General features: G+C 55.7%; 59 protein-coding genes (2 of these 59 cut by a window edge). 19 read left to right on the top strand and 40 right to left on the bottom strand.

Annotated elements, in window-relative coordinates:
• From nusA to pip, 4 genes are all read right to left on the bottom strand, one after another.
• Positions 1–1421, bottom strand: the 5' portion of a protein-coding gene (nusA, locus tag BM347_RS09975) for a transcription termination factor NusA (protein WP_093916320.1). It extends 205 nt beyond the left edge of the window; the window shows 1421 of its 1626 coding nt (coding positions 1–1421); it begins with the start codon at positions 1419–1421; the stop codon falls past the left edge of the window.
• Positions 1422–2000: a ribosome maturation factor RimP gene (rimP, locus tag BM347_RS09970; protein ID WP_093916319.1), complete on the bottom strand. Its 579-nt coding sequence runs from the start codon at positions 1998–2000 to the stop codon at positions 1422–1424.
• 149 nt (positions 2001–2149) lie between these two features.
• Positions 2150–3004 carry an ABC transporter substrate-binding protein gene (locus BM347_RS09965; RefSeq protein WP_093916318.1) on the bottom strand — a complete coding sequence of 285 codons (855 nt, stop codon included), beginning with the start codon at positions 3002–3004 and terminating at the stop codon, positions 2150–2152.
• A complete protein-coding gene (gene pip, locus BM347_RS09960; RefSeq protein ID WP_093916317.1) occupies positions 3001–3972 on the bottom strand; it encodes a prolyl aminopeptidase in 972 nt (323 codons plus the stop codon). The genes BM347_RS09965 and pip overlap by 4 nt, the downstream gene beginning before the upstream one ends.
• Before the next feature lie 48 nt (positions 3973–4020).
• Here pip and ubiG point away from each other — a divergent pair, with 48 nt between their 5' ends.
• Positions 4021–4767 (top strand): bifunctional 2-polyprenyl-6-hydroxyphenol methylase/3-demethylubiquinol 3-O-methyltransferase UbiG, encoded by a 747-nt coding sequence (gene ubiG / locus BM347_RS09955; protein ID WP_093916316.1) that lies wholly within the window; start codon positions 4021–4023, stop codon positions 4765–4767.
• Here the strand turns inward: ubiG and BM347_RS09950 are convergent.
• Genes BM347_RS09950 through BM347_RS09935 form a run of 4 tightly spaced genes read right to left on the bottom strand, consistent with a single transcriptional unit; the run spans position 4764 to position 7062 of the window.
• Complete coding sequence (locus BM347_RS09950; RefSeq protein WP_093916315.1) at positions 4764–5201, bottom strand: MarR family winged helix-turn-helix transcriptional regulator; 438 nt, start codon at positions 5199–5201, stop codon at positions 4764–4766. The genes ubiG and BM347_RS09950 overlap by 4 nt on opposite strands.
• A 7-nt stretch (positions 5202–5208) precedes the next feature.
• Positions 5209–6039 carry a carbon-nitrogen hydrolase family protein gene (locus tag BM347_RS09945; RefSeq protein WP_093916314.1) on the bottom strand — a complete coding sequence of 277 codons (831 nt, stop codon included), beginning with the start codon at positions 6037–6039 and terminating at the stop codon, positions 5209–5211.
• On the bottom strand, positions 6039–6296 hold the full coding sequence (grxC, locus tag BM347_RS09940) for a glutaredoxin 3 (RefSeq protein ID WP_093916313.1): 258 nt from the start codon (positions 6294–6296) through the stop codon (positions 6039–6041). The genes BM347_RS09945 and grxC overlap by 1 nt, the downstream gene beginning before the upstream one ends.
• Positions 6297–6333: 37 nt before the next feature.
• Positions 6334–7062, bottom strand: a complete 729-nt coding sequence (locus tag BM347_RS09935) for a ComF family protein (protein WP_093916312.1) — start codon at positions 7060–7062, stop codon at positions 6334–6336.
• An 18-nt stretch (positions 7063–7080) separates the two neighbouring features.
• On the opposite strand from BM347_RS09935, the gene BM347_RS09930 reads away from it, so the two are divergent.
• Both BM347_RS09930 and hemH read left to right on the top strand, forming a co-directional pair.
• The gene (locus BM347_RS09930) at positions 7081–7899 is read left to right on the top strand and encodes a methyltransferase domain-containing protein (RefSeq protein WP_093916311.1); all 819 of its coding nucleotides are present in this window, start codon (positions 7081–7083) and stop codon (positions 7897–7899) included.
• 53 nt (positions 7900–7952) lie between these two features.
• Entirely contained in the window at positions 7953–8999 is a 1047-nt protein-coding gene (gene hemH, locus BM347_RS09925; RefSeq protein ID WP_093916310.1) for a ferrochelatase, read from the top strand.
• Between the two features lie 132 nt (positions 9000–9131).
• On the opposite strand, the gene BM347_RS09920 is transcribed toward hemH, so the two are convergent.
• Complete coding sequence (locus BM347_RS09920; RefSeq protein WP_093916309.1) at positions 9132–9314, bottom strand: hypothetical protein; 183 nt, start codon at positions 9312–9314, stop codon at positions 9132–9134.
• A gap of 140 nt (positions 9315–9454) precedes the next feature.
• Positions 9455–10060 carry a L,D-transpeptidase gene (locus BM347_RS09915; protein ID WP_093916308.1) on the bottom strand — a complete coding sequence of 202 codons (606 nt, stop codon included), beginning with the start codon at positions 10058–10060 and terminating at the stop codon, positions 9455–9457.
• A gap of 172 nt (positions 10061–10232) precedes the next feature.
• Here BM347_RS09915 and dalA point away from each other — a divergent pair, with 172 nt between their 5' ends.
• Positions 10233–10745 (top strand): divisome-associated lipoprotein DalA, encoded by a 513-nt coding sequence (dalA, locus tag BM347_RS09910; RefSeq protein WP_093916307.1) that lies wholly within the window; start codon positions 10233–10235, stop codon positions 10743–10745.
• A gap of 39 nt (positions 10746–10784) precedes the next feature.
• On the opposite strand, the gene BM347_RS09905 is transcribed toward dalA, so the two are convergent.
• From BM347_RS09905 to hslO, 8 genes are all read right to left on the bottom strand, one after another.
• Positions 10785–11285, bottom strand: a complete 501-nt coding sequence (locus BM347_RS09905) for a L,D-transpeptidase family protein (RefSeq protein WP_093916306.1) — start codon at positions 11283–11285, stop codon at positions 10785–10787.
• Between the two features lie 85 nt (positions 11286–11370).
• A complete protein-coding gene (locus BM347_RS09900) occupies positions 11371–12144 on the bottom strand; it encodes an ion transporter (RefSeq protein ID WP_093916305.1) in 774 nt (257 codons plus the stop codon).
• 12 nt (positions 12145–12156) lie between these two features.
• Positions 12157–13395: a class I SAM-dependent RNA methyltransferase gene (locus BM347_RS09895; RefSeq protein WP_093916304.1), complete on the bottom strand. Its 1239-nt coding sequence runs from the start codon at positions 13393–13395 to the stop codon at positions 12157–12159.
• A 39-nt stretch (positions 13396–13434) separates the two neighbouring features.
• Positions 13435–15264: an ABC transporter ATP-binding protein gene (locus BM347_RS09890; RefSeq protein WP_093916611.1), complete on the bottom strand. Its 1830-nt coding sequence runs from the start codon at positions 15262–15264 to the stop codon at positions 13435–13437.
• A gap of 2 nt (positions 15265–15266) precedes the next feature.
• A complete protein-coding gene (locus BM347_RS09885) occupies positions 15267–17102 on the bottom strand; it encodes an ABC transporter ATP-binding protein (RefSeq protein ID WP_093916303.1) in 1836 nt (611 codons plus the stop codon).
• Between the two features lie 65 nt (positions 17103–17167).
• Positions 17168–18352: a CCA tRNA nucleotidyltransferase gene (locus BM347_RS09880; protein WP_093916302.1), complete on the bottom strand. Its 1185-nt coding sequence runs from the start codon at positions 18350–18352 to the stop codon at positions 17168–17170.
• On the bottom strand, positions 18331–18873 hold the full coding sequence (locus BM347_RS09875) for a CoA pyrophosphatase (protein WP_093916609.1): 543 nt from the start codon (positions 18871–18873) through the stop codon (positions 18331–18333). Before BM347_RS09875 ends, BM347_RS09880 begins: the two co-directional genes overlap by 22 nt.
• A gap of 43 nt (positions 18874–18916) precedes the next feature.
• Positions 18917–19903, bottom strand: a complete 987-nt coding sequence (gene hslO / locus BM347_RS09870; protein WP_093916301.1) for an Hsp33 family molecular chaperone HslO — start codon at positions 19901–19903, stop codon at positions 18917–18919.
• A gap of 77 nt (positions 19904–19980) precedes the next feature.
• On the opposite strand from hslO, the gene BM347_RS09865 reads away from it, so the two are divergent.
• Complete coding sequence (locus BM347_RS09865) at positions 19981–20427, top strand: NUDIX domain-containing protein (protein WP_093916300.1); 447 nt, start codon at positions 19981–19983, stop codon at positions 20425–20427.
• Here the strand turns inward: BM347_RS09865 and BM347_RS09860 are convergent.
• A complete protein-coding gene (locus BM347_RS09860) occupies positions 20414–21676 on the bottom strand; it encodes a PP2C family protein-serine/threonine phosphatase (RefSeq protein ID WP_245764239.1) in 1263 nt (420 codons plus the stop codon). The two genes, BM347_RS09865 and BM347_RS09860, sit on opposite strands and share 14 nt — an antisense overlap.
• Positions 21677–21826: 150 nt before the next feature.
• Between BM347_RS09860 and BM347_RS09855 the strand changes: the two genes are divergently transcribed.
• Complete coding sequence (locus tag BM347_RS09855; RefSeq protein WP_093916299.1) at positions 21827–22159, top strand: Hpt domain-containing protein; 333 nt, start codon at positions 21827–21829, stop codon at positions 22157–22159.
• A gap of 1 nt (position 22160) precedes the next feature.
• Here the strand turns inward: BM347_RS09855 and ilvA are convergent, their stop codons facing one another.
• On the bottom strand, positions 22161–23393 hold the full coding sequence (gene ilvA / locus BM347_RS09850; RefSeq protein ID WP_093916298.1) for a threonine ammonia-lyase IlvA: 1233 nt from the start codon (positions 23391–23393) through the stop codon (positions 22161–22163).
• Positions 23394–23517: 124 nt separating this feature from the next.
• On the opposite strand from ilvA, the gene BM347_RS09845 reads away from it, so the two are divergent.
• Positions 23518–24735: an argininosuccinate synthase gene (locus BM347_RS09845; RefSeq protein WP_093916297.1), complete on the top strand. Its 1218-nt coding sequence runs from the start codon at positions 23518–23520 to the stop codon at positions 24733–24735.
• A 92-nt stretch (positions 24736–24827) separates the two neighbouring features.
• On the opposite strand, the gene BM347_RS09840 is transcribed toward BM347_RS09845, so the two are convergent.
• Together BM347_RS09840 and BM347_RS09835 are read right to left on the bottom strand one after the other, a co-directional pair.
• A complete protein-coding gene (locus BM347_RS09840) occupies positions 24828–25520 on the bottom strand; it encodes a sulfotransferase-like domain-containing protein (RefSeq protein ID WP_093916608.1) in 693 nt (230 codons plus the stop codon).
• Positions 25520–26428, bottom strand: coding sequence for a D-amino acid aminotransferase (locus tag BM347_RS09835; protein WP_093916607.1), 909 nt, complete (start codon positions 26426–26428; stop codon positions 25520–25522). Before BM347_RS09835 ends, BM347_RS09840 begins: the two co-directional genes overlap by 1 nt.
• A gap of 147 nt (positions 26429–26575) precedes the next feature.
• Here BM347_RS09835 and msrA point away from each other — a divergent pair, with 147 nt between their 5' ends.
• Positions 26576–27241, top strand: coding sequence for a peptide-methionine (S)-S-oxide reductase MsrA (gene msrA / locus BM347_RS09830; RefSeq protein WP_093916296.1), 666 nt, complete (start codon positions 26576–26578; stop codon positions 27239–27241).
• Here msrA and BM347_RS09825 read toward each other — a convergent pair.
• Positions 27231–28118, bottom strand: a complete 888-nt coding sequence (locus BM347_RS09825; RefSeq protein ID WP_093916295.1) for a ribokinase — start codon at positions 28116–28118, stop codon at positions 27231–27233. The two genes, msrA and BM347_RS09825, sit on opposite strands and share 11 nt — an antisense overlap.
• Positions 28115–30373, bottom strand: coding sequence for an NADP-dependent malic enzyme (locus BM347_RS09820; RefSeq protein ID WP_093916294.1), 2259 nt, complete (start codon positions 30371–30373; stop codon positions 28115–28117). The genes BM347_RS09825 and BM347_RS09820 overlap by 4 nt, the downstream gene beginning before the upstream one ends.
• A gap of 252 nt (positions 30374–30625) precedes the next feature.
• On the opposite strand from BM347_RS09820, the gene mutS reads away from it, so the two are divergent.
• Positions 30626–33247: a DNA mismatch repair protein MutS gene (mutS, locus tag BM347_RS09815; protein WP_093916606.1), complete on the top strand. Its 2622-nt coding sequence runs from the start codon at positions 30626–30628 to the stop codon at positions 33245–33247.
• Positions 33248–33314: 67 nt separating this feature from the next.
• Here mutS and BM347_RS09810 read toward each other — a convergent pair whose 3' ends face one another.
• The gene (locus tag BM347_RS09810; RefSeq protein ID WP_093916293.1) at positions 33315–33878 is read right to left on the bottom strand and encodes a nucleotide exchange factor GrpE; all 564 of its coding nucleotides are present in this window, start codon (positions 33876–33878) and stop codon (positions 33315–33317) included.
• Positions 33879–33887: 9 nt separating this feature from the next.
• Entirely contained in the window at positions 33888–34952 is a 1065-nt protein-coding gene (gene hrcA / locus BM347_RS09805) for a heat-inducible transcriptional repressor HrcA (protein ID WP_093916292.1), read from the bottom strand.
• 99 nt (positions 34953–35051) lie between these two features.
• On the opposite strand from hrcA, the gene rph reads away from it, so the two are divergent.
• Genes rph through hemW form a run of 3 tightly spaced genes read left to right on the top strand, consistent with a single transcriptional unit; the run spans position 35052 to position 37523 of the window.
• Positions 35052–35765 carry a ribonuclease PH gene (rph, locus tag BM347_RS09800; RefSeq protein ID WP_093916291.1) on the top strand — a complete coding sequence of 238 codons (714 nt, stop codon included), beginning with the start codon at positions 35052–35054 and terminating at the stop codon, positions 35763–35765.
• Complete coding sequence (rdgB, locus tag BM347_RS09795; protein ID WP_093916290.1) at positions 35762–36373, top strand: RdgB/HAM1 family non-canonical purine NTP pyrophosphatase; 612 nt, start codon at positions 35762–35764, stop codon at positions 36371–36373. Before rph ends, rdgB begins: the two co-directional genes overlap by 4 nt.
• Positions 36366–37523 (top strand): radical SAM family heme chaperone HemW, encoded by a 1158-nt coding sequence (hemW, locus tag BM347_RS09790; RefSeq protein WP_093916289.1) that lies wholly within the window; start codon positions 36366–36368, stop codon positions 37521–37523. Before rdgB ends, hemW begins: the two co-directional genes overlap by 8 nt.
• Here the strand turns inward: hemW and BM347_RS09785 are convergent.
• From BM347_RS09785 to BM347_RS09755, 7 genes are all read right to left on the bottom strand, one after another.
• Positions 37520–38407 carry a ParB/RepB/Spo0J family partition protein gene (locus BM347_RS09785; RefSeq protein ID WP_093916288.1) on the bottom strand — a complete coding sequence of 296 codons (888 nt, stop codon included), beginning with the start codon at positions 38405–38407 and terminating at the stop codon, positions 37520–37522. The genes hemW and BM347_RS09785 overlap by 4 nt on opposite strands.
• A gap of 10 nt (positions 38408–38417) precedes the next feature.
• Positions 38418–39218: a ParA family protein gene (locus BM347_RS09780; RefSeq protein ID WP_093916287.1), complete on the bottom strand. Its 801-nt coding sequence runs from the start codon at positions 39216–39218 to the stop codon at positions 38418–38420.
• On the bottom strand, positions 39211–39819 hold the full coding sequence (rsmG, locus tag BM347_RS09775; protein ID WP_093916286.1) for a 16S rRNA (guanine(527)-N(7))-methyltransferase RsmG: 609 nt from the start codon (positions 39817–39819) through the stop codon (positions 39211–39213). Before rsmG ends, BM347_RS09780 begins: the two co-directional genes overlap by 8 nt.
• Positions 39816–41678 carry a tRNA uridine-5-carboxymethylaminomethyl(34) synthesis enzyme MnmG gene (gene mnmG, locus BM347_RS09770; protein ID WP_093916605.1) on the bottom strand — a complete coding sequence of 621 codons (1863 nt, stop codon included), beginning with the start codon at positions 41676–41678 and terminating at the stop codon, positions 39816–39818. The genes rsmG and mnmG overlap by 4 nt, the downstream gene beginning before the upstream one ends.
• Before the next feature lie 14 nt (positions 41679–41692).
• The gene (gene mnmE / locus BM347_RS09765; RefSeq protein WP_093916285.1) at positions 41693–42979 is read right to left on the bottom strand and encodes a tRNA uridine-5-carboxymethylaminomethyl(34) synthesis GTPase MnmE; all 1287 of its coding nucleotides are present in this window, start codon (positions 42977–42979) and stop codon (positions 41693–41695) included.
• A gap of 30 nt (positions 42980–43009) precedes the next feature.
• Entirely contained in the window at positions 43010–44281 is a 1272-nt protein-coding gene (gene rho / locus BM347_RS09760) for a transcription termination factor Rho (RefSeq protein WP_093916284.1), read from the bottom strand.
• A 125-nt stretch (positions 44282–44406) separates the two neighbouring features.
• Positions 44407–44856 (bottom strand): CopD family protein, encoded by a 450-nt coding sequence (locus BM347_RS09755; protein WP_093916283.1) that lies wholly within the window; start codon positions 44854–44856, stop codon positions 44407–44409.
• A gap of 402 nt (positions 44857–45258) precedes the next feature.
• Here BM347_RS09755 and BM347_RS09750 point away from each other — a divergent pair, with 402 nt between their 5' ends.
• From BM347_RS09750 to dnaQ, 4 genes are read left to right on the top strand one after another with little or no spacing between them, the layout of a single operon-like run.
• The gene (locus tag BM347_RS09750; protein WP_093916282.1) at positions 45259–45858 is read left to right on the top strand and encodes a Maf family protein; all 600 of its coding nucleotides are present in this window, start codon (positions 45259–45261) and stop codon (positions 45856–45858) included.
• Complete coding sequence (locus tag BM347_RS09745) at positions 45855–46688, top strand: shikimate dehydrogenase (RefSeq protein WP_093916281.1); 834 nt, start codon at positions 45855–45857, stop codon at positions 46686–46688. Before BM347_RS09750 ends, BM347_RS09745 begins: the two co-directional genes overlap by 4 nt.
• Entirely contained in the window at positions 46688–47278 is a 591-nt protein-coding gene (gene coaE, locus BM347_RS09740) for a dephospho-CoA kinase (RefSeq protein ID WP_093916280.1), read from the top strand. Before BM347_RS09745 ends, coaE begins: the two co-directional genes overlap by 1 nt.
• Positions 47271–47957: a DNA polymerase III subunit epsilon gene (dnaQ, locus tag BM347_RS09735; RefSeq protein ID WP_093916279.1), complete on the top strand. Its 687-nt coding sequence runs from the start codon at positions 47271–47273 to the stop codon at positions 47955–47957. Before coaE ends, dnaQ begins: the two co-directional genes overlap by 8 nt.
• Here dnaQ and secB read toward each other — a convergent pair.
• Together secB and BM347_RS09725 are read right to left on the bottom strand one after the other, a co-directional pair.
• Complete coding sequence (secB, locus tag BM347_RS09730; protein WP_093916278.1) at positions 47954–48445, bottom strand: protein-export chaperone SecB; 492 nt, start codon at positions 48443–48445, stop codon at positions 47954–47956. The two genes, dnaQ and secB, sit on opposite strands and share 4 nt — an antisense overlap.
• A gap of 63 nt (positions 48446–48508) precedes the next feature.
• Complete coding sequence (locus BM347_RS09725) at positions 48509–49006, bottom strand: FxsA family protein (RefSeq protein WP_093916277.1); 498 nt, start codon at positions 49004–49006, stop codon at positions 48509–48511.
• Between the two features lie 102 nt (positions 49007–49108).
• Here BM347_RS09725 and BM347_RS09720 point away from each other — a divergent pair, with 102 nt between their 5' ends.
• From BM347_RS09720 to BM347_RS09710, 3 genes are all read left to right on the top strand, one after another.
• The gene (locus BM347_RS09720; RefSeq protein WP_093916276.1) at positions 49109–49768 is read left to right on the top strand and encodes a Tim44/TimA family putative adaptor protein; all 660 of its coding nucleotides are present in this window, start codon (positions 49109–49111) and stop codon (positions 49766–49768) included.
• A 62-nt stretch (positions 49769–49830) separates the two neighbouring features.
• Positions 49831–50799, top strand: coding sequence for a murein transglycosylase A (gene mltA, locus BM347_RS09715; protein ID WP_425442458.1), 969 nt, complete (start codon positions 49831–49833; stop codon positions 50797–50799).
• Positions 50796–51377 (top strand): Smr/MutS family protein, encoded by a 582-nt coding sequence (locus tag BM347_RS09710; protein ID WP_093916275.1) that lies wholly within the window; start codon positions 50796–50798, stop codon positions 51375–51377. The genes mltA and BM347_RS09710 overlap by 4 nt, the downstream gene beginning before the upstream one ends.
• Here BM347_RS09710 and BM347_RS09705 read toward each other — a convergent pair.
• From BM347_RS09705 to addA, 5 genes are all read right to left on the bottom strand, one after another.
• Positions 51368–52594 (bottom strand): MFS transporter, encoded by a 1227-nt coding sequence (locus BM347_RS09705; protein WP_093916274.1) that lies wholly within the window; start codon positions 52592–52594, stop codon positions 51368–51370. The two genes, BM347_RS09710 and BM347_RS09705, sit on opposite strands and share 10 nt — an antisense overlap.
• 38 nt (positions 52595–52632) lie before the next feature.
• The gene (hslU, locus tag BM347_RS09700) at positions 52633–53940 is read right to left on the bottom strand and encodes an ATP-dependent protease ATPase subunit HslU (protein ID WP_093916273.1); all 1308 of its coding nucleotides are present in this window, start codon (positions 53938–53940) and stop codon (positions 52633–52635) included.
• Entirely contained in the window at positions 53937–54494 is a 558-nt protein-coding gene (gene hslV, locus BM347_RS09695; protein WP_093916272.1) for an ATP-dependent protease subunit HslV, read from the bottom strand. The genes hslU and hslV overlap by 4 nt, the downstream gene beginning before the upstream one ends.
• 168 nt (positions 54495–54662) lie before the next feature.
• The gene (trxA, locus tag BM347_RS09690; RefSeq protein WP_093916271.1) at positions 54663–54983 is read right to left on the bottom strand and encodes a thioredoxin; all 321 of its coding nucleotides are present in this window, start codon (positions 54981–54983) and stop codon (positions 54663–54665) included.
• A 35-nt stretch (positions 54984–55018) separates the two neighbouring features.
• On the bottom strand, positions 55019–56539 hold the 3' end of the coding sequence (gene addA / locus BM347_RS09685; RefSeq protein ID WP_093916270.1) for a double-strand break repair helicase AddA. Its footprint extends 1857 nt past the window's final position; 1521 of the gene's 3378 nt are visible here — the last part of the coding sequence; its start codon lies off the right edge, out of view — the gene reads right to left on this strand; it ends in the stop codon at positions 55019–55021.

The following is a 56539-nucleotide window of genomic DNA, read 5'->3' as shown; positions in this document are numbered from 1 at the left end:
AGCTCCCAATCTGCGCATGTTGCAAAGTCTTCCAGCGTTTTCACATCGTCTTTTGCCAACGCCTCAATCATTTGGGGTGTCAGGCCTTCGAATTCAATAAGCGTATCATCCACACCCAACGCGCGGGCTGCATCCAGCGCCGCTTTGTTTTGCGCTTCCAGCACATCACGGGCCCGAGCCTGCAATTCGCCAGCGGTTGCTTCGTCAACACCGTCGATGACCAACAATTCGTCAACTTCGACATAGGCGACTTCTTCAAGGTTGGTGAACCCTTCGGAAACCAGCAACTGGGCAAAGAATTCGTCCAGATCGAGCGTATCCATAAACAGCTTGGTGCGCAGTTCAAACTCGGCCTGACGGCGGGCGCTTTCCTGCTCTTCTGTCATGATGTCGATATCCAGACCGGTCAGCTGCGACGCCAGACGCACGTTTTGACCACGGCGGCCAATCGCGAGCGAAAGCTGCTCCTCAGGAACGACAACTTCGATTTTTCCGGCTTCTTCGTCCAGAACCACCTTGGAAACCTCGGCGGGCTGAAGCGCGTTCACCAGGAATGTTGGCTGGTCTTCGTTCCACGGGATAATGTCGATCTTTTCGCCCTGCAGTTCGTTCACAACGGCCTGAACACGACTACCGCGCATACCAACGCAAGCGCCAACAGGATCGATAGACCCGTCATAAGAGATCACAGCGATCTTGGCACGCGAACCGGGGTCACGGGCAACGGCTTTGATCTCGATGATGCCATCATAGATTTCCGGCACTTCCATCTTGAACAGTTCAGCCATGAATTCCGGCGCTGTACGGCTCAGGAAGATTTGCGGGCCACGCTGTTCGCGGCGCACATCCTTGATGTAAACGCGGATACGGTCGTTCGGGCGATAGGATTCGCGGCCGATTTTTTCGTTGCGACGCAGGATCGCTTCGCCAGCGCCAACATCGACGATGACGTTGCCGTATTCCTCGCGCTTGACCAGACCGTTGATGATCGTGCCTGCGCGGTCCTTGAATTCTTCGTACTGGCGGTCACGCTCGGCTTCGCGCACCTTTTGCAGGATCACTTGCTTGGCGGATTGTGCGGCAATGCGGCCCATTTCAACCGGCGGCACTTCTTCGCTGAATTCCTGACCCACTTCCGGGTTGTCCATGTACTGCTTGGCTTGCTCGACCGTGAATTCGGCCTGATAGTTCTCAAGCTCGTCATCGGCCACAACCGTGCGCACGCGGGTGAATGTTGCGCGACCTGTCTTGCGGTCAATCGCCACGCGAATGTCCATTTCAGCGCCATAGCGAGACTTCGCCGCCCGGGCGAGCGATTCTTCCATCGCTTCGACCACCAGATTGGGGTCGATCATCTTTTCGCGGGCAACAGCCTCGGCGGTTTGCAGCAGTTCCAGCTGGTTGGCAGATGTAATGGCCATTTAGTCGTCTCCCTCGGTGGACCCTTCGGTCTCGATGTCATCGAATTTGGTTTCGTCAATTGCGCCCGACGCCTTGCGTTGGCGCAGCATTTCTTTGATCAGATCGTCGGTCAGGACCAGTTTCGCGTCCGTAAGCCAGTCAAATTTCAGGCCAATCGTGCCCTCTTCGACGTTGATCAGAACTTCGTCACCGTCGATCCCGGCCAGCGCCCCCTTAAAGCGGCGGCGGCCATCAATCAGATCACCGGTTTCAATCTTGGCCTCATAGCCTTCGAACATGTCAAAATCCTTGAGGCGGGTCAGGGGCCGGTCGATACCGGGGCTGGAAACTTCCAGCGTGTATTCTTCGATAATCGGGTCTTCGACGTCTAGCACGGCGCTGACGGCCTGGCTTACCTCGGCCAGTTCATCAACTTCGATCCCGCCATCGGGGCGGTCGGCCATAATCTGCAACGTGGTCTGTTTTCCCGACATCAGGCGAACGCGCACCAGTTCAAACCCCATATCCTCGATCACCGGTGTGATGATCTCGGCCATGCGGCGGTCAATGGCGGCTTTGGCAATCAGGTCGTTGTTCATAGTCTCTCTTATCGTCCTGCAATTTTCAGCAGGCATAAAAAAACGGGCGCGCGGCCCGTGTTCAAGATCGGTGGAGCGTCTGGTGTGGACCCGGATGCGCCGCTGTTATGATGGGATATACGCATTGATCCGCGAAACTGCAAGCCCCGTCAGGCGAACCACCAGCGTTCAGCCGCGCGTAGGTTGTCTAGCGGGCGGTGCTGGCCGGTTCTGACAGGCATCGCAACGCTGCGAGATGCCGCATGGGTCATACCACGCGCAAACGGCAGCGGGGCAATATCATCGAACCCGTGAAGCAAACCCGCATCCTCCAGATCCGCCGCATCGACCAGATATTCGGCCAACGCCTGCGCGCGCACAACATCAGACGGGATCGAAACCAGTTCGACCGCGTCGAACCACCCGGCGGTGTTGCCTTTGTAGTGATCCGTCACGCGTTCAGCCAAAAGCTGCTGGCCCGGCGTGAACCGTTTCAAACGATAAAGGCCCGTGCCGATCCCCAGGTCGGCGGCATGCCGGGGCCGGATCACGTGATCGGGCCCTGCAAGTGTAAACGGTAAATCCATCGCAGGCTGATCCAGGGCGATACATATCTGATGGTCCGTCAGAACCTCGACCCGCCCATCGACCTGCAAGGACGCCGCAACATCCCTTGCCGTCATGGGTTGCCCGTCATGAAAGGACACATCCTGACGCAGATCGAATATCCACATCCGGCCATCATCCGATCCCTGCCAATCGGTGGCCAGTTCCCCACGCAAGGTGCCGTCGGCGGCAACCTCGGTCAGCGTGTCATAGATCAACCCTTGGCGCGCGACCTTCATGAACAGCCCGTCGCCATTCACCCAGCTGTCGCTGCGCAATGCGCCCGACAGCGCCATGCGCAAACGCCCGCCCTGTTTGGGCAAGGCAGCGGCAGACACACCCGTTGCCGCCAGCAAAGCTGCGGCGGCACCCGTGGCAAACAGCGCACGGCGATCCATCAAGGAACGGGTTTTGGTCATAGGGCGGCAATCCTGTCCATCGTGCGCACCAGTTCTGCACTGATCCCCGGCTCTGACAAGGCATGACCGGCGTTGCGCACCATCTTTAGGTCGGCATTCGGCCAGACCTGCGCAATTTGATAGGCGCTGGTCGGCGGGCAAATCATGTCATAGCGCCCCTGAACGATCACGCCGGGAATATGCGCGATCTTTGGCATATGCGCCAAAATCTGCCCGTCAAACTCAAGAAAACCGGCGTTAGTGAAATAGTGGTTTTCCAACCGCGAAAACGTCCGCGAATATTCACCCGGTCCTTCGTGGCTGCCACCCGACGAATGGATCGACGCCAGCGCGTTTTCCCAAGCGGCCCATGCCTTGCCGTATTTAATCTCGGTCTGCATGTCGCCGCTGAACAGTCGCTTATGATAGGCCGCAATCAGATCGTCGCGTTCATCCTGCGGGATCAGGTCCACAAAACGCGCCCATAAATCCGGCCAGAATTTCCCCGCGCCGCCGCCATAGAACCAATCCAGCTCGGCTTGGGTCATGGTGAAAACACCGCGCAACACGATATTGCGCACACGGTCAGGATGGGCCTGCGCATAAATCAACGCCAGCGTCGCGCCCCAGCTGCCGCCAAAGGCGATCCATTTGTCGATGCCCAGCGCCACGCGGATACGTTCAATATCAGCGACCAAATCCCATGTGGTGTTATTGGTCACCGACGCAAAGGGCTTGGACCGTCCGCAGCCGCGCTGATCAAATAGAATCACCCGATATTGCCGGGGGTTGAAATAGCGCCGCATCGACGGGCTGCATCCGCCACCGGGACCGCCATGCAATACCACAACGGGGATGCCATCGGGGTTCCCGCATTGCTCAAAATACACGGTATGACCGTCGCCCACGTCCATCATCTGCTGATCAAACGGATCAACAGGCGGATAAAGATATTGAACTGCGCGCTTTTGGTCCGGGATTTTGTCCATTACAGGCCTATATAGTCTTTGGACCTAAAAGAGCACAGAGAGATCAGAATGCAAGCGCCACTAAGCACCGTTGACCCCGCCGAGATTGAAAAGTTTCAGGCCATGGCCGCCGAATGGTGGGACGAGAATGGCAAATTCAAACCCCTCCACATGCTGAACCCCTGCCGGTTGGATTATATCACCAACCAGATTGCAGGCGAATTTGACCGCGATTTGAAAACGCCGCTGCCGTTCAAAGGGTTGCGTATTCTGGATATCGGCTGTGGCGGCGGGTTGCTGTCTGAACCTATGGCGCGGCTTGGGGCCGAGGTTGTCGGCGCTGATGCAGCCGCAGGGAACATTCCCGTGGCGCAGGTTCATGCAGAACAATCCGGTCTGACCATCGATTACCGCCACACGACGGCCGAGGCATTGGCCGAAGCGGGTGAACAATTCGATGTGGTTTTGAACATGGAAGTGGTGGAACATGTCGCCTCTCCCATTGATTACCTGATCGCCTGTCGCCAATTGCTAAAACCCGGTGGTTTGCAGATTTGTTCGACACTGAACCGCAATCCAAAGTCCTTTATGATGGCGATTATCGGGGCTGAACATGTGATGCGCTGGTTGCCAAAGGGCACGCATGACTGGTCAAAGTTCATTACCCCCGATGAATTGTTCGATCTGCTGCGCAACGCGGGCCTGACCCCCGTCGATCGCAAGGGTTTTGTGTTCAATCCGATCACATGGTCGTGGCGTCTGTCTGATCGTGATCTGAGCGTGAATTACGTCACTGCCAGCACAAAGCCGGCTTAATCCTCGGAATGTCTGCGCAAGGCGCGCAGCGTTTCAAGGGTGGCGCGCACCTGATCCTCGCCCAGCTCATCCGCCACATCGTTAATCAGCGGCGTAATTGAACGGATTGCATCATCGCGGGCATTGCGCCCAGCGGGGCTGATCGCCACCATCTTGCGGCGGGCATCATCCCAATCGGGCCTGATATGCACATACCCCGCCCACAGCAGTTTGTTCAGCGTGTTGGTCATTGCACCACGTGTGACATTGAACGTTTCGGCCAGTTGGGCAGGTGTCTTTTCGCCATCGTGCCACGCAAGGTTATTCAGCACCGAAAAATGCGAGATTTCCATGCCCTTAGGCAGCACCCGCGTCAGGCGGTTGCGCATGCGTTGATCGGCAGACAACAGCTCGCTGATCAATGTAATCGCCAATGAATTCCGGTTTTCACTCATACGTTAACTAAGGTGCCTGAAAGTCACGGCGGTTGGCAAGGCTTGGCACGCGGGCACGCGCATCTGCAAGGCGGGCCATGTCCATCTCGAACGGGTAAACCCCCGGTGCTTCGCCAGCATCCAGGATCACCTCGCCCCACGGGGCGACCGCCAGCGAATGCCCATAGGTGAAGCGCGTCTTATTTGAATCGCTTAGATGTTCGCCCGTTTGCGCAGGCGCCAAGACAAAGCACCCAGTCTCAATCGCCCGGGCGCGTAGCAATGTATGCCAATGCGCGGCACCTGTGACCGGCGAAAATGCGGCAGGCATGGTCAGAATGTCAGCGCCTGCGTTGGCCAAGGCCTGATACAACATCGGGAACCGCATATCATAACAGATGGACATCCCGACGCGCCCAAAGTCGGTATCAGCCACCACCGCCCTATCCCCCGGACGATACCCGGCTGATTCGCGGTAGCTTTCGCTGGCATCAATATCCACGTCGAACATGTGGATTTTATCGTAACGGGCGACGATCTGCCCCTTGGGATCAATCATGAACGACCGGTTGGCAAAGCGGCCATCGGCATCATCCGTCTTAAGGCCCAGCGACCCGATCAACAGCCAAATGCCCTTGTCCCGCGCCACATCACGCAGCGCGGCAAGGGTCGCATCATCTGCCTCATAGGCCAGCACCGCGCGTTGGTGATCACGGCTGGTTGATACGCAATTGGTGACCTCGGGCGTCAAAACAAACCGCGCGCCCTGATCCGCTGCATTCCGCACCATTTTCACCGTACCCGCCAGATTGCGGGCCGGATCATCCGTGACATTCAGCTGGATCAGCGCGGCTTTCATCAGGCGGCCAACAATGCGTCCAGCTTGCCCGCGCGTTCCAGCGCATACAACTCGTCACATCCGCCCACATGCGTGTCGCCGATAAAAATCTGCGGCACCGTGCGCCCGCCGTTGGCACGCTGCATCATTTCGGCCTTGCGCTCTGGCTGGGCCAGAACGTCCACCTCGGCAAAGCTGACACCTTTTTCATTCAGCAACCGCTTGGCCGCGTGGCAAAATCCGCATAGCGGCGAGGTGTAAATCTCAACGGGTTTCATAGCTGTGTCCTTTCCAGCAAATCAGTTGAACACAGACTTAGGTGTCTTTGGCTGCTCTTGCCAGTGTAACCACGCGTATCTGCCCTGCGCCTGCGTCAATACAGGCCCGTGCGGCCGCAAATAGCGTCGCGCCAGACGTCATGACATCATCAACAATCAACACGGGCCGGCCCTGCATCAAATGCTGGCGCTTTGGATGGGCGCAAATTGCGTTTTCCAAAATCTCGAACCGCTCATGGCGGGTTTTACCTTCTAAGGATGCGGTTTTGCGCACCCGTTGCAGTAAATCGGGGCACCAATCCAACCCTGTTTCCAAGGCCAAAGCACGTCCCAGCAATCCCGATTGATTATAGCGCCGCTTGACCAGCCGCTGCCAATGCAGGGGCACCGGTGCGATCAACGTATCAGCGGGTAATTTGCCCCCTAAAGAGCGGGCCATCCAGACCGCAGCTGGTTTCGCGACTTCCTGCCGGTCGCCATGCTTGAGCGCCAGAACCATTTTGCGGCCCATCTTCGCGTATAACAGCGCCGAACGCCCCCGCACCCACGGCGGCGGATGGGCAAGGCAACTGTCACAATGCGCTACCTCCCCCGTATCCCCACCGGGCAAAGGGATACCGCAGCTATCGCATATCACACCGCCAACAAATACCGTATCGCCCCAGCAGGGGCCACACAGACCCGCATGCGCATCAACCGCCCCGCCGCAACACAGACAGGCAGGTGGATAAATCAATCCAACAGCGGTTTGTAACTGGGCCAGCATGACCTTATTATTCCTTGCATGAACGCACAAAACATCCTCACGGACATCTCCGCCCTATCTCGCAGCCGCAGCCGTGCCAGCGATGATGGGTTATTCCTGCACCGCGCCGCCCTGGACGAGGTTCAGGATCGGCTAAGCTTGGTTAACAGGACGTTTAACAAACCGGCGGTTATAACCGGATTTCCGCAGGTTTGGCGCGATCTATACCCCGATGCCCCTGTTGTGCTGGACGCAGACACCCTGCCGTTGGACCAAACAGCGCATGATCTGGTGGTGCACGGGCTGGGTCTTCATTGGGCGAATGACCCCGTTGGCCAGATCATCCAATCGCGTCGCGCCCTTGAACCGGACGGTCTGTTTCTATCGGTCAGCTTTGGTGGTCAAACCCTGAACGAACTGCGCGCCTGTCTGGCACAGGCCGAGGCGCAGATTACCGGCGGGCTATCCCCTCGGGTGGCCCCCATGGCGGAACTGCGCGATATCGGGGGCCTGCTTCAACGCGCGGGCCTTGCCCTGCCCGTGGCTGATTCCGTGACGCTAAGGACCGAATATCGCGACATCTGGCATCTGATGCGCGACCTACGTTCCATGGGCGAAGCAAACGCCATGCAATCGCGTCTGCGCAAACCCACCCGGCGCGCGGTGTTCGATGCCGCAGGTAAGCTGTACCAAGACAACTTTGGCACCGACACAGGCCGGATTTCCGCGACCTTTGAAATGATCTTTCTGGCCGGATGGGCACCCTCTGACAGCCAGCCCAAACCGCTGCGCCCCGGCTCTGCGCAGCAACGGCTTGCCGATGCGCTTGCCACTGATGAAACGCCGCTGACCGATTGACCTGCCAGACAAACCGTCTATCTCACGGTTCATCACGCGAAAAGGATACACCAATGACCAAGACCTGCCCAGTTCATGCCCAGCCGGATCACCCCAAGATCCCGACACCCAAAGTGGGCATTCTGTTGGCCAACCTTGGTACGCCAGATAACTATGACTACTGGTCAATGCGCCGTTATCTAGGGGAATTCCTGTCAGATCGCCGCGTCATCGATTACAGCCCGTGGCTGTGGCAACCGCTGCTGCAACTGGTGATTTTGACCAAACGCCCGTTTACCAGCGGTGCCGCGTACAAATCGATCTGGAACGAAAAAGACGGCGAAAGCCCGTTGATGACCATCACCAAAGCGCAAACAACCAAGATCAAAGAGACGATGCAGGCGCGGTATGGTGACGCAGTTATGGTCGATTTCTGCATGCGTTATGGTAACCCGTCGACGGAATCCAAGGTCAAAGCGATGGTCGAAGCGGGCTGTCAAAAGATTTTGTTTTTCCCGCTGTACCCGCATTACGCCGGGGCCACTTCTGCCACCGCAAATGATGCGTTCTTTGCCGCTTTGGCCAAGGAAAAATGGCAACCGGCCGCGCGGACGGTTGAGCCCTATTTCGACCGTCCCGATTACATCGAAGCACTGGCCACATCGATCGAGCAAGCCTATGCGAAAATGGACACCAAGCCGGACAAGCTGCTGTGCTCCTACCACGGTGTGCCGCAGCGCTATTTGATGGAGGGTGATCCCTATCACTGCCAATGCCAGAAAACGACGCGCTTGCTAAAGGAACGGTTGGGCTGGGACGACACCCAGATCATGACAACCTTCCAGTCGAAGTTTGGCCCCGAGGAATGGTTGCAGCCCTATACGGTGGAAGAGGTCGCGCGTCAGGCCGAGGCTGGCAATAAAAAGATCGCCGTTTGCGCGCCTGCATTTTCAGCCGATTGCATCGAAACGCTGGAAGAGATCAACGAAGAGATCAAAGAAAGCTTTGAGCACGCAGGCGGCGAGGAGTTTCACTACATCCCCTGCCTGAATGACGACGAATTGCACATCAAAGCGCTGTCGAACGTGATCGAGGAAAACCTGCAAGGCTGGATCGACTAGGCGAAATTCGCCAGATCATTTCGCGTTATCCGCTTATGCGTAAGAACCGGATAACGTGTTATCGTTTTCAGAAAAAGACACAAAAAAAGGCGGTGCAAAAGCACCGCCTTCTCTTTAGCAACTTCGACTAAATTAGTCGGAAGCAACAGCTGCGGCTACGAGAACCAGCAGCAACAGAGGAACCAAAGCGCCGGAAGAAGAAGAGGTGGACTCTTCAACGATTACGGGTGCTTCGATGACGGGATCTGCCAGCGAGCCAGCAAATGCAGTCGATGCAGCAGCTGTCAATGCAGCGGCGAGAACGAGTTTCTTCATATCATAACCTCCAGAAAAGGCGTGCCTCACTGTGTGATAGCACGCGCCCAAGACTTACCTCGTAAGACTTTCTAAACAGCATCAGCGTGTGATTGCAAACCCGGATTCAGCCTCCGATCCACAGAAACAAGAAAATATCGTCAAATTAGCAACACTTGTGTACCAACATTGGTCAGCTCGAAAAGCTCGGCGATATGTTCATTATACAATCCAATGCATCCGTTCGAAGAACGGCGGCCAATCTTGCGCGTGTCGTGGGTGCCGTGGATACGATAATACGTCCAGCTCAGATACAACGCGTGGGTTCCCAAGGGGTTGTCGGGGCCCGGCCCGATAACGGCTGGCCACTCAGGGTTGCGTTTGAGCATGGAAGGCGTCGGCCGCCAGGTGGGGCCTGTCACCTTTTGAATTACGCTTGTCCGGCCACGCCGCGTCAGCTCCGCGGTCAGCGGAACACTGGACGGGTACAGCTTGTAAACTGACTGATCCTCAGACCAGAAATGCACCGCACGGCTGTCGATATCAACCAACACAGCACCCTTTTTGGTGTCATTGAAATAGGGTCGCCAATCCAACGTGCGAAAGCTTGAAATATTGCGCCGGACGGTCTCGGTTATGTCCCGCTCGGTTTCTGTGGTTTCGGCGTCGTTAACGCTGCTCTGGGCTAGCGCAGGGCTGGCCAGCATTGCGGCACTTCCTGCCAAAAATGCACGCCGCGACGAGAGTTTAAACTTTTGGTCAGACATCGAATGTCTCCTGCGATTGGTAAAAGCCGTTGATTGCTACACATATATGGCCCGAAAGTCGCAGTATCAAATCAAACCAACGTTAACTGGCGCACTCACGCCGATGTGCGTTTGATCTGCAACGCAGGGCGGGGTAAGGCATCAAATACCCTCAAATGCGTGGAGCTGCGCCATGATCCGTCTATTATCCATTATGATTGCCCTGTCTGTGGCCTTGGCCGCTTGCGCGCCCGCCCCGGAACCAAGGATGGGTGCAGACGGCAAACCCCTGCCGCAGCTTTACCGGATCAGTCGCAGTGATTCCGGTAAACTGCAATTCCGCATGCTTGATTCGGTCAACGCATTGCGCGGCGCATCCGGTCTGGGACAGGTTCAATTGAATTCTGCGCTGAACGCCGCCGCCGCAACCCATTCGCGCGATATGGCAAATCAGAACCGCCCCTGGCACTTTGGCTCTGACGGGTCATCCCCCGTCGATCGCATTCAACGCGTCGGCTACGAGGGCGAATTGGTGGGCGAGGTGATCTCGGAAACCTATGAGACCGAGCTGGAAACCCTTGCCGCGTGGATGGAACAGCCAGACACCCGCCGGATCATCATGTCAGCCGATGCGCAGAACCTGGGCTTTTCCTGGTATCAGGAAAGCAACGGCAAGATCTGGTGGACCATGGTGCTGGGCAAATGACCAAACAGGAAATTTGCCCCCGGCACCTCTTAACCTGATTTAGGGATTCAGCGCGATGGGTGTACCATCCCCCACCATCGCGTAAATCTCTTCGATGTCTTTATTGGACACTGACAGACAGCCCCACGTCCAATCATGGCGGTTCTTTTCACCAGGCTTTTTCTGACCGTGAATAAAGATATCGCCACCGGGCTTTTTATTCATCGACGCCGCCATCGCACGGTCGGCCTGATTTGGGTATGAAATACCCAAGGATAAATGGAATTTGCTGTTCGGATTGCGCCGGTCAATCAGATACAGCCCCTCGGGCGTTTTTCCGTCGCCTTCATACTGTTTATGGCCAACAGGCGCGAATCCCAACTTGAAATCATAGGCCTTCAGCACTTGATCCCTGTGCAGCAAGAACATTCGGCGGTCGCCTTTATTGGCGATCACATAGGTAACCTGCGGGCCGTTATACCGTTTGAATTTGCTCTCACCGCCACACGCACCAAGGGCCACCAACGCGGTGCCGCCCAGAATTAGATTTCTGCGTTTCATTCTCATGCCTCGTTTCGCCATGGCCTTTTCGACCTTTATCAGCTTCGCCTAGCATGTAGCAAAAATTTTGAACCTCAAAAAGCCGTTACTGGTGCTGCTTTTCTGCCAACTGCTTCTCAATCGCCACCAGCTTGCGCATGACTTCCTCGCGGTAAACGTCCGTGCGCTCCAGCTCGTCGGCCTGATGGGCATCTTGCATCGAGTTGACGATTAAACCCACCAAAAGGTTCACCACGGCAAAGGTTGTCACCAGAATGAACGGCACGAAAAACATCCACGCATAGGGATAAACCTCCATCACGGGGCGCACGATCCCCATGGACCAGCTTTCCAACGTCATGATCTGAAACAAGGAATATGCGCTTGCTTGCAGCGATCCGAACCACTCAGGGAACGCATCGGCAAACAGTTTGGTCGCGATCACGGACCCGATGTAAAAAATGATCGTCATCAGCAAAAACACCGACCCCATGCCCGGCAAGGCGGTAATGAACCCTTCGACGACGCGACGCAAACGCGGTGCGACCGAGATCACCCGCAAGATCCGCAAAATGCGCAGCGCCCGCAGCACCGACAGGCCCTGCACGGCGGGAACAAGCGCTATCCCCACAACCGCAAAGTCGAACAAATTCCAGCCGTTTCTGAAAAATCCGGTGCCGCGCGCAAAAATCTTGATCGCGATTTCGACGATAAAAATCGCAAGGCAGACGGAATCGAGGAACATAATCGCCGGGCCAAACGCTTCCATCAGCGCGGGCGCGGTTTCCATGCCCAGCAACGCGGCATTAAAAATGATCACACCAATAATGAAATTGCTAACCATTGGGCTTTCGACCCAATTACCTAGACGTTCGCGCATGAAGATGATGCCCTAATTACGTTTGCGTTTAACCTCGGGGGCAGTGAACTGCGCCGCAAGCTCCACATGGGAAGACCAGCGGAATTGGTCAACAACCTGCACCCAATTCAATGCATATCCCGCAGCAATCAATACGGCGGCATCGCGCGCAAAGGTCACGGGATTACACGACACATAGGCCACGACGGGCGGCATCGCCTTGACGATCTCGGCCACCTGCGCCTCGGCCCCGGCGCGGGGCGGGTCCAGCACAACCGCATCGGTTTTTGCCAGCTCATCGGGCAGCAACGGACGGCGGAACAGATCGCGTGCCTCAAACGTCACAGGTTTTAGCCCCTGCGCCATCCGCCAACCGTGATCCAACGCTGCTGTCATCAGCGCGTCACCCTCAACAGCATGCACTTCGGCGGTTTCAGCCAGCGGTAAGCTGAACGTACCGCAACCCGCGAACAGGTCGATGACATGCCGCGCAGTCCCGACTGCTTCGCGCACTGCTGTCACCAACGCCGCTTCGCCCTGGGGGGTGGCCTGCAAAAACGCACCGGGCGGCGGCGTTACCTTGGCCACACCAAAGCGTTGGATAGGCGGCGTGCGCATGGCAATCACCTCGCCATCCCACGTCAAACGGGCAAGGCCCAGACTGTCACACAGATGCGCAAGCTCTTGGCGCAATGGGCCATCCAGCGGTTTGCCGTTCTGAACCGAAATGTCCAACCCAGCCCGCGACGTTGTCACAGTCACCGCCAGAGGGGCCTTGCGGCTGGTACCCATGATGGCCAGTTGTTCAGCAATCGGTATCGCCGCCAAGACCGCCGGATCGAGCAATTTGCAGTCCGGTATTTCGATCACCACGTCCGACCCGCGTCCGTGAAACCCGGCCATCGCGCCCTTTTTGGTACGTTTGGCGGCAAAGGTCGCCCGGCGACGTGATTGAGATGGCGAGGTGTGGATCGGCTTGAAAACAGTCTCTATCCCGTGGGCATCCAGCGATGCCTGAACCACACCCAGCTTGAAATTCGCGACATATTCATCCGACGCGTGCTGCAACTGGCAACCGCCGCAGGCCTTGAAATGGCGACACGGTGCGGCCACACGGTTTTCCGACGGCTTGACGATGCGGATGTCTGTCAGGGCTTGGCCATCAGGCGTGCCCGTGACGACCTCCCCCGGCAAAGTCATGGGGGCAAAAAGCGGGCCTGCGGCAATGCCGTCGCCCAAATGACCAAGTCGCTGAATTACATATTCTGTCATGCACCGCGCATAGCGCGAAGGAAGCGCCAGCAAAAGCCCCTATTCAGCGGCCTCCATATCCAGAAACCCGCCCGACTGCCGCTGCCAATACCGCGCATAAAGCCCGTTTTTCGCCAACAGCGCCTCGTGTGTTCCCATTTCAACGATCCTGCCCGCGTCCATGACGGCGATCCTGTCCATCTCGGTCAGGGTCGACAGACGATGCGCGATGGCCAGAACGGTCTTGCCCTCCATCACACGGCTCAGCGCGGATTGAATGGCCGCTTCAACCTCGCTGTCCAGCGCGCTCGTCGCCTCGTCCAGAATCAAAATCGGCGCGTCTTTCAAAATCGCACGGGCCAAAGCAATACGCTGGCGTTGCCCGCCAGACAGTTTGACGCCTCGTTCGCCCAGATGCGCAGCATAGCCTTTGCGCCCGGTATGATCTTGCATGTCCTTGATAAATTCATGCGCCTCGGCCTTGGTCGCGGCGGCGATCACCTCGTCCTCGGTCGCGTCGGGTTTACCATACCGGATGTTGTCAAAAGCCGACCGGTTGAACATGGCCGTTTCCTGCGTGACCATGCCAATCTGACGCCGCAGGCTTTCCTGCGTGACGTTTGCAATATTCTGACCGTCGATCAGAATGCGCCCTTCCTCGAGGTTATAAAGACGCAACAGCAGCGAAACGAGGCTGGATTTACCGGCACCAGAGGCCCCCACAATACCCAACTTCTCACCGGGTTTGATATCAAGCGTCAGCTGTTCAACGCCGCCGGTTTCGCGCCCATAGGTGAAGCGGATATCGTCAAAGTTGATTGCACCATCGCTCACGAGCAGATCCTGCGCGCCTTCTATGTCACGCAGCTGCTGGCGCGGCGTTAACGTGCGCATGCCGTCTTCGACCTCGCCCATATTCGCGTAAAGCGCCATCAATGTGAAACTGACCCAGCCTGTCATCTGGGCCAACCGCAACGAAACAGCCCCCGTCGCTGCAATATCGCCTGCCGTCACCAGACCCAGCGACCAATACCACAGCGCGCCACCGACCAGCAGCACAGGCAAAAGCCCGGCAATCGTCATCAGCCAAAACCGAAAAGCGACACTAACCCGACCAAAATCAAGGCTTGTGCCCAGAAATTTGTTCATCGCACCAAGCGCAGCGCGGTCTTCAAAATCGGCATGGGCGAACAGTTTCACCGTTTTGATATTGGTGATCGTATCCACCACCTGCCCCGTCACCATCGCCCGCGCACCGGCACGCGCCTGCGAAAACTTGCGGATGCGCGGCATGAAATGACGGATCAAAAAGATATAACCGACCATCCACAGAACCAACCCTGCGGCGATCCGCCAATCCACCGTTCCAAGCAACATGACAGCGCCAACAAAGGACGCAGCCGCGAAAATAACGGTATGGATCATTTCGACCACAACATCAGTCAGGGCGCGGCTGGTTTGCATCTCTTTCTGGGAGATCCGGCCAGCAAAATCATTGTCAAAAAACGTGACAGCCTGACCCAACGTATAGCGATGCAACCGCGACAGCGAGATATTGAAAATATTCGGCCCAATAACAATCGACTGCATATAGGAACTGATCCCAAAAAGCCCGGGCCGCAGGATCAGGAAGAACAGCAAACAGCCAATCATCAAACCGATCTGGTCGCTAAAAACGGCGCTTGGCGTCGATGACAGCGCCGCATCGACAACCCACCCCAACACAAGGGCGGCCAATACCTCGACCACACCGGCGATCATGGATAGGAAAGCGGCCAATGCCAGCGCGAAACCACACCCCTTTAGCGCCCAACTGAAAAAGGGCAGCAAGCGTTGCGGCGGGTCACCATCAGCGGGCGCAAACGGGTCAATCAGATTGGCAATCTTCATCTTCATTCGTCTTCCGTCTTGAGGAACCCGCCAGATTGCCGGCCCCAGAAATCAGCATATAGCCCGCCATTCGCCAAAAGCATGTCATGGGTGCCCTCTTCTACGATGCGCCCGTCATCCATCACCAAAATCCGGTCCATCTCGGCGATGGTCGAAAGACGGTGCGCGATGGCGATAACGGTTTTCCCCTCCATCATACCATAGAGCGTTTCTTGGATTGCGGCCTCGACCTCACTATCCAGCGCACTTGTGGCTTCGTCCAGCAGCAGGATCGGGGCGTTTTTCAGGATCACCCGGGCAAGTGCGATCCGTTGGCGTTGCCCGCCTGACAGTTTTACACCCCGTTCACCCACTTGCGCATCATAGCCCGATCGCCCGTCAGCATCCGCCAGATCATGAATAAAATCATGCGCTTGCGCTTGCTTGGCTGCCGCAATCACCTCGGCGTTCGTTGCGCTTGGCCGGCCATACAGGATGTTTTCGCGAATGGTGCGGTGCAGCAATGCGCTGTCTTGTTGCACCATCCCGATATTCTGCCGCAGGCTATCTTGCCCGACCTTAGTGATGTCCTGCCCGTCGATCAAAATCTGGCCAGTTTCAGGATCGTAGAACCGCAAAAGCAGCTTGACCAAGGTTGATTTTCCCGCGCCAGACCGCCCGATCAAGCCGATCTTTTCGCCCGGTCTGACGACCAGATTAACGTTGTCCAAACCACCTGACCCACGGCCATAGTGATGCGACAATCCGATCATTTCGACCCGCCCTTCAGTCAGGTCAAGCGGCCGCGCATCCGCGTCATCCACCAGCGTGATAGGTTGTGCAATCGTCTCTAACCCCTCGGACACGACACCGAGCTGCTGAAAGAACGTGGAAAGCGCCCACATGATCCATGCCGTCATGGAATTCAGCCGCAAGGTCAGCGCGGCGGCGGCGGTCACGGCCCCGACGGTAGCGTGACCTGCAGACCACAAATAGAATGCCCACCCCACAACGCCAACAATCAAAAGACCGTTCAACATGACCAGACACACATCCATGACCGTGAAAATGCGCATCTCTTTCTGAAAGGTGCGGCGCGCGTTTTCGATGGCAGATTTGGCATAATTTACCTCGCGGTCATGATGGGCAAACATCTTGACCGAATGAATATTGGTATAGCTGTCAACGACACGGCCTGTGACCTCGGACCGGGCATCAGACGCCGCTTTTGATGCGACGCTGACCCGCGTTACCGTCCAACGGGTCAGCATCAGATAAAGCGAGAACCAGATCACCAGCGGAATAAGCAGTTGCCAATCCGACGTGGTCAACAAAATCGCGGCACCGATCAGATAAGCCAGCGAATACGAAATCGCATCGAAAACATGGAATATCACCTCGCCCGCGGCGGGGGGCGTTTGCATGATTCGGTTGGCAATCCGCCCGGCAAAGTCATCCTCGAACCAGCCAACAGATTGCCGCAGCACCTGCCGATGCGACCGCCAGCGGAACAGCGCCCCGTAATTGGGCAAAATCGCGTTGTTCAACAACAGCACATCTAAGCCCTGCATCAGGGGCCGCAAAAGCAGGATAAAAAGCGCGACCAGAATGAATTCGGTCTTATAATTTTGCCAAACCTCGGCGGGCGACCCGTCCAGCAAGTCCACCAGACGACCCATGTAATAGATCAGCCCGATCTCGATCCCGGCGACAATGATCGACATGAAACCTGTCAGCAAAAACAGCTTTTTGAACGGCTTGCTATAATCCACAAAGAACGCCCACAGCCCGGTTGGGGGCGTATCCTGTTCGGGATACTCGACATAAGGGTCGACAAGGTTTTCGAAGAAACGAAACATAACAAGACTTCCAAATATATGGGTCGAGATATTCAGACCGCGCGGCACAAGTCCACCTTTTGCGGTCAGGTATTTGGCGTATCCAACAAAGTGGCGCGATCAGCGACGAACCCGGATGCGATCCAAACCGCCTCTAGCTGCTTAAGCCGCTTGCCCAATGCAGGGCCTGAATACTCCGGCATCAGGTCGGATGACTTGATCGGGAACACGGCTTCGCTTGCGTGTTGAATCGTCTCTAACACAGTTAAATCGGGCGGTGTTTCGGCGATACAAGCGCGCAGCAACCAGGCACCTTGCGCGATTTTTACGTCGTGGCGGTAGGCAATCTCGGTTAGGGGTTTCCCCTCAAAAGCGGCGGCTTTCAATCGTTCCAAATCACGCGCATCCGCTTTGCTCAGCCTCAGACGCTCCGCAATATCATCGCCGCCCAGCGCGGCCAGCCGCCACAACCAAGTGACAGGCAAGCCCGAAAGCGTTTCAAAATGCACCAGCATAGCGATCCAGCGATCATCTGATCCGGGCAACACCGCGCCTAGAACCCCTGTCTGGCGCATCGCGGCTAGGGCGGGGGCAGGATCGGGGGCACGCAAAATCTTTTGCATCTCGGTGCCGACACGTTCGGCTGAAAGCGTCTCTAACCCGTCGGTATTCGATGCAATCGCAGATAATGCATCGGCGTCAAACCCTTCGGCAGGGTCCGAATACCACGCGCAAAACCGGAAAAACCGCAACGTCCGCAGATAGTCTTCGCGAATGCGGGCATCAGCGTCTTCGATAAACCGCACACGGCGGGCCCGCAGGTCGGCCATCCCCTCGAGCGGATCAATAACCCGCCCTTCGGCATCGGCATAAAGCGCGTTCATCGTGAAATCACGACGACGGGCGTCATCATCAATATTATCGGAAAACGCAACGACGGCGCGGCGTCCGTCGGTTTCGACATCGCGGCGAAAGGTTGTGACCTCGAACCCTTTGCCGCCGCTGACGACCGTCACCGTTCCATGTTCAACGCCCGTTGGAACCGCCTTTAACCCAGCCTTACGCGCCAACGCTATTACCCGTTCGGGCAAGGCATCTGTCGACATGTCCACGTCACTATCCGCCAAACCCAACAATGCGTTACGCACGCAGCCCCCGACAAAGTAAATACGGTGGCCGCCCGCCTCGATCGCGTGGGCGACCGCTTGCGCATCCGCATCGGCAAGCCAGCTGGTATCGCCGGAAAGGGTTATGTCATACGTTCGCACCATGCCCGCAGCATACGCGCGGTTGCACCCCAAATGTAATAGGGGCCGTAGGGAACAACGTAATAATGCCGTTGTTTTCCGCGCCAGCGACGCGATTGCACCAAATAATTATCGACGTTCAACACATGGCTTAGGGGGACGGTGAACACTTCCTCGACCTCGCCGGGCTCTGGGATAATGTCGAAAACGTCTCTAACAAGGCCCACAACAGGGGTTACGTGAAAGCTGGTCACGGTTTCATGCGCGGGCAACGTTCCCAAAACCTCGACCAGCTCGGTCGGCAGGCCGATCTCTTCACGGGCCTCGCGCAAGGCCGCAGCGATCACATCAGCATCGCCATCGTCTTGCTTGCCACCAGGAAACGCGATTTGCCCCGGATGATGCTTCAGCGCCGAGGATCGCTTGGTCAGGATCAGCTCGAACTGGCCGTTTTTTTCAACAATAGGGGCCAGCACGCCGGCAGGACGCAATTTGCGATCTGCCGGCAGCAATACATCCTTGTTCAGATCGAAATCGGACGACATGACACCAGTTTGCGCCAGCGCCGTCCGAAAATGGTTTATCTGATCATTCAGCACGGGCGGATTCGGCGTCAAATCCGACAGTTTTAGGATCAAGGTCGTAATGCGCGCTACAGAACTGACAATCTGCGGTCACGCGCCCGTCTTCTGTTGTCATCTTTTCGATGTCCTTGGCCGAATAGATCGACAGGCTTTGGCGCACACGATCTTCTGAACACGAACACCCGAAACGCACGGCCTGTGCATCAAAGACACGCGGCGTTTCCTCGTGAAACAGGCGCAGCAACAGATCCGTAGGCGGCAAACTTGGGCCGATCAGCTCCAGCTCGTCCACGGTGTCCAGCAGCACATTGGCGCGACGCCAGTTCTCGCCCTCTTCGCCCTCGACCAGATCATCAGGTGTCAGGATTTCACCTGTACCTTCGGATTTGGCGGCAAAGGGCGATGCTTTGGGCATGTGCTGCAACATCACGCCGCCCGCGCGCCAATGCTCGGGCTCGCCCGGCATGGATGATTTGCCAAAGCTCAGTTGAAACCGCGTTGGCAGCTGTTCGGACTGCGCAAAATAAGCCTCGGCGCAGGCAGACAACGACCCACCGGCAAGCGGCGTAATCCCTTGATAAGGGGTCATGCCCTCGCCCTGGTCGATCATGACGGCGAAATACCCCTCGCCGACCTGATCAAAGGCAGGCGCGTCGGTAATGCGATCCGCATCAAAGCTGGCATAGGCGCGTATCCGGGCCGGGGCACCTTCCTCGGTCGGGCCGTAATAATCCACGGCAATCATGCGTACGGCACCTTTGGACTGGACCTGCAGCTGCAATTTCCAACGCAGTTTGATCGTCTGGCCGATAAGCGCAGCAAGCAAGGCCATCTCGGCAACCAAGGCTTCTACCTTTTCAGGATAGTCGTGCTGACGCAAAATCCCCTCGAGAACGCCATCTAAACGGGCCACGCGGCCCCGAATGTCGGACGCATCCAGTTGAAAGGGCAGAACGGTGTCGTCCCACGCGATTTTATTTCCTTGGCTCATCAGACTTTCCTTACAGGCGGGCACTTGGCATACCGCGTCTATATAAGGGCAACAAGCCGCACGAAAAGGGGTGTAATATGCTGCGAAGATTTGGCGAGCCGCCATTGGCTGGCAAAAACTATACCATTCGGCCCGGTGCCTATGCAATTTTGCCGCTGAAAAACCGGTTTTTAATGACAGCGCAGATGTCGCCCGAGGTGGATGTTCAACTGCCCGGCGGTGGCATCGATCCCGGCGAATCCCCCTTGCAGGCGCTTCACCGCGAGGTGATGGAGGAGATCGGTTGGAAGATCGGATACCCGCGTCGGATGGGTGCCTTCAGGCGGTTTGTTTACATGCCGGAATACGATCTATGGGCCGAGAAACTGTGCCATATCTATGTTGCGCATCCGATCCGCCAGATCGCCGATCCGATTGAACCTGATCACGCCACCATTGTGCTATCCGCCGAGGAATCTTTGGCCGTATTGGGCAATGATGGGGATCGGTCCTTTCTACAGGAATACTGCGCTAACGGCCTGTAAATTCAAACAATATCCCTGATACATCATCGGGGAACTCGGCATGTCCGGAAAACTCGGACAGCTTCCATAAAATCGCCTCCAGCAGCGGGGGGCCTGACACCTCGCGCAATGCATAAAGCATGTTCGCAAGGCCCTCTTCCTCAAGCAACGCGCCAACAGGGTCGGGGCATTCGGTCACCCCGTCCGACAGGATCAACAACCGGTCGCCGGGGTGTAGATCTACCTCAAATTTTTTGTATTCAACCTTGGCCATCAACCCGACAGGAAAGCCGCCCGGCCCGTTTTGTTCGATTGTGCCATCTCTGCGCTGGACCACAGGATGAGGGTGGCCTGCTTGACACATCTCGACATTGCCGGACTTCAAATCGACCTTCGCCAAAAGCAGCGTAAAATAATGTTCGGTTTCCATCTCGCTGAGCACCAAATCGTTCAGCTCGGAAACGACCTGCTCTGGCGGGCGCATCGTATAATCGCCATCACTATTGCGGGTCAGCGCAATATTTTGATCGGGCACCGCAGCCGAAAGATAGCCGGCCAACCGCGCCGTCATCAGCGCAGAGCTGATCCCGTGACCCGAAACATCAATGCCAAAAAGCCCCAATTTTGTGTCGTTAACCGGAAAAAACCCAACCAGATCCCCGCCGACATGACCGCTGGAGCGCAGCAAGAGCGATAGCTTTCCCCCTTCAAAATCCCGTGTACGTTCGCGCACCAGCGATTGCTGGAGTTTCTTCGCCTCAATCAGATCCTTGTCCAGAAGATCATACACGCGCTGCAATTCATTCAATGTATGTGTGATAATCAGGTTTTTGTCCGTAAGCTGGCGCTGCATCTCCAAGATACGTTCGCCCGCTGCAATCCGGGCGCGCAGTTCATGAACGTCTACCGGTTTGCTCAGAAAATCATCGGCGCCGCTATCCAATCCCTTGGCGACTTCGGCCTTCTCGCTTTTCGAGGTCAGCAAGATAAAATAGCCATATTGCGTTTCGGATAACGCCCTGAATTCGCGGCAGAATTCTAGGCCAGACATGCCCGGCATCACCCAATCGCTAAGCACCAGATCGGGCAGCCGGTCCTTGCATTTTTCAATTGCCTCAGGGCTCGATGCTGCGTCGACCACCGAGAAGCCCCATTTTCTGAGCGACGCGCTTAGAATCCGGCGCTGCAATTTGCTGTCATCCACAACCATAGCAAGCTGCATAACGCCATGGCGCTGCGGCGGTTCTGAAATTTGCGTGTTCTGCTGCATCGAAGGGGCCGTTCAAAACTGTGAAAGCACCGCTCTACTGCACAGCAGTTTAACAGCCCATGAAACCTAAAACTTGAACAAACAAACCTCGTTGGCCCACGCGCCGTTAATCCGCATGGTCTATCATTTGGGAGGAAAGGAAACCGCACCATGATTGACTGGGCACAAGTAAACACCTTGCGGGACGACGTCGGCCAAGAAGACTTTGCCGAAATTGTCGAAATTTTTATCGACGAGGTAGAACATGTTATCGAAAAGCTGCGCACTGTGCCCGACCTGAACACCCTTGGCGACGATTTGCATTTTCTCAAGGGTAGCGCGCTGAACCTTGGATTTCTGGCCTTTTCAGAACAATGCCAACTGGGCGAAACCAACTCTGCCGCGGGGCATGCCGACCAGGTCGATATTCCCGCGATTATATCTGCCTATGATGCGTCGAAAACAAAATTCATGAGCGAAATGCCCAGCGCATTGACCCCCTAGATCACAGCACAAACTGGGCCAGTGTTTCGTCATTCGTAATGTCGGTATAAGTAAATCCCGCGTCATTCAGTTGAGAGAGGAACGGGCCAAAACTGTCCGGGCTACGGGTTTCGATCCCGATCAGAACCGACCCAAAGTTGCGGGCGGATTTCTTGAGGTATTCAAACCGGCAGATGTCATCCTCTGGGCCAAGCATGGCCAGAAAATCCTTTAGCGCGCCGGGGCGTTGCGGCATGCGCAGGATAAAATACTTTTTCACGCCGGAATACCGCTGGGCGCGCTCCTTAACCTCGGGCAGGCGTTCGAAATCAAAATTCCCCCCCGACGCCACGCAGACAACGGTTTTGCCTTTGATCTGATCCGCCACATCGTCCAGCGCCTCGATTGACAGTGCACCGGCTGGCTCCAGCACGATCCCTTCGACATTCAGCATTTCGATGATGGTCACGCAAATGCGGTCTTCAGCCAGATTAATCACGCTCATTGGATCAATCCCCTTGAGGCGGTCAAAATTCCGCTGACCGATTTTGGCCACCGCAGCACCATCCACAAAGCTGTTGATCGGTGAAATATCCACCGGCACGCCGTGGGCCAAGGCGCCTGCCAAGCTGGGCGCGCCTTTGGGTTCGACAAAGGTGTAATCGCAGGCAGCACCAAAATAACTGTAGATCCCAGAAGACAGACCACCGCCACCAACAGGCAGAATGACACGATCCGGAATGCGCCCCAACTGCTGCTCAATCTCCACGGCGACCGATGCCTGCCCCTCGATCACATCCTCATCGTCGAAGGGCGACAAAAAATGCGCGCCTTCGCTGGCACAAAACTCCTGCGCGGCCGATAGGGTTTTATCGAAATAGTCGCCAACAAGCCGTACCTCGACCTGGGAACCTCCAAACATCTTGGTCTTCTGGATTTTCTGCTGCGGCGTCGTGACCGGCATGAAAATCACACCTTTCACCCCGAAATGACTGCACATAAAGGCAACGCCCTGCGCATGATTGCCCGCGCTTGCACAGACAAACAGCGATTGTTCCGGGATCACCTTGCGCATCGCATTGAACGCACCGCGCAGCTTGTAGGACCGAACCGGGCTTAGATCCTCGCGCTTGAGCCAAATATCAGCCTCAAACTTTTCCGACAGATGTTCATTGCGCATCAGGGGTGTCGCAGGGAACACATCGCGCATCGCTTTGGTCGCATTTTGCGCCAGGATCTGAAAATTATCGTTCATCAACGGCCTCATAAGATGATTATCCTTCGATACGGCCCCAAACGGGGGTGGTCAACGCAGCCTTCAATCTTGCTCACGCCTGTAAAACCCGATACCTCGCGATGCAAACCGCAAAGGAAACAACATGTCCGCGCCCAAAAAAGTTGTGCTCGCCTATTCCGGTGGGCTTGATACGTCGATCATCCTGAAATGGCTGCAAACCGAATACGGTTGCGAGGTGGTGACATTCACCGCCGATCTTGGCCAAGGCGAAGAGCTGGAGCCCGCCCGCGCCAAAGCCGAAATGATGGGTGCATCTGAGATTTATATCGAAGATGTCCGCGAAGAATTCGTGCGCGATTTCGTTTTCCCGATGTTCCGCGCCAACGCCCTGTACGAAGGGTTGTACCTGCTGGGCACATCCATCGCGCGGCCGCTGATTTCCAAGCGTCTCGTTGAAATTGCTGCTGAAACCGGTGCCGACGCTGTGGCCCACGGCGCGACCGGCAAAGGCAACGATCAGGTGCGTTTCGAACTGGCCGCCTATGCCTTGAACCCTGATATCAAAGTGATCGCACCTTGGCGCGAATGGGATCTGTCCAGCCGCACAAAACTGCTTGAATTCGCTGAGAAAAACCAAATCCCCGTCGCCAAAGACAAACGTGGCGAGGCACCGTTCAGCGTAGATGCAAACCTGCTGCACACATCCTCCGAAGGCAAAGTGCTGGAAGACCCCGCCGTTGATGCGCCCGAATATGTTTATCAGCGCACCGTCGCCCCTGAAGCCGCGCCAGACACGCCCGAATATGTTGAGATTGGGTTCGAGGCCGGCGATGCCGTCAGCATCAATGGCGAAGCAATGTCGCCCGCCACGATCCTGACCAAGCTGAACGAATTGGGCGGCAAACACGGCTGTGGCCGTCTCGATCTGGTCGAAGGTCGCTTTGTCGGGATGAAATCGCGCGGGATCTACGAAACCCCCGGCGGTACATTGCTGCTTGAGGCCCACCGCGGGATCGAATCGATCACCCTCGACCGTGGCGCGATGCACCTGAAAGACGAACTGATGCCACGCTATGCCGAACTGATCTATAACGGTTTCTGGTTCAGCCCCGAACGCACCATGTTGCAGGCTGCAATCGACGCCTCACAAACCCACGTCACCGGCACCGTGCGCCTGAAACTTTACAAAGGCCACGTGCGCACCGTCGGTCGTTGGTCTGATCATTCGCTCTATTCCGAGGCGCATGTGACCTTCGAAGACGACGCTGGCGCCTATGACCAAAAAGACGCGGCCGGCTTTATCCAGTTGAACGCCCTGCGTCTGAAGCTACTGGCAGCCCGTGACAAACGCCTTAAATAACTGAGGCGGCAACGATAATGAAAAGGCCTGGACGGAGTAATCTCTGACCGGGCCTTTTTTGTTGGCCATCAAGAGGTCTGACGGTGAAGCGATCACCTAATACGTTGATTATAAAGCCTATCATAATGGGGAAGCGCCTCTTCCAGAAGCAGTCCCTCATCCCCTGACAGCATCGGCAACGCCCCCTCGGCCCCGGCGAATCCCGTGCTTTTATGCACGGCCCCATACCAATGCGACGCCCAAATACCATCCTCTGCCCTAGCACCCGCTGGCCACGACAACATCGCCGGATCGAACGGCAGATCGATCGCATCACATAGCTTGCGCAACATCCCCTCTGGGTCAGAGCGGATATCGGCGGAATCGATGACCAAGCCGCCGATCTGATCATAAAGTGCCGTCTGCTGACCAAAACCGATATCGGCAAAGCTGGGTGCCTCGCGTTTCGCGCCATAGCTGGCAATCACGCGGGCGGGGTGCCGGATCAGATGAATGTTCACGCAATCCTCGGCCCATTTCATCGGAAAACCGTCCAGCATGTGATGGGGCATATGTTTCATGTAGATATGCGGCCTGCCCGACTGCGCACAAAGGGCGGCGACTTTTGCAGGGTCATTGTCTTGGGCGGCCAATATCTCGGCCCGCATCGGATGGTCCACGCCAGTTGCCGCCAGATAGGCCGCATAAAACGGCTCGTCCATCACCGCAAAATCAGCGCGGTTGCCAAAACTATACATCATCGCCGTGCTCAGATTGCGCGGGCCGGACCACATCGCGATCCGCATCAGGCGCATTCCTGCTTGATCAGATCCTTGTAAAGATCGCGCAACCGCAACGTCATCGGCCCCATTTGGCCGGTGCCAATTTGACGCCCATCAATGGATGCAACGGGCGTCTGCGCGCCAAATGTGCCGGTCAAAAACGCCTCATCCGCGCCATAGGTATCAACAAGCGAGAAGTTACGCTCAAAAACAGGAATATCATTGGCGCGGCACAGATCGATCACCTTTTGCCGCGTGATCCCGTTCATACAATAATCACCCGTGCTGGTCCAAACCGCACCCTTGCGCACGATGAAAAAGTTACAGGCGTTGGTCGTGTTCACAAAGCCATTGATATCCAGCATCAGCGCCTCATCTGCACCGGCCTTTTCCGCGGCGATACAGGCCAGAATGCAGTTCAGCTTGGAATGGCTGTTCAATTTCGGGTCTTGGGTCATCGGCAAACCGCGCAGATGTGGCACCGTGGCCAAACGGATCGGACGCGGAATACTGGGGCGTGAATGCTCCATAATTATTGTGATCGTCGGCCCCGATTGCGACAATGACGGATGTTGAAACGGGCGCGTTTTCACACCGCGCGTGATCATCAAGCGGGCATGGGCGTCCGTGGTCATAGCGTTGGCTTTTTGTGTCTCTAACAAGGCGGAAACCAACGTTTCACGAGACATTCCGATATCGATATCAATAGCCTTCGCAGCCTCGAAAAGACGATCGAAATGCTCATCCATAAAAGCCCAGCAACCATCATACAGCCGCAGCCCTTCCCAGATGCCATCGCCCAACATGAACCCGCTGTCATAAACGCTGATCATCGCTTGCGCCTTGGGCACAATCTGGCCGTTCAGGTAAATCAGTATCTCATTGTTGCGCGCGTCTTCTTCGGCCTGATGTGTGGTCACGTGATCTTGCATCGGTAATCCCCTTTTCACCGCGACGCTAAGAACTTCGCCAGCCCGCGCCAAGCCTGAAATTGAATTCAACAGCGCGTGAGATGTCCAAGCTGTGTGTTGCGCCATGCTGCGAACCACGTCACCGTTTAGTAAAAGAGGAGTTCCCCTATGCGCATCTTAACCAATATCAAACTGATCGTCCTGTCTGTCACCATCGGTTTAGGCCTCATCGCGCAGGGCACCAGCGCCAAAGCTGCCGGGACAGAGACGCTTTTGGTGGCTGGCGGGTGCTTTTGGTGCGTCGAATCCGATTTCGAAGGCGTCAAAGGCGTGAAGGAGGTCATCTCCGGTTTTGCAGGCGGATCGGTGAAAAACCCGACCTACAAACAAGTCGTCGCAGGCGGCACAGGCCATTATGAAGTGGCGCAAATCCAGTATGATCCGGCTGTAGTCAGCACCGATCAACTGCTTGCGATGTTTTTCCGGTCGGTCGACCCGACGGATGCGGGCGGTCAGTTTTGTGATCGCGGCGACAGCTATCGCACAGCGATATTTACCGACGGTCCCGCACAAAAGGCAGCTGCCGAAAAAGCCAAAGCAGATGCACAGGCCGCATTGGGAAAAGCAGTGGTTACACCGGTTTTAGGCAAAGCGGCGTTTTACCCCGCCGACGATTATCACCAAAATTACTATAAAAGCAGCGACCGGCTGGCATTCAGCAGCGTCGGTCTGGGCGTCAAGAAATCCGATGCCTACAAACGCTATCGCGACAGATGCGGTCGGGATCAGCGCGTGAAACAATTATGGGGCGATGCCGCACCATTTACGCATTAGGGCCGGTGTCGAAATCATGGTCCTGAATTTCCTTTAGGTCCGGGATCACATCTGCCGTTCCCTGCCGCGTCACCATCAAAGCGGCGGCTTGCATGGCCAGCGTGATTGCATCTGTCATCGCCAGCTTACGGTCAAGCGCAGCGACAAAATAGCCGGTAAAGGTGTCGCCGGCACCCGTCGTATCGACAGGCTTGACGGGATAAGCCGCAAAAGATTGTTCGCTTTTCCCTTTGTTAGAGACCCATTTACAGCCATTCTCGCCCAGAGTGACAATGATATCGTCGATAGGGAGCTGATCCAACGGTTGCCCCAGCGCCTGAACCAGATCAGCCGCTTCGCCCTCGTTCAAGACCAGCAGATCGACGTCACCCATCACATCCGCCACGACGTCTACCTCAAACGGGGCGGCGGCATAGGCCACACGAAGCCCCAACGTTTTCGCGGTACGGGCGGCAAATTCCTGACCCATAGTTTCGTTCTGCATCAACAGAAAATCACCGGGCGACGCCTCTGACAGGGCAGCACCAATGATCCTGTCGTCGACCTCGTGATTGGCCCCGCCAAATAGAACGATATTATTCTCACCATCTTCGGCCACACAGATATTCGCGTGGCCCGTTGGCACGTTGATCATGTGGATATGCTGCGTCTCAACCCCGTATTCCAACAGACGTTCGACCGCCCACTTTCCGTCAAGCCCGACGGCACCAATATGCATGACACGGGTACCCGCGCGGGCCGCGGCGACAGACATATTGGCACCCTTGCCGCCCAAACCTTGGTTAAAATCCTCGGCCGCGATCGTCTCGCCGGGTTTCGGCAAATGGCGCAGGTAATAGAAATTATCCGCGTTGATCGAGCCGAGGTTCCAGATCATTCGCCGACCTTACACGCCGCCAGAATTGCCATGTTCAGAATGTCATTGGCCGTTGATGTGGTTGAACAGATCTGGATCGATTTGTCCAAACCGGTCAAAATCGGGCCAATCACCGTCGCACCGGCCATTTCCTGCATCAATTTAACCGAAATGCTGGCCGAATGCCGCGCCGGAACCACCAAGATATTCGCAGGCCCGGTCAACCGCGAGAACGGGTAGTTCTTTTGGCTTTCCGCATTCAGCGCGACATCGACGGTCATCTCGCCTTCGTATTCAAAGTTAACGCCGCGGGTATCCAGAACGTTTGGCGCGCGCTGCATTTTCTCGGCGCGTTCGGAAATCGGATAGCCAAATGTCGAAAAGCTGACGAAAGCCACGCGCGGCTCTAGCCCCAGATGCCGCACAACTTTGGCACCGCTTTCAGCGATGTTCGCCAGATCATTCTCATCAGGCCATTCATGCACAAGCGTGTCACCGATAAACACAATCCGGCCTTTGTGCAGCACGGCGGTAATGCCGACCGCACCATGTTGCGCATCCGCATTGAAAACGTGGTTAATCCGCTCAAGCACATGTGCGGATTTGCGTGTCGCACCCGTTACCAGCCCGTCCCCATGCCCATGCGCCAACATCAAAGCCGCAAAAACATGGCGGTCACGCGCGGCAAGACGGTGAATGTCTTTGCTGTCAAAGCCACGGCGTTTCAGGCGGTCATATAGGAAGGTCTTGTAGGCCTCCAAGTGGGTCGTATTAGCCGCATTCACGATCTCAAGCTCGCGATAGGCGTCTTCCATCCCGGCGGCGGTCAGCTTGGCCTTTACGTCGTCAGACCGACCAACAACCAACGCTTTGCCCAGACCGGAGCGTTGATAGGTCACGGCAGCGCGCAGCACCTTGGGGTCATCGCCTTCTGCAAAAATCATACGCGCTTGGTTCGCACGTGCACGCGCATTGATACCGCGCAAAATGTTCGCCGTCGGATCCATGCGCGATTTCAGGCTGAGCTCATACGCGTCCATGTCGATGATCGGGCGCCGTGCCACGCCAGTGTGCATACCCGCGCTGGCAACAGCTGGCGGAATGCGGTGGATCAAACGCGGGTCAAACGGCGTGGGGATGATATAATCGCGGCCAAAGCTCAGATTTTTACCATAGGCCAGCGCGACCTCGTCCGGCACGTCCTCGCGGGCAAGGTTGGCCAACGCATGGGCGCAAGCGATCTTCATCTCGTCATTGATGGCACGGGCATGAATATCCAGCGCACCACGGAACAGATAGGGAAAGCCCAATACGTTGTTCACCTGGTTCGGATAATCACTGCGGCCCGTGGCAACGATGGCGTCGGGGCGAACTTCGTGTGCCTCTTCGGGTGTGATTTCAGGGTCAGGATTCGCCATGGCAAAAATCACCGGATTATCCGCCATACTGGCAACCATCGCAGGGGTTACGGCCCCCTTAACCGACACGCCCAAAAACACATCGGCGTCTTTCATCGCCTCTTCCAGGCTGCGCAAATCGGTCGCGGCGGCGTGTGCTGATTTCCACTGGTTCATACCCTCGGTACGGCCCTGATAAATAACGCCTTTGGTATCACACATGATGCAGTTGTTATGCTGTGCGCCCATCGCTTTGAGCAGCTCAAGACAGGCGATCCCGGCAGCCCCGGCACCGTTCAACACAATGCGCACGTCTTCGATTTTCTTGCCCGAAATATGCAGCGCGTTCAGCAGGCCCGCCGCACAAATCACCGCTGTCCCGTGTTGGTCGTCATGAAAGACGGGAATATCCATCTCTTCTTTCAGGCGCTGCTCAATGATGAAACATTCAGGTGCCTTTATATCCTCAAGGTTAATGCCGCCAAAGGTCGGGCCCATCAATTTAACCGCGTTAATGAACGCTTCCGGGTCTTCAGTATCCAGCTCAATATCGATGGAGTTCACATCCGCGAAGCGTTTGAACAGAACCGCCTTGCCCTCCATCACCGGCTTGGACGCCAACGCGCCCAGATTACCCAGACCCAAGACTGCCGTGCCATTTGAAATCACCGCAACCAGATTGCCCTTGTTAGTGTAATCATACGCCAGCTCAGGGTTTTCAGCGATCGATTCACACGGCACCGCAACACCAGGCGAATAGGCCAGACTAAGATCGCGCTGCGTTGTCATGGGGACAGTCGCGGAAATCTCGAACTTGCCGGGTGTTGGCTCTAGGTGAAAGGCAAGTGCCTCTTCGGATGTGATGCGGTTCTTGGACACTGGCAAAGCTTCCCTATTGTTTCAGGGCTTAATATCGACGAACTGCCCTGCGTACAATCATGATGGCGCTCACAGGCCTGCGACGTAACGAAGCCGATCTTGTTAACCGGTTAATATGCCATGCGGGTTTGGGAAATCTGACGGCAGGCGCGCCTTGCCAATCAGGATCGCCCCTTTCATGCCCGCCCGTGTTTTTGTAGACAGTCATATGCCGAACAGGGGTTTGTAGTGAGCGACGAAAAAATCACGCCAATGATGGCGCAGTATCTTGAGTTGAAGGCGCAATATTCCGACGCCTTGCTGTTTTACCGCATGGGCGATTTTTACGAGATGTTCTTTGATGATGCCGTCGCCGCAGCCGAGGCGCTGGATATCGCGCTTACCAAACGCGGCAAACATGGCGGCGAAGACATCGCAATGTGCGGCGTTCCCGTTCATGCCGCCGAAGGGTACCTGCTGACCCTGATCCGCAAAGGGTTTCGCGTCGCCGTTTGCGAACAAATGGAAAGCCCGGCCGAAGCGAAAAAACGTGGATATAAGGCCATCGTCAAACGTGATGTGGTGCGTTTGGTGACCCCTGGCACATTGACCGAAGAATCCCTTCTTGATGCGCGGCGTCATAATTTTCTTGCCGCCTTTGCCGAGGTCCGCGGCCAACATGCCTTGGCTTGGGTGGATATTTCCACCGGCGCTTTTCACGTGATGCCTATCACTTTGGCGCGGCTCGGCCCGGAACTGGCGCGTTTATCCCCCTCTGAATTGATCGTGTCAGAGGCAAAGGAGGACGAACTGCGCGAATTGGTCGCCGATTTTAATTTATCTCTGACCCCCCTCGCCCGCTCCGCCTTTGACAGCACCAGCGCCGAGAAAAGCGTTTGCGATCTGTTCGGGGTCAGCTCGCTTGATGCGTTCGGCAGTTTTGAGCGCGCTGATGTTTCAGCCATGGGTGCCGTCATCGAATACCTCGAGATCACCCAAAAGGGTAAACTCCCCCTGCTCCGCCCCCCGCAAAAGGAATCCGAGGCCCGCAGCGTTCAGATTGATACCGCGACGCGCCGCAACCTTGAACTGACCCACGCGCTATCTGGTGGCCGCGCTGGTACGCTGCTATCTGTCATGGACAAGACTGTTACCGCTGGTGGCGGGCGTCTGTTGGAACGGCGCATTTCGTCCCCATCCCGCGTGTTAGAGACGATTCATGCGCGGCTGGACGCAATAACCTTTGCCCTTGATAACAGCCGCTTGCGGCATGATCTTCGCGCCCATCTGCGCAATGTTCCCGATCTTGAACGCGCATTGTCCCGTCTGTCGCTGGATCGCGGGGGCCCACGCGATCTGGCCGCAATTCGCAACGGCCTCGCAGAAGCGAGCCAACTTGCAGATAAAACCGACAGTAGCGACATGCCCGATCTTTTGTCCCAAGCAATCAAAGGCTTACGAGGTCATGACACGCTCATTGACTTGCTGGATCAAGCGTTGATTGCCGAACCACCTCTTTTGGCGCGCGACGGCGGATTTATCGCACCCGGCTATGACAGCGAGCTCGACGAGGTCCGCACCCTGCGTGACGAGGGCCGCAGCGTGATCGCGCAAATGCAGCAGGAATTCGTGTCTATCACGGGAATTTCCGCCCTCAAGATCAAGCATAACAACGTCTTGGGCTATTTCATCGAGGTCACCTCGACCCACGCCGAGAAAATGCTGTCCGCGCCTCTGTCCGAAACCTTCATCCACCGGCAAACCACGGCGAACCAGGTCCGCTTTACCACGGTCGAACTGTCCGAGATGGAGACCAAAATTCTCAACGCCGGCAATCAAGCGCTTGAGATTGAAAAACGGCTCTATGAAACGCTAAAAACCGCAATTCTGGCCGAGGCAGGCCCCATCGGCGTTGTCTCCGCTGGTCTGGCCGAGATTGATTTGGCCACCGCGCTGGCCGAACTGGCCCAATCTGAAAACTGGGCCAAACCACGCGTCGATAACTCCCGTGCTTTTGATATTTCGGGCGGGCGTCACCCCGTCGTGGAACGTGCGCTGGCCCAGCAATCCGGTGCCGCGTTCATCGCCAACGATTGCACATTATCCGCGACCGACGAACACGCGCATATCTGGTTGCTGACAGGCCCGAACATGGCCGGTAAATCGACCTTTCTCCGTCAGAACGCATTAATCGCCCTGATGGCGCAAATGGGAAGCTATGTTCCAGCGATCGACGCTCATATCGGATTGGTCAGCCAGATCTTCAGCCGCGTAGGCGCGTCTGACGATCTCGCCCGCGGTCGGTCAACCTTTATGGTCGAAATGGTCGAAACCGCAGCAATCCTGAACCAAGCCGATGATCGTGCTTTGGTCATTTTAGATGAAATCGGACGTGGCACAGCGACCTATGATGGGCTTTCGATTGCATGGGCAACGCTGGAACATTTGCACGATGTGAACCGCTCCCGCGCGCTGTTCGCCACGCATTATCACGAAATGACCGCGCTTTCGAACAAACTAGATGGTGTCGAAAACGCCACCGTTACCGTGAAAGAATGGGAAGGCGAAGTTATCTTTCTTCACGAGGTCAAGAAAGGTGCTGCAGACAGATCATACGGCGTGCAAGTCGCGCAGCTTGCTGGTCTGCCGCAATCGGTTATCGCCCGCGCCCGTGTCGTTCTCGAAGCGCTTGAAAAAGGCGAACGCGAAGGCGGCGCCACGCAGAAAACACTCATCGATGACCTTCCGCTGTTCGCGGCCGCACCAACGCCCCCACCACAACCGTCGAAAACATCCAAGGTTGAAACGGCCCTCGCCGACATCCTACCCGATGAACTCACCCCGCGCGAAGCCCTTGATCTGCTCTATCAACTGAAAGAGGCGGCCAAAAACTGACCGCCCCCCTCGTATTCCAAATGGAAATAAATCCTCCCCGAAGGGTCCGCAGCTAGATCAAAGCGCCTTAGCTCGCGGGCATTGACGAAACGCCAACTTGCGCAGGGCGCAGCAGGCGATCGTGCAACATGAACCCTTCCGTCGCGACCTGAATGATCTCTCCGGCGACAGTGCCAGGAACCGGCGCTTCGAACATCGCCTGATGTTGCTGCGGGTCAAACTTGTCACCAACCTCGGGGGCGATCACTTCGATGCCGTGCTTTTTGAACACGTTCAAAAGCTCGCGCATTGTCAGTTCGATCCCTTCCAGCAGCGGCCCGGAAATAGTGCGCTGCTCATCCGTTACTGCTTCCAATGCACGCTTCATATTGTCGTAAACGGGCAGCATATCGCGGGCCAGTTTGGACCCGCCATAATTTTCTGCTTCACGACGGTCTTTATCCGACCGCTTGCGCGCGTTCTCGGCATCGGCCAACGCACGCATAAAGCGGTCTTTCAACAGGTCACGTTCGGCGCGCAGCTGGTCCAGCTCCAGCGCTTCATCGTCAATCTCTTCCATTTCCTCAGCATAGGCCTCGGCCTCTGCATCATCAATGTCGTCCAAAAATTCGTTGTCTCTCGGCTCTGCCATATTCCACCTCTAGCTGCGGTTCGAGATAAGTTTCCCAACCAGCTGCGCCGTGTAATTCACAATCGGCACGATACGTCCATAATTAAGGCGGGTGGGGCCAATCACGCCGACGGCACCAATCACCTTACGATCAGCGTTCATATAAGGGGAAACGACGAGAGAGGAACCCGAAAGTGAAAAAAGTTTGTTCTCAGAGCCAATAAAAATGCGCACACCGTCCCCGCCATCGGCAAGTTCCAGAAATTCAGCGATATCCCGCTTACGTTCCAGATCATCAAACAGCTGGCGGATCAGCTCTACGTTCTCGGCCTCGCCCTCGGTGTTGATCAAATTCGAACGGCCCCGCACGATCAGCCGCTCGGGATGCTCTCCATCGTCTTGCCACAGCGCCAGCCCGCTTTCGACCAGCTGCCTGGCCAAAGTATCAATCTCTTGTCGGCGTTGGTTGATCTCAAGCGTAATGGTCCGCTGAAGTTCAGATATGGTTTTGCCTTCGACCAAGGCATTCAGGAAATTCGCCGCTTCGCGCATGCTGCTGGGCGTTTGTCCGGGTGGCGGCGTAAACAGCCGGTTTTCCACATGGCCGTCCGAGAATACGAGCACAACCAAGGCTCTATCCTGCGAAAGAGAGACGAATTCGATATGTTTGATCGGTGCCTCGTGTTTCGGGGTTAGCACCAGGGATGCGCCTTGGGTTACCCCCGACAACGCCGAACCGACACGGTCCAGAATACCGCTGACATCTGCACCGTTATCGCCCATGGTCGCATCGATTTTCTCACGGTCGATATCCGTGGGATCACCAATTTCAATCATCCCGTCCACAAACATCCGCAGACCTACTTGGGTTGGAATCCGGCCCGCGCTGACGTGGGGGCTGCCGAGCAACCCCATATACTCAAGATCCTGCATCACGTTGCGGATCGTCGCGGCGCTGACCTTTTCGCTAAAATCCCGGGTTAACGTCCGGGATCCCACCGGATCACCGTTCGCAAGATATCCTTCGACCACGCGGCGAAAAACCTCGCGCGACCGGTCATTCATTTCATCTAGAACTGTAGGTGTTTTTTCCATGGTACCTCAATAGAAGGGCTACAGCCCGAAACGTCAATCGGGGTTGCATCAACACGGCGTGCGGCGTTATCCCCGATGTAAATCATAAAGGATAATCTTATGCGCCCCTCTGGTCGGAAACTTGACGAAATGCGTGCCGTGTCTGTTGAAACAGGCTTTACCAAACACGCCGAAGGCTCTGCCATGATCAAGATGGGTGACACGCATGTGCTATGTACAGCCACCATCGAAGATCGCGTGCCACCTTTTATCAAAGGGTCCGGTCTGGGTTGGGTCACCGCCGAATACGGTATGTTGCCCCGCGCCACGAACACCCGGATGCGTCGGGAATCTGCGATGGGCAAGCAAGGCGGGCGTACCGTAGAAATTCAACGCCTGATCGGTCGCGCCCTGCGCGCTGGTGTTGATCGCAGTGCCTTGGGCGAACGTCAAATCACCATCGATTGCGATGTATTGCAGGCCGATGGCGGCACGCGCTGTGCGTCCATCACTGGCGGCTGGATCGCGTTGAAACTGGCGGTGAACAAGCTCATGAAAGCAGGCGATGTGACCAGCGACCCCTTGGTTGATCCGGTCGCCGCGATCAGCTGCGGCATTTACGCCGGTCAGCCCGTTCTTGATCTCGACTACCCCGAGGATTCAGAGGCGGGCGTTGACGGTAACTTTATCATGACCAGCACCGGTCGTTTGATCGAAATCCAGATGAGCGCTGAGGGATCGACATATTCCCGCGAGCAGATGAACCAGTTGATGGACCTTGCTGAAAAAGGCGTGACGGAACTGGTTAACATTCAAAAAGAAGCAACCGCATGACACGCAAATTCACCGGCGATCAAATCCTGATCGCCACCCATAACGCGGGCAAGCTTGAGGAAATGACCGAACTCTTCGCCCCTTTCGGTGTGCGCGTCGTGGGTGCCGCCGAGATGAACCTGGCCGAGCCGGAAGAAACTGAAGACAATTTTATCGGTAACGCCCGGATCAAGGCTGTTGCCGCAGTAAAAGCCACCGGCCTGCCCGCCTTAGCTGACGATTCAGGGATCGAGGTCGAGGCATTGGACGGTGCCCCCGGCGTTTATACCGCTGATTGGTCCGAAACGCCCAATGGCCGCGATTTCGTTATGGCGATGACCAAAACCCATAACCTGCTGGAAGAAAAGAACGCGCCGCACCCCCGCCGCGCCCGTTTTTGCGCCACTTTGGTGCTGGCATGGCCCGACGGTCACGAAGAGATTTTCGAAGGGCGCGTAAATGGGACATTGGTTTGGCCCATGCGTGGCGACATCGGCCACGGCTACGACCCCATGTTCCAGCCTGACGGCTATGATCAAACCTTTGGCGAAATGCCCCACGAAGAGAAAAACAAGATCAGCCACCGCGCTGATGCGTTCACCAAGCTGACCTCGGCCTGTTTTGACTGAAGACTGGCGTCAGGGCGGTTTCGGCCTCTACATCCACTGGCCCTTTTGCGAGGCGAAATGCCCGTATTGTGACTTTAACAGCCACGTTAGTCGCACAATTGACCAACGCGCTTGGCGCGATGCCTATCTGCGCGAGCTTGAACGCGGCGCTGCCGAAACCAAGGGCCGTGTGCTGAATGCGGTGTTTTTTGGCGGCGGCACCCCCAGCCTGATGGACCCCGAGGTCGTCGCCGATGTTATCGCTGCCATCTATCGGCTGTGGCCCGTCGCAAATGACATGGAAATCACACTTGAGGCGAACCCAGGCTCGGTTGAAGCCGGACGTTTCAAGGGATTTCGTGACGCAGGCGTGAACCGCGTATCGATGGGCATTCAAGCATTGAACGACACAGATCTAAAACGCCTTGGCCGCATTCATACCGCAACCGAGGCGATGACGGCGTTCGACATCGCCCGCTCGACCTTTGAGCGCGTCAGTTTTGATCTGATTTATGGCCGGCAGAACCAAACACTGCACGATTGGGAATCCGAATTAAAACAGGCTCTATCTCTTGCGATAGACCATATTTCTCTCTATCAGCTGACGATCGAACAAGGCACCGCTTTTGGCGATCGTTACGCCATCGGAAAGCTACGGGGACTGCCAGATGATGATCTGGGCGCGGATATGTACAGCCTCACGCAAGAAATTTGTAATGACATGGGAATGCCCTCTTACGAGGTGTCAAATCATGCCCGCGATGGTGCGCAGTCACGGCACAACCTGATTTATTGGCGCTACGGTGATTACCTCGGCATTGGCCCCGGCGCCCACGGTCGGTTAACGCAGAACGGCACGCGATTGGCCACCGAATGCTTTAGCAACCCACAGCGCTGGCTGGATGCATCCACTATAGGCAAAACAGAGAAACCTCGCGAAGCCCTCAGCCCCACTGATCAGGCCAGTGAATTTCTGATGATGGGCTTGCGCTTGAAAGAAGGCGTTGACCTGAAACGCTACACTGCGTTGGCTGGCACTGCCCTTTCACAGAAAAAGATCATACGGATGCAAGACATCGGTATGATCAATTTGGTCGGGGACCAATTAAACGTGACAGATCAAGGGTTTATGGTACTTAACGCGATCCTGGCAGAGCTGCTTTCGGACTAACCGCCAGAAACCAGCCGGCAAAGCTCGTCCAACTCATCCATGGTTTTGTAATGCAGCACCATTTGCCCGGATTCCTGGCCCGGCTTGTGATTCAACGTCACTTTTTTGCCCAAACTGGCCGATAGATCACCCTCAAGAGCGCGCGTATCGGCGTCTTTCTCGGCAATCGATTTAGGGGCTTTCTTCTCGACCGCATCGCCGCCGCCAGCCTGATCCTTTTTAACCAAGGCCTCCGCCGCGCGAACGGATAGACCGCCGGCGATGATTTGCTTTGCCAGCTTTACGGGGTCATCCGCAGGCACCAGCGTTCTGGCGTGGCCCGCCGTCAGATCACCAACGCGCACCATCTCCAACACGCTTTCGGGTAGGTTCAAAAGGCGCAGCAAGTTAGCGATATGACTCCGGCTTTTACCAAGCGCTTCGGCCATTTTCTCTTGGGTATGGCCGAACTTATCCATCAATTGACGATAGCCTGCGGCTTCCTCGATCGAGTTCAGATCAGCGCGCTGAATGTTTTCGATGATCGCGACCTCGAGGACCTCAACATCGGTAAATTCACGAACAATTACAGGCAATTCATGCAGCTTGGCCATCTGAGACGCGCGCCAGCGACGTTCACCCGCGACGATCTCAAACGTACCATCGGCGCGTTGGCGTACGATCAGGGGCTGGATAACACCCTTTTCCTTAATCGAATTTGCCAGATCATCCAAATCTTGGGGATCGAATCGCTTCCGCGGCTGCTCCGGATTGGGGGAAATCTGCTCAATCGGAACATAGCGTTCGGCCGCCCCTTCGGATACGACCGTTTGGGTTTCGGCCACATCCGCCATCAAAGCCGACAGGCCACGCCCAAGCCCGCGCCGTTTTTCTTTATCTGCCATTGTTATGCCCCTATATCACGCCATTAACCAAAATTTCCTGAGCCAAATCGCGATACGCTTTGGCACCTTTGGACCCGCTGTCATAGCTTAGCACCGGCATCGAAAAACTGGGCGCTTCGCTTACGCGGACGTTTCTAGGGATTACTGTTTGGTAAACCAGCTCTCCCAAATTCGCACGCGCATCCTGTTCAACCTGCTGTGACAAATTGTTGCGCTGGTCGTACATTGTCAGAACGACCCCCTCAATTCGGAGGTCCTTATTGCCGCTTTGCCGGACTTCCCGGATCGTCAGCATCAACTGAGAAAGCCCTTCTAAGGCGAAAAACTCGCTTTGCAGCGGCACCAGAACCGAGTGCGCGGCGATCATGGCATTCACCGTCAAGAGGTTCAGCGAGGGCGGGCAGTCGATCAGAATATAGTCGAACGCATAGCTATCCATTTGGGTTTGGCGCAACGCATCATGCAAAAGGAAACTGCGCTTTTCATTGGATATCAATTCCAAGTCGGCAGAGCTTAGGTCAACCGTCGCTGGCACGATGTGCAGGCCGGGCGTCTCGGTCTTTAGAACCACCTTATCCAGGGTGATATCTTCGAGAAGAAGCTCATATGTTGTGTATTCCCGATCCTCAACATCAATACCTAGCCCAGTTGAGGCATTCCCCTGCGGATCAAGATCCACCACCAAAACGCGCTTACCGCTCTCTGCCAGCGCTGCGGCAAGGTTAATTGTCGTCGTCGTTTTGCCGACGCCACCCTTTTGATTTGCCACGGCAATAATCTTGGGGCCCACAGGGCGCGAGAGATCAGACATGCGATATATCCTTGATTCTAAGTATTGCCGCGTCGGGGTTTGTTAGGCTTTGAATTACCTCACAGGAATAGCGCCATAGGTTTTGTGCGTCGATATCTTCGACCTTCCAATTTTCGCCTTTCGGGAACAGCGCCACACCATTTTTGCTTAGGTGTAGATCAGCGTATTCAAGCAGTTTAGACAAGTCAGAAAGCGCCCGAGCGGACAAAATATCCGCTTCCAGTCCCGGTATGCTTTCAATGCGTTTATTGATAACCTCGGCGTTTAACCCCAATTCACGGACGGCGGTACGTAGAAAGACACATTTGCGCTGGTCGCTTTCAACCATCGTAAACTTGGTATCACGCCGATCTTGCTTGGCTAATATTGCCAGAACAATAGCCGGGAAGCCCCCGCCACTACCCAGGTCCACCCAACTATCTGCCTCTGGCGCATGCCGGTACAGTTGAACGGAATCGTTAATATGGCGCTCCCAGATATGGGGCACGCTTGGCTTCGAAATCAGATTGATCTTTGCGGTCCACCGCTCAACAAGCTGCGCGAACAGTGTCAGCTGATCAAATGTTTCACGTGAAACATCGTCGCCCTCAAAAGCGCTCACGCTGATTTCTTTCTGCTGCCGCGCTTCAAGTGAGAGAGGACAAGTGTCAACGCCGCCGGTGTCATACCATCGATCCGCGCCGCCTGAGCTAGGTTCACAGGGGCAGCTTTCTCGAGCTTGGAGGTCAGCTCATTGGAAAGCCCATCAATGATGCGGTAATCAAAATCTGCAGGAATAACATGAGCTTCGTCCTTTTGAAGCATATCGATATCCCGTTGCTGACGCGCGATATAGTTTGCATATAATGCATCCCGCTCAACCTGCCGCCGGACATCATCCGCAATATCTGCAAGCGCCGGTTTCAACGCGATCAAATCTTCAAATACGACATCAGGAAAGGCCAACAGCTGGAACCCGGTTCTCTTGGTTCCGTCCTGATTGATCTTGATACCCGCCTCTGCAATTTCTTTTGGCGACCATTCCGTGCCTGAAAGAAGATCCATAGCTTCATTCATCCGGCTCATCTTATCCGAAAAAACCGCTAATCTTTCTTTCGATACACAACCAAGCTGTATCGCAATCGGGGTGAGGCGTTGATCTGCGTTGTCCGCGCGCAGGGAAAGACGAAACTCGGCCCGCGATGTGAACATGCGATAAGGTTCTGTAACGCCTCGGGTCGTCAGATCGTCAATCATTACGCCGATATAGCTTTGCGCACGGCTGAAAATTACCGGCTCTTTACCTTGCGCCTGCAACGCAGCGTTCAGCCCAGCAACAAGACCCTGCGCCGCCGCTTCCTCGTATCCTGTCGTGCCGTTTATTTGGCCGGCAAGATATAATCCGGGCACGCTACGCACCTTTAACGTCAGATCTAATGCGCGGGGATCGACATAATCATACTCGATTGCATACCCCGGCTGCAGGATTTCAACATTCTCCAACCCGGCCATTGACCGTACATACTCCAGCTGCACGTCCTCTGGCAGAGATGTCGAAATGCCGTTGGGATAGATCGTATGATCGTCAGCACCTTCAGGTTCAAGGAAAACCTGATGAGAGGTTTTATCGGCGAACCGCACGACTTTATCCTCAATCGAGGGGCAATATCGCGGTCCAACCCCTTCTATATGACCACCATACATGGCGGATCGTTCAAGGTTTCTCTTGATAATCTCGTGCGTCTTTTCGTTTGTATGGGTGATGCCACAAGAAATCTGCTTGGCCGATATGCCTTTAGATAGAAACGAGAAAACAACAGGTTCTTCATCACCTGGCTGCATTTCAAGGTTGGTCCAGTCGATGGTTCGGCCATCCAAACGCGGCGGTGTTCCCGTCTTTAGACGACCCAGAGGCAGATTGAATGAATCAATACGGTTGGCCAAATCAACCGAGGCCTTATCGCCCATTCGTCCGCCGGAGCGGGATACATCACCGATATGGATCACGCCGCGCAGGAACGTACCTGTCGTTAAAATGACGGATTTAGCACGGATCGATGTACCGTCCCCAAGAATGGCACCACACACGCTGCCCTCTTCAACGATAAAATCGACGACCTCCCCCTCGACGATCTCAAGGTTCTCGCGCTTTTCAGTCTCGGCCAGCATTTCTGCGCGGTAAATACCGCGATCCGCTTGGGCGCGCGGACCCTGGACTGCGGGCCCCTTACGACGGTTAAGAAGCCGAAATTGGATACCGGCCTTATCAGCGACGCGCGCCATAACCCCGTCCATCGCATCTATTTCACGAACCAAATGCCCTTTGCCCAAGCCACCAATGGCCGGGTTGCAGGACATTACGCCGATGCCATCCCGTGACATCGTAATCAATGCGGTGGACGCACCCATTCTGGCCGAAGCATGTGCTGCTTCGGCACCAGCGTGCCCGCCTCCGATAACGATGACTTCAAAATGTTTCACGTGAAACACTCCATCTATTTACCCAAGCAAAAGCTGGAAAAAATCACATCCAGCAGGTTTTCCACGTCTATACGACCAACCAGCGCTTCTAGCGCGCGAATCGAATGCCGCAACTCTTCTGCAGCTATATCATATTGGTCGGGCCCATGATCCAGAACCGACATCGCAAATGCTAACCCATCAGCGGCTTTCTGCAAGGCCACCCGATGACGTTCATGCGTGGCAAGGCCCGCCGTCAAGCTACGTGTTTTCAAAACGGATTGAACCCTAGCGATCAACTCAGAAACGCCCTGCCCCGTCGTCCCTGAAATAGAGCCCGATGGGTCGTCTCGCAAGTCGGCCTTGGGTAAAAGGCGAATATCTTCTGACCTTGCCTTGATAGGAAGGTCTTCGCCCTTTTCAACCAAAAATACCCGTAAATCTGCGGCATCCGCACGAGACATGGCTCGGTCGATCCCCATCGCCTCGACCTCGTCAGCGCCGTCCCTCAGACCAGCGGTATCCAACAATGTGACCGGAAGACCGCCGATATCCATACGAACTTCGATAACGTCACGGGTTGTACCGGCGATTGAAGATGTAATTGCTGCGTCCCGCCCTGCCAAGGCGTTCAAAAGCGTAGATTTGCCAGCGTTCGGCTTGCCAATAATCGCGACTTCGAACCCGGTGCGAATGCGTTCTGCCGTATGTGTGCCCTGAACCTCCCGCAACAGCTCGTCGTTGACCGAGGTTAAGAGCTCACGGACTTCGCCGGAAACATCAACCGGAACATCTTCATCGGCAAAATCAATCGTCACTTCCAACAAAGCTGCGGCGCGGATCAGCTTTTCGCGCCATTCGTCGACGCGTTGACCCAGATGGCCTGACAATACGCGCAGCGCTTGTTTACGCTGTGCTTCGGTTTCAGCCTCGATCAGATCGCCAAGACCTTCGACTTGGGTCAGATCTAGCTTGCCATTTTCCATCGCCCGGCGGGTAAATTCGCCTGGTTCGGCCAGACGCGTATCCGGGAAAGTTGAGAGCAGTTCCAAAACCGCTTTGACGACGGCGATGCTGCCATGCAGATGCAGTTCAACAACGTCTTCACCGGTAAAGCTGCTTGGCTCCTTAAATGCCAAGACCAACGCGCTGTCGATTGTGTCACCGTTCAGATCAACGATAGGCCGAACCGCCGCTTGACGAATAGCTGGCAGCGGAGCCGATATTTTATGTGCAATATCAAACGCTTGAGCACCAGAGATACGAATAACGCAAACCCCAGCACGCCCTTGCGCTGTAGCCTGAGCAAAAATCGTATCCATTGGTCTAACCCACTGTTATAATTTAATAACTTAGGTGTTCATTGAGTCGAAGAAATCCGAATTCGTCTTGGTCTGCTTGAGCTTGCCAATCAGGAATTCAATCGCATCTGTTGTGCCCATGGGGTTCAGAATGCGACGCAGAACAAAGGTTTTCTGCAGATCGACCTTATCAACCAGCAGATCTTCTTTGCGGGTACCAGATTTGAGAATATCAATCGCTGGGAATACACGTTTATCTGCAATCTTGCGATCCAGAACGATTTCAGAGTTACCGGTCCCTTTGAATTCCTCAAAGATAACCTCGTCCATGCGGCTGCCTGTATCGATCAGCGCGGTCGCGATGATGGTCAGTGACCCGCCCTCTTCGATATTACGCGCGGCACCAAAGAAACGTTTGGGGCGTTGCAGGGCGTTGGCATCAACACCACCGGTCAGAACCTTGCCCGACGATGGTACAACGGTGTTAAACGCACGGCCCAGACGGGTAATCGAATCGAGCAGGATAACAACATCACGCTTGTGTTCGACCAGACGCTTGGCCTTTTCGATAACCATTTCGGACACCGCAACGTGACGGGTAGCAGGTTCATCAAAGGTCGAGGAAACAACCTCGCCCTTAACTGACCGCTGCATGTCGGTAACTTCTTCGGGGCGTTCATCGATCAGCAAAACAATCAGGTAACATTCCGGGTGGTTCTGTTCGATCGAGTTGGCAATATTCTGAAGCAGAACGGTTTTACCGGTCCGCGGCGGGGCAACGATCAAGCAACGCTGGCCTTTACCAATCGGCGACACCAGATCGATAATCCGCGAAGACCGATCTTTGACGGTGGGGTCGTTAACCTCCATCGTCAGGCGTTCATCCGGATACAGCGGCGTCAGGTTTTCAAATGCGACTTTGTGGCGGGCTTTCTCAGGCTCTTCAAAGTTGATCTTGGTGACCTCGGTCAGGGCGAAATAACGCTCTGTATCGTCGGGTGCTTTGATCAAACCTTCGATTGTGTCACCGGTGCGCAGCGAGTGCTGACGGATCATTTCAGGTGAAACGTAAATATCGTCGGGGCCCGGCAGATAGTTTGCCTCGGGCGAGCGTAGAAATCCAAACCCGTCTTGCAGCACTTCCAACACCCCGTCGCCCGAGATTTCCCAGCCCTCATCGGCGCGTTCGCGCAGGATCTGGAACATCATCTCGCCTTTACGCATGGTCGATGCGTTTTCGATCTCAAGCTCTTCGGCCATCGCCAAGAGATTCTTGGGGGTCTGCGCCTTAAGATCAGCGAGGTTCAGCGTTTCGGTTGTCATGGAAATATCCTGTACCGGCCCAATCAGATCAGGCGGGTCGTATCGTTAAATTTGGCAGACGGATGCGATCCCAGAACTGGGTGCGAGGGGATACATAGTCAGATACGCGGCTTTCGTCAATCCACTTAGAATTTCACGACGACTGACAGGACGATGATGATCATTAAAACTGTCGGGACTTCGTTCATCATCCGGTATTGTTTGCCGGTTAGGGTGTTCTGACCGTCGGCGAACCCTTTGACCCGTGCGTACAGCCATTCATGGAAGCCTGTCATTGCGATCACGGCACCTGCCTTGGTCCAGGGCCATATCATCGACCAATCGACGATACCGGGCGTAAAAACCAAAGATAGGCCAAAGATCCACGTGGCGATCATGGCCGGGCGCATGATCACATTCGCCAGCTTAAACTCCATCATGGTAAAGAGATCATGCGTCTCACCCGTCAAACCAACGCGTTCAGTGTGATGCACCAGCAAGCGCGGAAGATAGAACAGGGCGGCCATCCACGAGATCACAGCCATGATATGGATTGCTTTGGTCCAAGGGTAAGCGATGGCTAGAAGGTCTGACATATCATTCTCCGTTCACTGCTCTCTTACTAATATAAATAAGAAAAGAAGAAAGATGATGATGTAAGTAGGGAGCGTGATTTCTGTGGATTATCGAGATATACTAGCAGTTATCCACTTGTTAATTATACAAACCGCTTAGGGCTAACAAAAAATTTGAGATTATGAAAATTAAATTAATACAATATCTTACCGATAAGACTCTCGTTAACCAGCTTGTACAAAACTGTGGATAATCTAACAATAAAGCCAGATCACATGCGCGCCAAGTTATCCTTATCCTACCCCGCATAAAATTGAATAGTCGGGTTGGAAATCTAAGATATCCGGCAGCGCTGAAGCCGCTCTCGCATTCTCAAGGATAAGTCCTTAAAAACTCCTACACATCGCACACAGGTTATCCACATGGTTCAAACGCTCACCCTTGCCTCAGGGTCGTCGATCCGGGCGCAGTTGCTGTCGCAGGCAAATATTCCGCATCAGGTGAATGTTGCACGCATAGATGAACAAATGATCAAGGCGGCAATGCTCGCCGAGGGGGCTCCGCCTCGCGACATTGCGGATTCACTGGCCGAGATGAAGGCGCGCAGGGTCAGTGACAAAATCCCCGGAGCCTTGGTTTTGGGCTGCGATCAGGTTCTTGATCACCGGGGGACGTTGCTGTCGAAACCCGAAACGCCGCAGGATGCCATCGACCAGCTAACCAGTTTGCGTGGGGATCGTCATAGCTTGTTGTCTGCCGCCGTGATCGTTGAGGATGGCAAACCGATTTGGCGCCATGTCGGTCAGGTGCGGTTGCGCATGCGCGATGTGTCAGACAGCTATCTTGCCGATTATGTGGACCGGAACTGGCATAGCATCCAGCATGCTGTTGGATCGTACAAGCTGGAAGAAGAAGGTGTTCGCCTGTTCAGCGGGATTGAAGGAGATTACTTTAATGTCCTAGGATTGCCCCTGATTGAGCTTATTAACTATTTAACGATCCGAGGGGACCTACCTGTATGAGTTTGCCGAAAATACCGCTTGCGGCTGTGATAGGATCGCCGATCGCGCATTCCAGATCACCGCAAATTCACGGGCATTGGCTGAAAACGATGAGCCTTCAGGGGGCCTATATCCCGATGGATGTTTTGCCAAAGGATCTGGAACAGGTGCTGCGTACCATGCCCAAGATGGGCTTTGTCGGCGCAAATATTACGGTCCCACATAAAGAAGCGGTGATGAACATCGTCGATACTGTAACGGATCGCGCAGCGTTGATCGGCGCGGTTAATATGCTTGTCTTTTGCGATGATGGCAAAATTTTCGGCGATAATACAGACGGTTACGGGTTTCTGGAAAACCTGAAATCCGGTGCCCCGAATTGGGTGCCCAGCGATGGCCCTGCGGCGATCTTTGGGGCAGGCGGTGCTGCGCGTGCGGTTATTTCGTCACTGCTGGATGCGGGTGTGCCGGAAATTATGCTGTCCAATCGGACACGCGTGCGGGCCGAGAACCTGCGCTCTGTTTTTGGCGCCCGGGTGACAGTTTATGACTGGACCCAAGCGGGCAATATGCTTGAGGATGCTGCGCTGTTGGTGAATACGACCTCTCTTGGCATGTCAGGCAAATCCGAGCTGCGCGTGCCATTGGACGCGTTACGTGCTCAGACGGTTGTGACCGATCTGGTTTATAACCCTCTCAAAACCAAACTACTGGAAACCGCCGAAGGGGTCGGCTGTGTTACGGTCGACGGGCTTGGCATGCTTTTACATCAGGCGGTTCCCGCGTTTGAACGCTGGTTCGGCACCCGTCCCGTTGTTGACGATGAAACGCGCGCGGCGGCCCTGCGCTGATGTTTTTGCTGGGGCTGACAGGGTCAATTGGCATGGGCAAATCGACAACCGCTGCCATGTTCGCCGATGCCGGATGTGTGGTGTGGGATGCTGATGCCGCCGTTCACCGTCTTTATGCCAAAGGCGGTGCCGCCGTTCCCGCGTTTGCAGATGCCTTTCCAGAGGCCGTGATTAATGACGAAGTATCGCGTCCGGCGCTCAAGACGATTATTGCCAATGATCCGAATGCGTTGAAAAAGATCGAAGAAATCGTGCATCCGCTGGTCGGTCAGGACCGTGCCGCCTTTCTCGAAAACACGACCTCTGATATCGTGGTCCTCGATATTCCGCTGATCTTTGAAACGGGCGGTAATAAACGCATGGACGCGGTTGCATGTGTAACGGTTTCAGCGGAAACACAGCAGGAACGGGTTATGGCACGGGGCACGATGACGCTGGAACAGTTCGAAAATATACGGTCCAAGCAGATGCCAAATGATGAAAAATGTGCACTGTCAGATTATGTGATCGAGACAGACACGCTTGAACACGCCCGCGCCCAAGTATTGGCTATCATCGAGGATATCAAAGGAAAGCTAACCCATGCGTGAGATCGTACTGGATACGGAAACCACCGGCTTTGATCCTGAAAGCGGCGACCGCATTGTCGAAATCGGTGCCGTTGAACTGGTGGGTCACGTGGCGACTGGCGAAACCTATCACCAATATATTAATCCCGAACGCAGTATGCCGGACGAGGCGTTTCAGGTGCACGGGCTTGGTGATGAATTTTTGCGCGATAAGCCCAAGTTTGCGCATATTGGGCAGCAATTCCTTGATTTCATCGGTGATTCCAAGCTGATCATCCACAACGCGGCATTCGACATCAAGTTTTTGAACGCTGAACTAAGATGGATGAACCTGCCGCAAATCCCGTGGGAACGGGCGCTTGATACGTTGGCCATTGCCCGCAAACGGTTCCCCGGGTCGCCCGCGTCGCTGGACGCATTGTGCCGCCGCTTTGGGATCGATAACACCTCGCGCACGCTGCACGGCGCTTTGCTAGATAGTGAAATTCTGGCCGAAGTGTATCTGGAGCTGATCGGCGGACGCCAGCCAGACTTTGGACTGTCTGCCAAGCCCGAGCGTAAGGCGGGCGATGTGTCCCAAGATTGGATGCCAAAACCGCGGCCCAATCCCCTGTCCTCGCGGATATCGCAGGACGAAGCCGCCGCCCATGCCGAATTTGTCAGCAAACTGGGCGACAGCGCACTTTGGAAGACGCTTTAGGCGTCTGCTTTTGGTGGGTTCTCGGCCTGACGCCGTGCAATTTCATTGCGGTAAAGCGCAACAAAATCAATGTTTTCCAAGTTCAACGGCGGGAAGCCACCATCGCGCGTGATGTCACTGACAACGCGGCGCAGGAACGGGAAAATCATCCGAGGGCATTCGATCAACAAATACGGGTGCATCTGATCTTCTGGCACGTTTTCAATGTGGAAAATGCCGACATAGTCGATCTCGAGCAAGAACAGCATCGCGTCGCCGTCTTTGGCCTTTGATGTCACTTTCAGCTTGATCGCGGTTTCGTATTGGTTTTCGGCGGACCGCTTTTTCGCATCCAGGTTTACCTGAACCTGAACGTCGGGCTGCACATCACTTGGCGCGCCTTTTTGTGCCATAATATTCTCGAACGACATGTCGCGAATAAACTGGCCCAGAATGCGCATCTGCGGCTGGGCTGCTTGTGTTGGTTGTGCTGCTGCTTCTTCAGCCATATTGCGGGCTCCTTGAGGGTAAAAAATGCGTTTGGCTGGCTTTATCAGACCTAGGGGCGGCCCTCAATGCTTTGTCCAACCAGACGGGTGCTGGGCCCTTTTTTCATCTTCGGACAGCTCGTGGTATTCGCCGTCAATCACGTCACCCTGCATTGGCCGGTGCGGTTGTTTGCGCGTGTTGGCAAACCCGCCGCTGAAATTCACCGATCCGCTGACGTTGACGCGTGATCGGATCGCACCAAATAGCACGGCGCGAATACCCGGCACCAATAGCGCAAAGCCAACCGCGTCCGTGAAAAACCCCGGCGTCAGGAGCAAAGCACCGGCAAACAGGATCATCGCCCCATTGACCAAAGGTTCGGTCGGATCGCGAATCTCGGACAAGGATGATCTGAGCTGGCTTAGCGCCAGGGCACCTTGCGCGCGCATCAGCGAGGTGCCGATCAGCGCGGTCACCACGACGATGGCCAGCGTCCAGCCAAGGCCGATTGCCCCACCTATTTGGATAAACAACGCAATTTCGATCAAAGGTACAGCAATAAATGCCAAAAACAGCCACATGTCGCGGGTCCTTTCATAAGGGCCAGAGTGGACTTGGCCCGGTTCACACCCTACATAAGGGCAACAGACCCACGTTTCCATGTTTCTCACCAAGAGGTTCCTATGAATTCGCCCCTAATACAGCTTCTGGTGCTTGCCGGCATTGCGGTATTCCTGATTTTGCGTTTGAAAAATGCACTGGGAACACGCGAAGGTTTTGAAAAAACACCCGAGGTGGATGGCCCTGTCAAAAAATCCTCAGGCCCTGCTTTCGAAGTGATCGAAGGTGGCCCGGATCTGGACATCACCGATCACGCGGCCGAAGGGTCCGACACGGCGATTGCTCTGGCTGATATGAAACGGGTAGAGCCGTCCTTTGGTGTGAGCGATTTTCTGGGCGGGGCGCGCGGCGCCTATGAGATGATCGTGATGGGCTATGAGCATGCCAATCTCGACGAAATCAAACCGTTCCTGTCCGAAGACATCTACGAAAGCTTTGTTGACGGGGTTGCGGCCCGCGAAGATCAAGGCCTGACAGTTGAATCCCAATTCATCGGTATTCGTGAAATGGAACTGGACAATGCGACGATGGACAACGCCACCAACGAGGCAGAGTTGACCATCAAGTTTGTCGCGGAAATGACGTCGGTCGTGAAAGACAAAGAGGGCAATGTCGTTGAGGGCAGCCCGACTGAAGTGATACGTCAAAAAGACACGTGGGTATTCGCGCGGGTCATGGGTTCGGATGATCCAAATTGGTTGCTCGTTTCTACAGACGGTTAATTCGTGCCTGTGCGGGCACTGTTCTTTGGGCGGGCCTGACGGTGCCGCCCGCTTTCGCAGATGTGACGCATACCATTATTGATTTCGGGCAGTTGGACGGATGGGAATCCGATGACCACGCCACCGCCCTTGCGACATTCCTGAACACCTGCCGCGATATGGAGGATGTGGATTGGCGCAATCTGTGCAGCTTTGCCGAGGCCAACCCGGATCCGCGTCAGTTCTTTGAGCTGTTCTTTCGCCCCGTTATGATCGAAGATGGCCAGGACGCGATGTTCACCGGCTATTTTGAACCTGAACTGGATGGCGACCTTACCCCGTCCTCGCGGTTTAAATATCCGGTCTATGCCATGCCGAAAGAGGCAAAGGCGAAAAACCGATGGCTGTCACGACGGGACATTCTGAATACCGATGTGATGAAAGGCCGCGGCCTGGAGATCGCATATGTCGATGATCCGGTTGAATTGTTTTTCCTTCAAATTCAAGGGTCTGGACGCATCCGCCTGCCGAACGGGGAATTCATCCGCGTTGGATATCGTGGTGCAAACGGCCATCCCTATCGGTCTATTGGTGTCGAACTGGTGCGGCGCGGGGTTTACGACGCGCATCAGGTCAGCGCCGAGGTCATCAAAAACTGGGTGCGCCGCAACCCCAAGAGCGGGCGTAATCTACTCAATCACAATCCCTCCTATGTTTTCTTTCGCGAGGTGAACCAGGTGCCGGCGGACAAGGGCCCGCTTGGCGCGATGAACCGGTCGGTCACCGACATGCGCAGCATTGCGGTTGATCCGAAATTTATCCCGCTCGGCGCACCCGTCTGGATCGAGAAAAAAGGCGAAGCCCCGCTGAACCGTCTGATGGTCGCCCAAGACACAGGCTCCGCGATCAAGGGCGCGCAACGTGCTGATATCTTCTTTGGCACCGGTGAAGAAGCCGGCCGTGCAGCAGGCAAGCTGCGCGATCCGGGCCGGATGGTTGTTTTGATGCCGATCCAACGCGCCTATGCCCTGCTGCCAGAACCGCTGCTATGACGCGCAAACGATTGAACAAAGATGATCTTTCGCTGTGGCAAAAGGTGACGGAACGGACGGAAAAGCTGGACCTGAACCAGTTGTTTCGCGCCGAAATTGACGGCCCTGCCCCCAGCCCCCCCCAGATCCATAAAACGACCTCCGTTATAATGGGCAAACCCAATCCGAAACCGCGCCGTTCCACCCATGATTTGATGCCATCCCTGCCGGATCAAATCCGCAAATCGCCGGTGCAAATGGACAGCAAGGCGTTTACCAAACTCAAACGTGGCAAGCTAAACCCGGAAGGCCGGATCGACCTGCATGGGATGACGTTGGATCGCGCGCACCCTGCCCTGACGCGGTTCATTTTGAATGCGCATAAAAACGGCAAACGCTTGGTCTTGGTCATTACCGGCAAAGGTAAAATGCGCGACGAAGGCGGGCCCATTCCGGTGCGCCACGGCGTTTTGCGCCATCAGGTGCCGCAATGGCTGTCGATGCCGCCGCTGGCCAGCGCCGTGTTACAAGTCAGTCAGGCCCATATCAGCCACGGCGGCGGCGGTGCCTATTACGTTTATCTGCGCCGTCAACGCTGAGCGCGGGCCAGCCTGCCTTGATATTTCAAGACGCCCGTCGTCGCCATGGCGGCGGCAATCACATAATAAATGGCAATCGGGATCATCTGTTCGGGGAAATCCACGCCTAGATCAATGAACAGGCCCGTGACCCCGGGGCCAACCGCCGATCCGAAAACCATCAGCGCGGCGGCAACCGCCTTGATCGACCCGATATAGCGCGTGCCGTAAAATTCCGCCCAGAACACGGAAGTCGCGGTGGCCTGCATCCCCTGCCCGACGCCAAAAATCATCAATCCAACACCTGCCATCGCAATCGTGTCCGCAAAGGCGAGAACTGCAAAAGACACCGCAAAGGGCAGCATTTGCACGGGCGTCACGCGGTTCACCCCGAAACGGTCAACCGCCCAACCCGATACGAATATCGAAATCACCGATGTGACGGTATAAAGCGGCATCAGCGCGACGAAACTGACCAGCGACCAGCCTTTGACCTCGGTCAGGTGGACCTGTTGGAAAAACAATGCCGTTCCCCATGACGACGGGCCGATAATCATCGGGATCATCAGCCAGAACAAACCGTGGCGCATCATCTGCATACGCGTCCAATGCAGCCCGTCCATCCCTGCCACCTGCGTGGTTTCAGCCATGGATTGCGGGGTGCGTTCTTGGCGCAACAGGGCCAGCATCACCGGCATGGTGATCAATATCAGGGCGGCGGCCAACACCCACAGGCTACGCCAATGAAAGCTAGCGAAAAGTGCTACGAAAACAATGGGTAAGATGGCTTGGCCCGCCGCAAACCCCATCGAGGATAGCGAAAGCGCCTTGCCGCGTGTCGCCTCGAACCAGCGGACCATGGCGACTGATCCCAGCTGTGACATCATCCCCTGCCCGGTCAGCCGCAGCGCGTAAATAACAAAGATCAGCGCGATCCAGTTTGGCACAGCAGCCATCGCCAGACAGGCCGTGGCCAGCGCAATCATCACCCAGAATGACAAGTGGCGGACGCGAAACCGATCCGTCAGAACGCCCGCCCAAACCATCGTGATCGCCGAAAGCGTCGTGCCGATGGTATAGATGCCACCCCATTGGCCATCGCTTAGGCCGAAACTGCCCTTAATCTCGCCCGCGAAAAGCGAGATAAAGTAGGTTTGCCCATAGGACGACGTAAAGGTCAGCAGAAAACCTGCCAACAAAAACAGCCAATTGGCGCGGATGAATTGAAAATATGCCATGCGCCATCATTCTCAGGCGCATGGCAGAAAGAAAAGTCCTAAAGCACGTAGCGCGACAGGTCGGAGGAGCGGACAAGCTCGCCCAGGTTCTTTTCGACAAAATCGCCATCCACGGTGATTTTTTCACCGCTGCGATCCGGCGCGCTAAAGGACAGTTCCTCGAACACCCGCTCCATCACCGTGTACAGACGACGCGCACCGATGTTTTCAATCGATTGGTTCACATCAGCGGCGATCTTGGCCAGTGCTTTGATGCCGTCATCGGTGAATGTCACCTCGACTTCTTCGGTACCCATCAGCGCGGTGTATTGCAGCGTCAGCGCATTGTCGGTTTCGGTCAGGATGCGCACGAAATCGTCTTCGGTCAGGGCGCGCAGTTCAACACGGATCGGCAAACGCCCCTGCAATTCAGGCAGCAAATCCGACGGTTTCGCGATGTGAAACGCGCCTGACGCGATGAACAGAACGTGGTCGGTTTTCACCGGGCCATGTTTTGTGGACACGGTCGTGCCTTCGATCAGGGGCAACAGATCACGCTGGACCCCTTCGCGCGAAACATCGCCGCCACGGGCGTCAGACCGCGCACAAACTTTGTCGATTTCATCCAGAAACACGATGCCGTTTTGCTCAACAGCGTCAATCGCTGCACGGTTAACCGTTTCATCATCCAGCAGTTTGTCGGCCTCTTCGCTGATCAGGATTTCATAGCTTTCGGCAACCGACAGACGTTTCTTGGTTTTGCGTCCGCCCATGGCTTTGCCAAACAGATCGCCGAGGTTCATCATGCCCATGCTACCACCGGGCTGGCCGGGGATATCCATTGTCGGGAACGGGCTAGAGGTATCGGTAACCTCAAGATCAATCATTGTGGCGTCGAGATCGCCCGCTTTCAGCTTTTTGCGGAATATCTCGCGCGTGCCTTCGCGGGCGTCTTCACCGGCGATGGCATCAATCACGCGTTCCTCGGCGGCTTTGTGCGCGCTGGCTTTGACATCTTCGCGCATGTGATCGCGGGTCATGAGGATGGCGCTGTCCACCAGATCGCGGATGATCTGTTCAACATCACGCCCGACATAGCCGACTTCGGTGAATTTGGTGGCTTCAACCTTGAGGAACGGCGCGCGGGCCAGTTTGGCCAAGCGGCGGCTGATCTCGGTCTTACCAACGCCTGTTGGTCCGATCATCAGGATATTCTTGGGATACACTTCTTCGCGCAGGTCATCGCCCAATTGTTTGCGGCGCCAGCGGTTGCGCAAGGCCACGGCAACGGCGCGTTTCGCATCGTTCTGGCCGATGATAAACCGGTCAAGCTCGGATACGATTTCGCGGGGGGTTAGATCGGTCATGGTTTGATTTTCTCCACCGTGAGGTTGCCATTGGTGTAAACGCAGATGTCTGACGCGATTTTCATCGCGTCGCGGGCCACGGTTTCTGCATCACGGCTGCTGTCCATCATGCCGCGCGCCGCCGCCAAGGCGTAGTTGCCCCCAGATCCGATGGCGGCCACGTTATGTTCGGGTTCCAGCACATCGCCAGCGCCAGTGATAATCAACAGCTCGGTGCCGTCGGTGACGATCAACATGGCCTCAAGCTTTTGCAGGTATTTGTCGGTGCGCCAATCCTTGGCGAGCTCAACGCTTGCCCGTGCCAATTGCCCTGGCGTCGCCTCAAGTTTGACCTCCAGCCGTTCCAGCAAGGTAAACGCGTCTGCCGTCGATCCGGCAAAGCCCGCAACTACGTCAAAGCCACCGGGGCTAAGCCTGCGGACCTTGCGGGCGGTGCCCTTGATCACGGTTTGGCCTAGACTGACCTGACCGTCGCCTGCAATGACGACTTCACCGTCTTTTTTGACGCCGATGATCGTTGTTCCGTGCCATCCGGGAAATTCTTGGCTAGACATGCTCGGTCTCCTTTTCTGGAATTCTATATGGTCCCCGTAAACGCGCGGGGCAAGGGCGCGGCTCTTGGCACCGGCAGTTGTTTGCGGGTTTGGGTGCGCCTTGGCAGGACCATGCACAAAGGGCGCCCCGTTTCCGGCGCGCCCTTGGCAAACTTACGTAGGTTCAGCTCAGATCGACTCTTCGATCCAGCTTTGAATTTGGCCCTTTGGACGTGCGCCAGACAGGTTGGAAACGACTTCGCCGCCTTTGAAAATGAACAGGGCAGGGATGCCGCGAACACCCATTTGCGCTGGGCTGTTGGGGTTTTCGTCAACGTTTACTTTGACGATTTTTACCTTGCCGTCCATTTCTGCGGAAAGTTCTTCCAGGGACGGTCCGATTTGCTTGCAGGGACCGCACCATTCTGCCCAGAAATCCACCACTACGGGGATATCGGAATTTTTAACTTCAGCGTCGAATGTTGAGTCTGTGACTGCGACCGTGGCCATGATGCTCTCCTACAAGGAATGATTAGAATGGGAACCTATGTAGCCTCTGTGCCTTCGTCAAGATCGGCAGCGCGGGACAAGGCATTTGTGATCAGATCGTCGGGCAGTTCCATCAGGTTAGCGCCCCGCGTCCATAAAATTGCCGTGCGAATACGGTGGTTTGGAAATACCTGCGCCAGTGCCGCGGCATAAGCACCCATCTGACGTAAAATCCCGTCGGGGCAGGCGGCAGGGGTGGTCGGCACAACGCGGTTTGTTTTGAAATCAACCGCCAAGACGTCTGTATCCGACACCAGCAAGCGGTCGATCGTGCCGTGAATGCGCCATCTGCTGATCTGCGCGGTAATCGGCACCTCAAGCAATGCGTCGGGGGCAAAGATGTGTTCCATTTCCGCGTTGGTCATCACGCCGATGGCTTCTTGCAATGCGCTGTTGGCGATGGTCGGATCGTAGCCGTCGCTGATGCTGCGCAACTGATCGTCCCAGCTGTCAGTGGGCAAGGCGGGCATGGTCTCAAGCAGTTTATGAACGAGCGTGCCATAGGCTTTGGCCTCGTCTTCGGTCATGCCGTCTTCTCCGGGCAACGCCTTTGCACCGCCAAGATCCGAAGGAGATTTGGTTTCAGGCCGATGAGGAATTTCGGTCAGTTTATTCTGGAAAACAGGCTCTAACACTGGGGTATTTTGCGTATCGGCCTTGTGATCCCGAATGGGCAGCCCATCCCAATCACCGTATTGAAACCGCAGCTTGCCGGTTTCTCCGACGGGGGTGGCACCGGCCTGGCCCATGGCGGCACCGATCATTTGATACCAGCTGCTGTCATCTTTGGGCAGGTCACCGGCGGCCGCCACAATTAGCCATTTTTCCGCCCTTGTCATCGCGACATAAAGCAGCCGCAGACGTTCGTCGCGTTCACGATCCTTGCGCGCGTCCAATGCATCGCGCATGGCGGCCGGCATATCGGTATCGGACATTTTCCAAACCGGTGTGTCGCCCATTTTGATGATCTCGTCGCGGATCACCAGATTGCGCTTGCCGGTGTCGGGCAGGATCACGATCGGCGCCTCAAGCCCCTTGGCGCCATGCACTGTCATCACCCTGATCTGGTCCGACGCGTTGTCGATCTGGCGTTTGATCTCAAGGTCATCGGTTTGCATCCACACCAAAAACCCGGTCAAACTGGGGATCGCGCCGCGTTCATAAGACAGCGCTTGGGCCAGCATCGCGTTAATGCCGTCTTCAGCCTCAGGCCCCAATCGTGCGAGCAGCTTACGGCGACCTTCATGGCGGGTCAGAATGCGTTCGATCAGGTCATAGGGCCGCAGGAAATCGACCTTATCGCGTAGATCGCGCAGGATTTCGACGGTTTCGGGGTAATCTGGGTTGTCGCGCAACGCTTGCCACAGGTGATCTTCGGTCCTGTAATGCGACAGCTTGAACAGCATTTGTTCGGTCCACCCGAAGAGTGGCGATTTCAGTGCAGTGGCCAGCGACAGGCTGTCTTCTGGCGTGGCCAGAAAGGACAGCAGCGCCGCCAGATCCTTGACGGCAAGCTC

It is taken from the genome of Sulfitobacter marinus (assembly GCF_900116285.1).
Classification (GTDB): domain Bacteria; phylum Pseudomonadota; class Alphaproteobacteria; order Rhodobacterales; family Rhodobacteraceae; genus Sulfitobacter; species Sulfitobacter marinus.
Note: the sequence above shows the minus strand (reverse complement) of the source record. Positions and strands in the feature narration are given on the sequence as shown.

Coding starts and splice junctions, on each gene's coding strand:
- rimP (WP_093916319.1), bottom strand. CDS start 2,000: ATGAACAACGACCTGATTGCCAAAGCCGCCATTGACCGCCGCATGGCC.
- BM347_RS09965 (WP_093916318.1), bottom strand. CDS start 3,004: ATGACCAAAACCCGTTCCTTGATGGATCGCCGTGCGCTGTTTGCCACG.
- pip (WP_093916317.1), bottom strand. CDS start 3,972: ATGGACAAAATCCCGGACCAAAAGCGCGCAGTTCAATATCTTTATCCG.
- ubiG (WP_093916316.1), top strand. CDS start 4,021: ATGCAAGCGCCACTAAGCACCGTTGACCCCGCCGAGATTGAAAAGTTT.
- BM347_RS09950 (WP_093916315.1), bottom strand. CDS start 5,201: ATGAGTGAAAACCGGAATTCATTGGCGATTACATTGATCAGCGAGCTG.
- BM347_RS09945 (WP_093916314.1), bottom strand. CDS start 6,039: ATGAAAGCCGCGCTGATCCAGCTGAATGTCACGGATGATCCGGCCCGC.
- grxC (WP_093916313.1), bottom strand. CDS start 6,296: ATGAAACCCGTTGAGATTTACACCTCGCCGCTATGCGGATTTTGCCAC.
- BM347_RS09935 (WP_093916312.1), bottom strand. CDS start 7,062: ATGCTGGCCCAGTTACAAACCGCTGTTGGATTGATTTATCCACCTGCC.
- BM347_RS09930 (WP_093916311.1), top strand. CDS start 7,081: ATGAACGCACAAAACATCCTCACGGACATCTCCGCCCTATCTCGCAGC.
- hemH (WP_093916310.1), top strand. CDS start 7,953: ATGACCAAGACCTGCCCAGTTCATGCCCAGCCGGATCACCCCAAGATC.
- BM347_RS09920 (WP_093916309.1), bottom strand. CDS start 9,314: ATGAAGAAACTCGTTCTCGCCGCTGCATTGACAGCTGCTGCATCGACT.
- BM347_RS09915 (WP_093916308.1), bottom strand. CDS start 10,060: ATGTCTGACCAAAAGTTTAAACTCTCGTCGCGGCGTGCATTTTTGGCA.
- dalA (WP_093916307.1), top strand. CDS start 10,233: ATGATCCGTCTATTATCCATTATGATTGCCCTGTCTGTGGCCTTGGCC.
- BM347_RS09905 (WP_093916306.1), bottom strand. CDS start 11,285: ATGAAACGCAGAAATCTAATTCTGGGCGGCACCGCGTTGGTGGCCCTT.
- BM347_RS09900 (WP_093916305.1), bottom strand. CDS start 12,144: ATGCGCGAACGTCTAGGTAATTGGGTCGAAAGCCCAATGGTTAGCAAT.
- BM347_RS09895 (WP_093916304.1), bottom strand. CDS start 13,395: ATGACAGAATATGTAATTCAGCGACTTGGTCATTTGGGCGACGGCATT.
- BM347_RS09890 (WP_093916611.1), bottom strand. CDS start 15,264: ATGAAGATTGCCAATCTGATTGACCCGTTTGCGCCCGCTGATGGTGAC.
- BM347_RS09885 (WP_093916303.1), bottom strand. CDS start 17,102: ATGTTTCGTTTCTTCGAAAACCTTGTCGACCCTTATGTCGAGTATCCC.
- BM347_RS09880 (WP_093916302.1), bottom strand. CDS start 18,352: ATGGTGCGAACGTATGACATAACCCTTTCCGGCGATACCAGCTGGCTT.
- BM347_RS09875 (WP_093916609.1), bottom strand. CDS start 18,873: ATGTCGTCCGATTTCGATCTGAACAAGGATGTATTGCTGCCGGCAGAT.
- hslO (WP_093916301.1), bottom strand. CDS start 19,903: ATGAGCCAAGGAAATAAAATCGCGTGGGACGACACCGTTCTGCCCTTT.
- BM347_RS09865 (WP_093916300.1), top strand. CDS start 19,981: ATGCTGCGAAGATTTGGCGAGCCGCCATTGGCTGGCAAAAACTATACC.
- BM347_RS09860 (WP_245764239.1), bottom strand. CDS start 21,676: ATGCAGCAGAACACGCAAATTTCAGAACCGCCGCAGCGCCATGGCGTT.
- BM347_RS09855 (WP_093916299.1), top strand. CDS start 21,827: ATGATTGACTGGGCACAAGTAAACACCTTGCGGGACGACGTCGGCCAA.
- ilvA (WP_093916298.1), bottom strand. CDS start 23,393: ATGAACGATAATTTTCAGATCCTGGCGCAAAATGCGACCAAAGCGATG.
- BM347_RS09845 (WP_093916297.1), top strand. CDS start 23,518: ATGTCCGCGCCCAAAAAAGTTGTGCTCGCCTATTCCGGTGGGCTTGAT.
- BM347_RS09840 (WP_093916608.1), bottom strand. CDS start 25,520: ATGCGGATCGCGATGTGGTCCGGCCCGCGCAATCTGAGCACGGCGATG.
- BM347_RS09835 (WP_093916607.1), bottom strand. CDS start 26,428: ATGCAAGATCACGTGACCACACATCAGGCCGAAGAAGACGCGCGCAAC.
- msrA (WP_093916296.1), top strand. CDS start 26,576: ATGCGCATCTTAACCAATATCAAACTGATCGTCCTGTCTGTCACCATC.
- BM347_RS09825 (WP_093916295.1), bottom strand. CDS start 28,118: ATGATCTGGAACCTCGGCTCGATCAACGCGGATAATTTCTATTACCTG.
- mutS (WP_093916606.1), top strand. CDS start 30,626: ATGATGGCGCAGTATCTTGAGTTGAAGGCGCAATATTCCGACGCCTTG.
- BM347_RS09810 (WP_093916293.1), bottom strand. CDS start 33,878: ATGGCAGAGCCGAGAGACAACGAATTTTTGGACGACATTGATGATGCA.
- hrcA (WP_093916292.1), bottom strand. CDS start 34,952: ATGGAAAAAACACCTACAGTTCTAGATGAAATGAATGACCGGTCGCGC.
- rph (WP_093916291.1), top strand. CDS start 35,052: ATGCGCCCCTCTGGTCGGAAACTTGACGAAATGCGTGCCGTGTCTGTT.
- rdgB (WP_093916290.1), top strand. CDS start 35,762: ATGACACGCAAATTCACCGGCGATCAAATCCTGATCGCCACCCATAAC.
- BM347_RS09785 (WP_093916288.1), bottom strand. CDS start 38,407: ATGGCAGATAAAGAAAAACGGCGCGGGCTTGGGCGTGGCCTGTCGGCT.
- BM347_RS09780 (WP_093916287.1), bottom strand. CDS start 39,218: ATGTCTGATCTCTCGCGCCCTGTGGGCCCCAAGATTATTGCCGTGGCA.
- mnmE (WP_093916285.1), bottom strand. CDS start 42,979: ATGGATACGATTTTTGCTCAGGCTACAGCGCAAGGGCGTGCTGGGGTT.
- rho (WP_093916284.1), bottom strand. CDS start 44,281: ATGACAACCGAAACGCTGAACCTCGCTGATCTTAAGGCGCAGACCCCC.
- BM347_RS09755 (WP_093916283.1), bottom strand. CDS start 44,856: ATGTCAGACCTTCTAGCCATCGCTTACCCTTGGACCAAAGCAATCCAT.
- BM347_RS09750 (WP_093916282.1), top strand. CDS start 45,259: ATGGTTCAAACGCTCACCCTTGCCTCAGGGTCGTCGATCCGGGCGCAG.
- BM347_RS09745 (WP_093916281.1), top strand. CDS start 45,855: ATGAGTTTGCCGAAAATACCGCTTGCGGCTGTGATAGGATCGCCGATC.
- coaE (WP_093916280.1), top strand. CDS start 46,688: ATGTTTTTGCTGGGGCTGACAGGGTCAATTGGCATGGGCAAATCGACA.
- dnaQ (WP_093916279.1), top strand. CDS start 47,271: ATGCGTGAGATCGTACTGGATACGGAAACCACCGGCTTTGATCCTGAA.
- secB (WP_093916278.1), bottom strand. CDS start 48,445: ATGGCTGAAGAAGCAGCAGCACAACCAACACAAGCAGCCCAGCCGCAG.
- BM347_RS09725 (WP_093916277.1), bottom strand. CDS start 49,006: ATGTGGCTGTTTTTGGCATTTATTGCTGTACCTTTGATCGAAATTGCG.
- BM347_RS09720 (WP_093916276.1), top strand. CDS start 49,109: ATGAATTCGCCCCTAATACAGCTTCTGGTGCTTGCCGGCATTGCGGTA.
- BM347_RS09710 (WP_093916275.1), top strand. CDS start 50,796: ATGACGCGCAAACGATTGAACAAAGATGATCTTTCGCTGTGGCAAAAG.
- BM347_RS09705 (WP_093916274.1), bottom strand. CDS start 52,594: ATGGCATATTTTCAATTCATCCGCGCCAATTGGCTGTTTTTGTTGGCA.
- hslU (WP_093916273.1), bottom strand. CDS start 53,940: ATGACCGATCTAACCCCCCGCGAAATCGTATCCGAGCTTGACCGGTTT.
- hslV (WP_093916272.1), bottom strand. CDS start 54,494: ATGTCTAGCCAAGAATTTCCCGGATGGCACGGAACAACGATCATCGGC.
- trxA (WP_093916271.1), bottom strand. CDS start 54,983: ATGGCCACGGTCGCAGTCACAGACTCAACATTCGACGCTGAAGTTAAA.